Origin of the sequence: Fibrella musci (genome assembly GCF_041321105.1) — a bacterium.
In the GTDB taxonomy this organism is placed as follows: domain Bacteria; phylum Bacteroidota; class Bacteroidia; order Cytophagales; family Spirosomataceae; genus Fibrella; species Fibrella musci.
The window spans coordinates 804964-862634 of the sequence record NZ_JBGGWD010000002.1; the positions used below are offsets into that span (position 1 = coordinate 804964).

Annotated in this window: 46 protein-coding genes (2 of these 46 only partly in view); 26 read left to right on the forward strand and 20 right to left on the reverse strand. The window is 56.0% G+C overall.

What is annotated here, in order from left to right:
• From ACAW74_RS09050 to ACAW74_RS09075, 6 genes are all read left to right on the forward strand, one after another.
• A protein-coding gene (locus tag ACAW74_RS09050; protein WP_370697866.1) for a Gfo/Idh/MocA family protein crosses the window boundary here: on the forward strand, window positions 1-528 show its 3' portion. The gene continues 846 nt to the left of window position 1, outside the view; 528 of the gene's 1374 nt are visible here — the last part of the coding sequence; its start codon lies beyond the left edge, outside the window; its stop codon occupies window positions 526-528.
• Window positions 529-778: 250 nt separating this feature from the next.
• A complete protein-coding gene (locus tag ACAW74_RS09055; protein WP_370697867.1) occupies window positions 779-1909 on the forward strand; it encodes a mevalonate kinase family protein in 1131 nt (376 codons plus the stop codon).
• A gap of 13 nt (window positions 1910-1922) precedes the next feature.
• Window positions 1923-3470 carry a sulfatase family protein gene (locus tag ACAW74_RS09060; protein WP_370697868.1) on the forward strand — a complete coding sequence of 516 codons (1548 nt, stop codon included), beginning with the start codon at window positions 1923-1925 and terminating at the stop codon, window positions 3468-3470.
• A 259-nt stretch (window positions 3471-3729) separates the two neighbouring features.
• Entirely contained in the window at window positions 3730-9333 is a 5604-nt protein-coding gene (locus tag ACAW74_RS09065) for an alpha-2-macroglobulin family protein (RefSeq protein WP_370697869.1), read from the forward strand.
• Window positions 9334-9486: 153 nt separating this feature from the next.
• Window positions 9487-10917, forward strand: a complete 1431-nt coding sequence (locus tag ACAW74_RS09070; protein ID WP_370697870.1) for a hypothetical protein — start codon at window positions 9487-9489, stop codon at window positions 10915-10917.
• Between the two features lie 96 nt (window positions 10918-11013).
• Window positions 11014-11526, forward strand: a complete 513-nt coding sequence (locus ACAW74_RS09075; RefSeq protein WP_370697871.1) for a gamma carbonic anhydrase family protein — start codon at window positions 11014-11016, stop codon at window positions 11524-11526.
• Window position 11527: 1 nt separating this feature from the next.
• Here ACAW74_RS09075 and ACAW74_RS09080 read toward each other — a convergent pair whose 3' ends face one another.
• The 3 genes from ACAW74_RS09080 to ACAW74_RS09090 all read right to left on the reverse strand — a co-directional run bounded on the left by ACAW74_RS09080 (window position 11528) and on the right by ACAW74_RS09090 (window position 14231).
• Window positions 11528-12550, reverse strand: a complete 1023-nt coding sequence (locus tag ACAW74_RS09080) for a hypothetical protein (protein ID WP_370697872.1) — start codon at window positions 12548-12550, stop codon at window positions 11528-11530.
• 90 nt (window positions 12551-12640) lie between these two features.
• On the reverse strand, window positions 12641-13690 hold the full coding sequence (gene thiL, locus ACAW74_RS09085) for a thiamine-phosphate kinase (protein ID WP_370697873.1): 1050 nt from the start codon (window positions 13688-13690) through the stop codon (window positions 12641-12643).
• Window positions 13691-13787: 97 nt separating this feature from the next.
• Window positions 13788-14231 (reverse strand): hypothetical protein, encoded by a 444-nt coding sequence (locus ACAW74_RS09090; protein WP_370697874.1) that lies wholly within the window; start codon window positions 14229-14231, stop codon window positions 13788-13790.
• A gap of 99 nt (window positions 14232-14330) precedes the next feature.
• On the opposite strand from ACAW74_RS09090, the gene ACAW74_RS09095 reads away from it, so the two are divergent.
• Together ACAW74_RS09095 and ACAW74_RS09100 are read left to right on the forward strand one after the other, a co-directional pair.
• Window positions 14331-14585 (forward strand): cytochrome b5 domain-containing protein, encoded by a 255-nt coding sequence (locus ACAW74_RS09095; protein ID WP_370697875.1) that lies wholly within the window; start codon window positions 14331-14333, stop codon window positions 14583-14585.
• A 54-nt stretch (window positions 14586-14639) separates the two neighbouring features.
• Window positions 14640-15509, forward strand: coding sequence for an N-acetylglucosamine kinase (locus ACAW74_RS09100; RefSeq protein ID WP_370697876.1), 870 nt, complete (start codon window positions 14640-14642; stop codon window positions 15507-15509).
• Between the two features lie 60 nt (window positions 15510-15569).
• Here the strand turns inward: ACAW74_RS09100 and ACAW74_RS09105 are convergent, their stop codons facing one another.
• Window positions 15570-19211: a putative Ig domain-containing protein gene (locus ACAW74_RS09105; RefSeq protein ID WP_370697877.1), complete on the reverse strand. Its 3642-nt coding sequence runs from the start codon at window positions 19209-19211 to the stop codon at window positions 15570-15572.
• 442 nt (window positions 19212-19653) lie between these two features.
• Here ACAW74_RS09105 and ACAW74_RS09110 point away from each other — a divergent pair, with 442 nt between their 5' ends.
• The gene (locus tag ACAW74_RS09110) at window positions 19654-20727 is read left to right on the forward strand and encodes a 2Fe-2S iron-sulfur cluster-binding protein (RefSeq protein ID WP_370697878.1); all 1074 of its coding nucleotides are present in this window, start codon (window positions 19654-19656) and stop codon (window positions 20725-20727) included.
• Between the two features lie 6 nt (window positions 20728-20733).
• Here the strand turns inward: ACAW74_RS09110 and ACAW74_RS09115 are convergent, their stop codons facing one another.
• Window positions 20734-21132 (reverse strand): HIT family protein, encoded by a 399-nt coding sequence (locus ACAW74_RS09115; RefSeq protein ID WP_370697879.1) that lies wholly within the window; start codon window positions 21130-21132, stop codon window positions 20734-20736.
• A gap of 158 nt (window positions 21133-21290) precedes the next feature.
• Here ACAW74_RS09115 and ACAW74_RS09120 point away from each other — a divergent pair, with 158 nt between their 5' ends.
• Both ACAW74_RS09120 and ACAW74_RS09125 read left to right on the forward strand, forming a co-directional pair.
• On the forward strand, window positions 21291-22757 hold the full coding sequence (locus tag ACAW74_RS09120) for a capsule assembly Wzi family protein (protein WP_370697880.1): 1467 nt from the start codon (window positions 21291-21293) through the stop codon (window positions 22755-22757).
• A 114-nt stretch (window positions 22758-22871) separates the two neighbouring features.
• Entirely contained in the window at window positions 22872-24380 is a 1509-nt protein-coding gene (locus tag ACAW74_RS09125; RefSeq protein ID WP_370697881.1) for a DUF4394 domain-containing protein, read from the forward strand.
• 124 nt (window positions 24381-24504) lie between these two features.
• Here the strand turns inward: ACAW74_RS09125 and ACAW74_RS09130 are convergent, their stop codons facing one another.
• Window positions 24505-25236 (reverse strand): hypothetical protein, encoded by a 732-nt coding sequence (locus ACAW74_RS09130; protein ID WP_370697882.1) that lies wholly within the window; start codon window positions 25234-25236, stop codon window positions 24505-24507.
• Window positions 25237-25524: 288 nt separating this feature from the next.
• Between ACAW74_RS09130 and ACAW74_RS09135 the strand changes: the two genes are divergently transcribed.
• The 6 genes from ACAW74_RS09135 to ACAW74_RS09160 all read left to right on the forward strand — a co-directional run bounded on the left by ACAW74_RS09135 (window position 25525) and on the right by ACAW74_RS09160 (window position 31683).
• Window positions 25525-26076 (forward strand): RNA polymerase sigma factor, encoded by a 552-nt coding sequence (locus ACAW74_RS09135; RefSeq protein WP_015329722.1) that lies wholly within the window; start codon window positions 25525-25527, stop codon window positions 26074-26076.
• Window positions 26063-27853: a hypothetical protein gene (locus ACAW74_RS09140; protein ID WP_370697883.1), complete on the forward strand. Its 1791-nt coding sequence runs from the start codon at window positions 26063-26065 to the stop codon at window positions 27851-27853. Before ACAW74_RS09135 ends, ACAW74_RS09140 begins: the two co-directional genes overlap by 14 nt.
• A gap of 18 nt (window positions 27854-27871) precedes the next feature.
• Window positions 27872-29092 (forward strand): serpin family protein, encoded by a 1221-nt coding sequence (locus tag ACAW74_RS09145; RefSeq protein ID WP_370697884.1) that lies wholly within the window; start codon window positions 27872-27874, stop codon window positions 29090-29092.
• Window positions 29093-29136: 44 nt separating this feature from the next.
• Window positions 29137-29595, forward strand: coding sequence for an META domain-containing protein (locus ACAW74_RS09150; protein WP_370697885.1), 459 nt, complete (start codon window positions 29137-29139; stop codon window positions 29593-29595).
• Between the two features lie 133 nt (window positions 29596-29728).
• Window positions 29729-31042, forward strand: a complete 1314-nt coding sequence (locus ACAW74_RS09155; RefSeq protein WP_370697886.1) for an LVIVD repeat-containing protein — start codon at window positions 29729-29731, stop codon at window positions 31040-31042.
• A 2-nt stretch (window positions 31043-31044) separates the two neighbouring features.
• Entirely contained in the window at window positions 31045-31683 is a 639-nt protein-coding gene (locus ACAW74_RS09160; RefSeq protein ID WP_370697887.1) for a hypothetical protein, read from the forward strand.
• 62 nt (window positions 31684-31745) lie between these two features.
• On the opposite strand, the gene ACAW74_RS09165 is transcribed toward ACAW74_RS09160, so the two are convergent.
• Window positions 31746-32132 carry a RidA family protein gene (locus ACAW74_RS09165; RefSeq protein ID WP_370697888.1) on the reverse strand — a complete coding sequence of 129 codons (387 nt, stop codon included), beginning with the start codon at window positions 32130-32132 and terminating at the stop codon, window positions 31746-31748.
• A 35-nt stretch (window positions 32133-32167) separates the two neighbouring features.
• Window positions 32168-33154 (reverse strand): hypothetical protein, encoded by a 987-nt coding sequence (locus ACAW74_RS09170; protein WP_370697889.1) that lies wholly within the window; start codon window positions 33152-33154, stop codon window positions 32168-32170.
• Between the two features lie 88 nt (window positions 33155-33242).
• Between ACAW74_RS09170 and ACAW74_RS09175 the strand changes: the two genes are divergently transcribed.
• Window positions 33243-34175, forward strand: a complete 933-nt coding sequence (locus tag ACAW74_RS09175) for an alpha/beta fold hydrolase (protein ID WP_370697890.1) — start codon at window positions 33243-33245, stop codon at window positions 34173-34175.
• A 5-nt stretch (window positions 34176-34180) separates the two neighbouring features.
• On the opposite strand, the gene ACAW74_RS09180 is transcribed toward ACAW74_RS09175, so the two are convergent.
• A complete protein-coding gene (locus ACAW74_RS09180; protein WP_370697891.1) occupies window positions 34181-34621 on the reverse strand; it encodes a DinB family protein in 441 nt (146 codons plus the stop codon).
• Between the two features lie 74 nt (window positions 34622-34695).
• Here ACAW74_RS09180 and ACAW74_RS09185 point away from each other — a divergent pair, with 74 nt between their 5' ends.
• Both ACAW74_RS09185 and ACAW74_RS09190 read left to right on the forward strand, forming a co-directional pair.
• A complete protein-coding gene (locus tag ACAW74_RS09185) occupies window positions 34696-35358 on the forward strand; it encodes an SGNH/GDSL hydrolase family protein (RefSeq protein WP_370697892.1) in 663 nt (220 codons plus the stop codon).
• A 122-nt stretch (window positions 35359-35480) separates the two neighbouring features.
• The gene (locus ACAW74_RS09190; RefSeq protein WP_370697893.1) at window positions 35481-36668 is read left to right on the forward strand and encodes a phosphoglycerate kinase; all 1188 of its coding nucleotides are present in this window, start codon (window positions 35481-35483) and stop codon (window positions 36666-36668) included.
• Between the two features lie 127 nt (window positions 36669-36795).
• Here ACAW74_RS09190 and ACAW74_RS09195 read toward each other — a convergent pair whose 3' ends face one another.
• Entirely contained in the window at window positions 36796-38205 is a 1410-nt protein-coding gene (locus ACAW74_RS09195) for a vanadium-dependent haloperoxidase (protein ID WP_370697894.1), read from the reverse strand.
• A gap of 94 nt (window positions 38206-38299) precedes the next feature.
• Between ACAW74_RS09195 and ACAW74_RS09200 the strand changes: the two genes are divergently transcribed.
• Together ACAW74_RS09200 and ACAW74_RS09205 are read left to right on the forward strand one after the other, a co-directional pair.
• Window positions 38300-38863, forward strand: coding sequence for a Crp/Fnr family transcriptional regulator (locus tag ACAW74_RS09200; protein WP_370697895.1), 564 nt, complete (start codon window positions 38300-38302; stop codon window positions 38861-38863).
• 64 nt (window positions 38864-38927) lie between these two features.
• The gene (locus tag ACAW74_RS09205; RefSeq protein ID WP_370697896.1) at window positions 38928-39422 is read left to right on the forward strand and encodes a hypothetical protein; all 495 of its coding nucleotides are present in this window, start codon (window positions 38928-38930) and stop codon (window positions 39420-39422) included.
• Between the two features lie 3 nt (window positions 39423-39425).
• On the opposite strand, the gene ACAW74_RS09210 is transcribed toward ACAW74_RS09205, so the two are convergent.
• Together ACAW74_RS09210 and ACAW74_RS09215 are read right to left on the reverse strand one after the other, a co-directional pair.
• Window positions 39426-39791 (reverse strand): nuclear transport factor 2 family protein, encoded by a 366-nt coding sequence (locus tag ACAW74_RS09210; protein ID WP_370697897.1) that lies wholly within the window; start codon window positions 39789-39791, stop codon window positions 39426-39428.
• A gap of 87 nt (window positions 39792-39878) precedes the next feature.
• Window positions 39879-41276 (reverse strand): OmpA family protein, encoded by a 1398-nt coding sequence (locus ACAW74_RS09215; protein ID WP_370697898.1) that lies wholly within the window; start codon window positions 41274-41276, stop codon window positions 39879-39881.
• A gap of 243 nt (window positions 41277-41519) precedes the next feature.
• On the opposite strand from ACAW74_RS09215, the gene ACAW74_RS09220 reads away from it, so the two are divergent.
• Window positions 41520-45896, forward strand: a complete 4377-nt coding sequence (locus ACAW74_RS09220; protein WP_370697899.1) for a T9SS type A sorting domain-containing protein — start codon at window positions 41520-41522, stop codon at window positions 45894-45896.
• Between the two features lie 3 nt (window positions 45897-45899).
• Here the strand turns inward: ACAW74_RS09220 and ACAW74_RS09225 are convergent, their stop codons facing one another.
• From ACAW74_RS09225 to ACAW74_RS09250, 6 genes are all read right to left on the reverse strand, one after another.
• Entirely contained in the window at window positions 45900-47585 is a 1686-nt protein-coding gene (locus ACAW74_RS09225; RefSeq protein ID WP_370697900.1) for a hypothetical protein, read from the reverse strand.
• Between the two features lie 15 nt (window positions 47586-47600).
• Window positions 47601-48344, reverse strand: a complete 744-nt coding sequence (locus ACAW74_RS09230) for a glycosyltransferase (protein WP_370697901.1) — start codon at window positions 48342-48344, stop codon at window positions 47601-47603.
• Window positions 48341-49801 (reverse strand): DUF6056 family protein, encoded by a 1461-nt coding sequence (locus tag ACAW74_RS09235; RefSeq protein ID WP_370697902.1) that lies wholly within the window; start codon window positions 49799-49801, stop codon window positions 48341-48343. The genes ACAW74_RS09230 and ACAW74_RS09235 overlap by 4 nt, the downstream gene beginning before the upstream one ends.
• Window positions 49802-49836: 35 nt before the next feature.
• Entirely contained in the window at window positions 49837-50769 is a 933-nt protein-coding gene (locus ACAW74_RS09240; RefSeq protein WP_370697903.1) for a DMT family transporter, read from the reverse strand.
• Between the two features lie 138 nt (window positions 50770-50907).
• Window positions 50908-51987, reverse strand: coding sequence for an LptF/LptG family permease (locus ACAW74_RS09245; RefSeq protein WP_370697904.1), 1080 nt, complete (start codon window positions 51985-51987; stop codon window positions 50908-50910).
• A 108-nt stretch (window positions 51988-52095) separates the two neighbouring features.
• Complete coding sequence (locus tag ACAW74_RS09250) at window positions 52096-52758, reverse strand: metal-dependent transcriptional regulator (RefSeq protein WP_370697905.1); 663 nt, start codon at window positions 52756-52758, stop codon at window positions 52096-52098.
• Window positions 52759-52882: 124 nt separating this feature from the next.
• Here ACAW74_RS09250 and ACAW74_RS09255 point away from each other — a divergent pair, with 124 nt between their 5' ends.
• From ACAW74_RS09255 to ACAW74_RS09265, 3 genes are all read left to right on the forward strand, one after another.
• Window positions 52883-54190 carry an Nramp family divalent metal transporter gene (locus tag ACAW74_RS09255; RefSeq protein WP_370697906.1) on the forward strand — a complete coding sequence of 436 codons (1308 nt, stop codon included), beginning with the start codon at window positions 52883-52885 and terminating at the stop codon, window positions 54188-54190.
• Between the two features lie 275 nt (window positions 54191-54465).
• Complete coding sequence (locus ACAW74_RS09260) at window positions 54466-55272, forward strand: type IV pili methyl-accepting chemotaxis transducer N-terminal domain-containing protein (protein WP_370697907.1); 807 nt, start codon at window positions 54466-54468, stop codon at window positions 55270-55272.
• Window positions 55253-56398: a hypothetical protein gene (locus ACAW74_RS09265; protein ID WP_370697908.1), complete on the forward strand. Its 1146-nt coding sequence runs from the start codon at window positions 55253-55255 to the stop codon at window positions 56396-56398. Before ACAW74_RS09260 ends, ACAW74_RS09265 begins: the two co-directional genes overlap by 20 nt.
• Window positions 56399-56406: 8 nt before the next feature.
• Here the strand turns inward: ACAW74_RS09265 and ACAW74_RS09270 are convergent, their stop codons facing one another.
• Both ACAW74_RS09270 and ACAW74_RS09275 read right to left on the reverse strand, forming a co-directional pair.
• A complete protein-coding gene (locus tag ACAW74_RS09270) occupies window positions 56407-57381 on the reverse strand; it encodes a hypothetical protein (protein WP_370697909.1) in 975 nt (324 codons plus the stop codon).
• 35 nt (window positions 57382-57416) lie between these two features.
• Window positions 57417-57671, reverse strand: the 3' end of a protein-coding gene (locus tag ACAW74_RS09275) for an alpha/beta fold hydrolase (protein ID WP_370697910.1). The gene runs 555 nt beyond the window's last position; 255 of the gene's 810 nt are visible here — the last part of the coding sequence; its start codon lies beyond the right edge, outside the window — the gene reads right to left on this strand; it ends in the stop codon at window positions 57417-57419.

Below are 57671 nucleotides of genomic sequence, written 5' to 3' on the forward strand. Positions count from 1 at the left end.
GAGAAGGGCGGGGCCGACCACCCCAACGCAAAGGTCAAGTTCAAGCTGGGCGACGTGGTAACGACGATGGTGCAGTGTGCCAACGGCGAAAACATCACCATCATTCACGACACCAATTCGCCCCGCCCCTACTCGCTGGGCTTCCGGGCGCAGGGCACGAAGGGCATCTGGATGGACGACGGCGACACTATCTATCTGGAGGGGGTGAGTGCCAAGCCGCACCAATGGGAGCCGTTTGCCCCTTATCAGGAAAAGTACGATCATCCGCTCTGGAAACAGCACGCGCAGGCCGCTCAGAATGCGGGTCACGGCGGCATCGACTTTTTCGTATTGCGCGGCTTTATCGAAGCCATCAAGAACCAAGTTGCCCCGCCTATCGACGTGTACGACGCGGCCGCCTGGAGCGCCATCAGCCCCCTGTCGGAGCAGAGCATTGCCGCCGGCAGTAAACCCATGGAAATCCCGGATTTCACGCGGGGTAAATGGAAGACCAATAAGCCCATTTTCGGCCTAAACGACCTCTACTAATCACGCCCACCGTAACTGATTTTATTTGACGACACCCGACCTGATCCGCCAGTTCGATGCCATCGTCGCTCGCGAACACACGCCTTCCCATATCAACGAGTGGGAAATCGTCAGCCCAAGCTCCTGCCCCGGGAGGCAAAGTGATTACCAACCCATCAGGTTGCGCCGGGAACGTACCCAGCCGATGCTCATTAATCACTTTATCCAACCGAATCATTCATCTTCCTGAGCTACGCCAGCCTTTTACCTTATGCAAAAACACGCTGTCACCGTCTCGACGCCCGGCCGCATCTGCCTCTTCGGCGAACACCAGGATTACCTGGGGCTACCCGTCATTGCCGCGGCCATTTCGTGTCGAATTCAGGTGCAGGCGGAGTCGATTCGTCAGCCAGTGGTTAAGCTTCGGTTGCCCGACATTGGGCGCGACGAGCAGTTTAGCCTGACACCGCTGCCGCTAACGTACCTGCACGGCCGCGATTATTTTCGAAGTGCGGTCAACGTGTTGGCGCAGGCGGGTTTTCAGTTTAGCCGTGGCATCGAGGGCGAAGTGCACGGGCAGATTCCCATTAACGCAGGTACGTCGAGTTCGTCGGCGCTGCTGGTGAGTTGGCTCAACGTACTGAGCCAACTGGCCGACAACCCGAAACCCGTATCGCCCCAACAACTCGCTGAACTGGCCTACAAAGCCGAAGTGCTGGAATTTGGTGAGCCTGGCGGTATGATGGATCACTACTCGACAGCCGTTGGCGGAGTTATTTACCTGGAATCAGACCCATCAATTCACCTGGAAACGTACCGGCCTCGGCTGGGTACGTTCGTGCTGGGCGACTCCGGCGAGCCCAAAGACACCATCGGGATTCTGGGCCGGGTGAAGTTTGGCATGCTACGGATTGTGAACGAGTTGACGAGCCTCGACCCGACGTTCTCGCTCCACACAACCGATGTTGCGGCACTCGCTACCTACAAAAACCGACTGTCGCCCGACGACTACATCCTGCTGGCGGGCAATCTGGCTAATCGCGACATCCTGCGTCAGGCGCTGACACTGATCCGTAATGCTTCATCCGCAACGCCGTTCGATGACCGTCGGTTTGGCCAATTGCTGACCGAACACCACGCTAACCTGCGCGATGCGCAACGCATTTCGACCCCAAAAATCGATCAGATGCTCGACGCGGCGCTGTCGGCGGGGGCGCTGGGGGGCAAAATCAATGGTTCGGGCGGGGGCGGCTGCATGTTTGCCTATGCCCCGACCAACCCCGAACTGGTCGCCGAAGCCATCCGGCAGGCAGGTGGTCGGGCGTATATCGTTTCGGTCGATGAAGGCACTACGCTTGGACCTCAACTCAATGCCTATGAGCGACCGACCGTCCTTGTTTAACCGGCCCGCAACGATGAACAACCGAACCGCTCTTTTGCTCTACTTTTGGCTGATGGTCGGTAGCCTCACGGTACTTGGCCAGACAAAATTGGCGAGCGCCAATCGCCCCAGCGTCGTGCTGATTTACGCCGACGACATTGGCTATGGCGACCTGAGTTGCTACGGCAACGCGAAGGTTAAAACCCCAAACGTCGACCGGCTCGCCAGTCAGGGGCTTCGGTTTAAAAACGCCTATGCGACCTCGGCGACCTGCACGCCTTCCCGCTTTTCGCTGATGACGGGCGAATATGCCTGGCGCCAGAAGGGCACGGGCGTAGCACCCGGCAACGCCTCTCTGATTATCCGGCCCGGCCGCAGCACCTTGCCCGGCGTCTTTAAAGCCGCGGGTTACCAGACGGGTGCTGTTGGCAAATGGCACCTGGGCCTGGGCGGGCCCGAAGGTCCCGACTGGAACGGCGATTTGAAGCCGGGACCGCTGGAGCTTGGCTTTACGTATGCCTACATCATGGCGGCCACCGGCGACCGGGTGCCCTGTGTGTATGTCGAAAACCACCGTGTTGTTAACCTCGACCCCAAAGATCCCATTCAGGTCGACTACAAACAGAAGATTGGCGACTGGCCAACGGGCCGCGAAAACCCCGACCGACTGACGATGAAGCACTCACACGGCCACGACATGACCATCGTGAACGGCGTAGGACGCATTGGCTGGATGACGGGCGGCAAAGCGGCTCTCTGGAAAGACGAAGATATGGCCGATGTTTTCACCCGGCAGGCGGTTAAGTTTATCGAAACCAGTCAGAAAAACCGAGGAGCGACAGCACAGCCTTTCTTTCTCTATTTCGCCACGCACGATGTGCACGTTCCCCGCGTACCGCACCCGCGTTTTGTCGGTAAAAGTGGGCTGGGGCCGCGCGGCGATGCCCTCCTCGAATTCGACTGGCAGGTGGGCGAAGTGCTTAAGACGCTGGATCGTTTAGGTCTGACCAACAACACCATCGTTATGTTGTCCAGCGATAATGGGCCCGTTGTCGATGATGGTTATCAGGATCAGGCCGTCGAAAAGCTGAGTGGGCATACACCCGCCGGGCCACTACGGGGCGGCAAATACAGCGCATTTGAGGGGGGCACGCGGGTGCCGCTGCTGGTTCGGTGGCCAGGTCAGGTCAGGCCGGGCGTATCGGAAGCGGCCATCAGTCAGGTCGATTTTCTGGCCGATTTCGCCACGCTGTTGGGCCAGTCCTATAACTCCGCCGAGGCGTCCGATTCGGAAAACCAACTCGAGGCACTGCTGGGTAAAGACCGCGTTGGCCGTGCCGTTATTGTGGAGCATGCTGGTACGTGGTCGATTGTGCAGAAAAACTGGAAATACATCGAGCCCAGCAAAGGGCCTGCCTATTCCAAATTCACCGACACCGAATACGGCAATGATCCCAACCCGCAGCTTTACAACCTCGCCAATGATCTGGGCGAAAAGCAAAACCTCGCCAGCCAATACCCCGACCGGGTTCAACACCTAAAAGAACAACTACAGCAAATCCGTAACAAAGCCGCCCAATAAGCGGCTCATCGTCCTTATCCCACCGTTGACGAGCGGCCTACCCACCGGAGCGGAGACGCCTCCGGGCGGGTAGGCTTTTTTTTGCCATCAGCCCAGGTAAACGGGCCCAACAGCGCCCATGCAGCCGTCTTTTTGCGGCTCATGCAGTTTAAAGAGGCTAGTTAGCCCTTGAATTACCACTCACTCAGTCCGCTAGACCGTCTTATACTTTTGTAACTAAATTCTGCGTTAATTGGCCGGTCTTAACCTCCGGCCATTTATGCGCTCCCACCTGTCTGCCCGTCTGGCACTGCTCCGCCCGGCCTTTCTCTTCCTCATAACCACCCTTCTGCTTACCCAGTGTGCCCGCCTGTCGAACACCGTTCAGATTACCGGGCGCAACTTCGACGACGAAATTCAGCAGTCGCAGAACCTAACGTTTTCGTTCAATAAAAATGTAGGGCCCGAAACCCCCACCGACGTCTGGGAAACTACGCCCTACATCGAGTTCAAGCCAGCCGTCAAAGGACAGTTCAAATGGCTATCACCCAGCGAGTTGCTCTTTTCGCCGGCGGTCGCCTTCGACCCCGCCACCGACTACCGCGCTGAACTGACCAAAGCCGTTCTGACCCGCGCCGACAGCAAAGACCTGAGCGTATCGGGCGAGGAGGTTGAATTTCACACACCGTACCTACAGCTTACCAGCACCGAAACCTGGTGGACGCGCCAAACCGATAGCGGGCAGCCCGTCGCCAAAACCCGGCTCCGGTTCAACTACGCCGTGTCGGGTGCTGACGTAGCGCCCAAACTTAGCCTGAAAACGGGCGAACAAGCCCTGACACTGGGCCCCTTGCAGGGCAACGCCGACCCAATCACCGGCGGCGGGCTGGTCGTATCCCTGCCCAACGCCCCCCGCCCCGACAACGAGCAGCCGCTCACACTCACCGTCGACAAAGGCTTGAACGTACCCAACACGGCTTACACCAGCAAGGAAGTCATTGAGCAGACAGGTACGTTGCCCACGCCATCGCGGCTCGAGGTGGTCGACGTGCAGACCAGCTATACCCGGCAGCAGGGTGTCGTGCGAGTCGTAACAACGCAAACCCTGCAACCCGGTAACCTGAACCAGTATTACACCATTCAGCCCGCCATCGACACCAAAGCCGAACTGACCGAAAACGGCTTGCTGATTCGTGGCGACTTCAACGAAACCGATACCTACGTTATCACCTTCACCGACGCGATGCGGGGCGTACTGGGGGCGAAACTGACCGAAGCCGTATCGCGCGATGTCTTTTTCGGGAAGATGCCCGCCGGGCTGCAATTCGCCAACCGCACGGCCCTTTACCTCTCGTCGAAAGGCGCGCGTAATGTGGGGCTGAGTGTCACGAATGTGGCCAAAGTGCAGGTAAAGATTTCACGGCTGTACGAAAATAACCTGCTCAACTACTTCAAAAATGGCCGGTATCAGGCATACGCGCAGCAGGGCGATGGCGAAGATGCCCAATGGGGGCCAACGGGCAAATATGACTATGGCAACGACGAGGAAGGCGACCTGAGCAGCGTGCTGATCGATAAAACCATCGCCACGGCCGACCTGCCTAGGGTACGGGGCGTAGCGGCACTGAACCTGTCGATTCCCGAAGGCGCGGCGGGCAGCAACCCCGACCGGCCATTACGCGGGGCGTATCTGGTATCGGTGCAGTCGAAAGACGAAGCTTATGTGTCGGCGACGCAACTGGTGTCGATCTCCGACATTGGCCTGATTACCCGCAAAACCGACAACGAACTGTTGGTCTGGGCCAACTCGATTCAGACCGCCGAACCCCTGAAAAACGTCGATATCTCGCTCATCAGCAGCAACAACCAGTCGGTGTACACACTCAAGACGGATGGCGACGGCTTTGCCCGTTTTGAGAAGGTCAACGAAAAAGCCCCCGGTTTCAAGATCGCCATGCTCACGGCCCGAACGGCCGACCAGAGCGACTTCAATTTTCTGTACCTGAACGATACGCAGGTCGAAACGTCGCGGTTCGAGGTCGATGGCAAACGCAGCAATCCCACGGGCCTGAACGCTTTTGTCTATGGCGACCGCAACATTTACCGCCCCGGCGAAACCATTCACCTGAACACCGTGCTGCGTGGCGAGCTGCCCAAAACCGACGTTGAGGCGGTGCCGCTCACCCTGCGCGTGCTGATGCCCAACGGGTCGGAATACCGCTCGTTCCGCCAGACGACCAATGCGCAGGGAGCCGTACTGACCGACGTACCCATCGACCCCGCCGCCGTGACAGGCAGCTACACCGTCGAGGTGCTGAACGCCAACCAGACCTTGCTGGCATCGCAGGCCATCAGCGTGGAAGAATTTATTCCCGACCGCATCAAAGTCGACGTAAAAACCGATCGGGAAGCGTATAGCACGGGGCAGACCATTACGTTGCAGACCACGGCGCAAAACCTGTTTGGCCCGCCCGCCGCCGACCGCGCCTATGAAGTCGAATTGCAGCTAAAACGCAAGAATTTTGCCCCTAAAGGCTACGAACAATATCGTTTTAACATCCCCGTCGAAAGCACAGGCGTATCGGCTACGTTTGACAAAACGCTCCGGCAGGGTCGCACCGACGCCAGCGGGCAGGCAACCGAGGCCTTCCCCATCCCCGCCGAGTATCGTGACATTGGCCTGCTCGAAGCGAAGCTGTTTGTGACGGTATTCGACGAAAATGGCCGACCCGTCAACCGTCTTCGCCGCCTGGACATTCAAACGCAGCCGCTTTTTTACGGCATCCGCCTCGCCGATACGTACCTGACAACCAATACGCCGCTGGCGGTCGATGTGGTGGCGCTGACCAAAGACGGCCAACCGCAGGTCGCCAAAGCGCAGGTGGACGTGGTGCGTTTTGAGTACCAGACCGTTACAGAAAAGCAGGACAACGGCCAGATCAAATACAGCAGCAAGCGGCGCGAAAAAATCGTCTACACCAACATGCTCTCGCTACCAGGCAGCGGGGCGGCGGCCGCAGGTACGTTCCGCTACGTACCTACCGTGTCGGGTGAATACGAAGTCCGGGTACGTCGGCCCAACGCGGTTGGATACACCTCCGCCGAATTTTACGCCTACGGTTGGGGCAGCACATCGGCCTCGTCGTTTGAAGTAAGTACCGAAGGGCAAGTGCTGATGGAGTTCGACAAGCCCAGCTACGAAAGGGGGGCTACCGTGAAAGTGCTGTTCAAAGCGCCGTTCAACGGCAAACTGCTCGTGACGGTCGAGCGCAATTCGGTGCTGGAACAGCATTGGCTTGAAACGAAAGATAAAGCCGCCGAATGGAGTTTTTCGGTGGACGACGCGCACCTGCCCACGGCCTATGTCACGGCTACGCTCATCCGGGCTATGGATGGCACCGACCTGCCGCTGACCGTCGCCCACGGCTTTGCGCCCGTCTCCGTTACCGACCCCGACACCCAGTTACCCGTCACGATTGAGGCCGTAGCCAAATCGTTCTCCAAAACCAAACAGACGATCCGGGTCAAAACCAAGGCCAACGCCGAGGTCACGGTGGCAGTGGTCGACGAGGGTATTTTGCAGTTGAAGAACTTCAAAACGCCGAATCCGCACGGGTTTTTCTTTCAGAAACGGGCGTTGGAAGTGGAAGCTTACGACGGCTATGCGTTGCTCTACCCCGAGCTGTCGCTGCGAAGCCGGTCGAGCGTGGGCGGCGATGGCTATGACCTCGAACGGCGCGTTAACCCGCTCAGCAACAAGCGCGTGCAGCTGGTCGCGCTCTGGAGTGGTCACCTGAAAACGGGTTCGTCGGGCGAGGCCGAATACACCATCGACATTCCGCAGTTCTCAGGTACGTTGCGGGTAATGGCCGTGGCCTACAAAGACAATGCTTTCGGATCGGCCGAGCAGGGCATGACGGTATCCGACCCCATCGTCATCAGCGCGGGCGTTCCGCGTTTTCTATCGCCCGGCGATGAACTGAACATGCCCGTCAACCTAAGCAACACCACCAACAAGGCGGCGGGCGTCACAGCAAGCGTAACCGTTAGCGGGCCATTGCAGGTCGTGGCCGACTCGGCTGCCACGCGGGGCGCAGGTACGTCGCAGGCACTGACCATTCAACCCGGCCGCGAGAGCCGAACGGCCTTCCGCATCCGGGCGACGGGCGGCATTGGTCCCGGCGACATTACCGTGACGGTGAAGGCGATGGGCAAAACGTTTGTCGAAAAAACCGATATCACCGTTCGGCCTGCCGCACCGTTGCAGAAAACGACTATCTCGGGAGCCTTGGCTGGTGGGCGCAGCGCCGCCCTCACCCTAACGGGCGATTTCTTGCCCGGCACCACTCGCAACAGCCTCAGCATCAGTAGGTCGCCGGTGCTACAATATGCCAAAACGCTGAGTTACCTACTCGGTTATCCGCACGGCTGTACGGAGCAGACCATCTCGAAAGCCTTCCCGCAACTTTATTTCGCCGACCTGACGAAAAGCGTAAGACAGGGCACGGTCTATTTTGTCCGCAACGGCAACAGCGACTATAATCCCGCCACCAACATTCAACAGGCGTTGCAACAGATCGAGAGTCGGCAGCTATACAATGGCGGCATTTCGCTGTGGCCCGGTTTTACCCTCGAAGACCCCTGGGCTACGGCTTACGCCCTGCATTTCATGGTCGAAGCGCAGAAGGCGGGTTATGAAATCAATGCTGGCGTGAAGAGCAAAATCGTGGATCGGCTGACGACGCTCACCGGCACGAATCGAACCGTTACGCAATCGGTATTTGCCGAAGACGGCACCCGCACCGACCGCAGTGTGGCGAGTTACACCAACCTGTATGCGCTCTACGCACTGGCGCTGGCCGAACAGCCCAACCGCGCCGCCATGAGTTTCTACAAAGAAGCCATGAACACCCTGCTGACTACCGACGGCCGTTATCTTCTGGCTACGACTTACGCCCGCCTCGGCGACGCGCAGAGCAGCGCCGCGCTGTTACCCAAACAATTTGCCACGCCCGTATCGGTTCGGGAAACGGGCGACAGCTACTCCTCACCCGTCCGTAACATGGCGCTGGTATTGAGTAACCTGATCGACACCGACCCCGATAACCTGCAAATCCCGACGCTAGCCCGACAGTTGGGTAGCGCCGTTCAGCAAGCAACGTACCTGAATACGCAGGAAGCCGCTTTCGCCTTCTTGGCGCTGGGGAAACTGGCCCGACAAAACGCGGGTAGCACAGCCACGGCTACGCTCACGGCCGCAGGTAAGGGCCTTGTGGCAGCGTCCACTGTGGGTACGTTCACGGGCGAAGACGTCACGCTGCGCAGGTTACCCACCGGCAAACCCCTGACGCTAACTGCTAAAGGATCAGGCAGTGTGTATTATTTTGGGCAAAGCGAGGGCGTACCCAACAGCGGCAACGTACCCGATGAGGACGCTGGCCTTGTCGTTCGGCGAACGTACCTGAGCCGCGATGGCAGCCCGCTGAGCCGTTTCCGGCAAAACGATCTGATTGTGGTAAAGCTGACTGTGAGCAGCCAAAACGGATTACCCGTGAAAAATATCGTGCTGACCGATCTGCTCCCGGCTGGTTTTGAAGTTGAAAATCCACGCCTCACCGGTGACCAGAGCGCGGGCGGAAATCAATCCGGCAATGGCCGCACGTTGAACTGGTTAAAGGGAGCTGCCGCCGTCGATCATTTCGATATCCGCGACGACCGGGTTAATTATTACCTCTCATTGACGGGTACCGAAACGAAGACTGTGTACTACATGGTACGGGCCGTAACAAAAGGTCGCTTTGTGGTTGGCCCCGTGTCAGCCGACGCCATGTACAACTCAGAACTGCGTAGTTACAATGGCGCCGGGCGCATTACGGTGGAGTAAGGTTACCGATTGGTAAGGCAATCTATTCCACGCTTTTTGTAGACTTTTTCCACAATGGCGAGTTATCTAATTGGCGAAAGCAGCGCGGAATCGGCATTGGCACCGATTTTGGGACGTTTTCGCCGATAAAGATCTCAACTCAACACAAACGTTATGAAAAAGAGAACCTGGTACGTAGGCGCTATGCTGGCGGCAATCACCACCTTGTCGTCGTGTGCGACTGTGGAACGCTGGCTATACAAAGACGATAACAACGTGAACCGGGTGTCGTCGACCCAGTCAGACCGAGGCCGTTCCAACTCGGATCGGGACAATGACGACGATCGCCGCGACCGTACTGCGCGCCGTGACGACCGTGACCGCGATGACCGTAACTCGTACCGCGACGATCGCGATAACGATAACCGGAACGAACGCCGGAGCATCTTCTCGCGCCGCGATGATCGCAACGATGATGATAACATGGCATCGCGCCGCAGCCGCACCGGCAGTGGCTCATACAACAACCGGTATCGCGACGATTCGAACAACAATCGGTACGGCAGCAGTTCGTACAACAACCGTTATTCGTCGGATCAATACGATGACGATGACCGCGACAGCCGGTCGAGCCGCCGTTACGACGATGGCTATGACAACCGGGGAAATGGCTACGACGATTCGTACAGTTCGTACCGCGACGACCGTTCATCGAACCGCCCCTACCGGGATTCCTACAGCTACAATGACCGCAACTCGTCAGATTCGGACCGGAGCCGTCGGTCGATGGATCGCTACGATGACCGCAACCGTTCATCGAACCGCAACGATCGGTCTGACGACTATAACGACATGAACCGTCGTCGTAATTCATCGGATGGGCAAACGGGCAACAACGATTCTTACAACAACCGCTCGTATAGCGATAGCTACCGCAACAATCAGTACAGTGGTAACGACAGTTATAACCAGACCGATCGTAATCAATCGGGTATGGGTATGAATCAGCGCGATTCGTACAACAATCGTAACGAGGGTATGAATTCAGACCAGAATTCGGGCAACACCGGCAATTACGGTCAGGGTCAGTATGATAACCGCTCAAACAACCAGCCAGACTCGAACCGTAACCAGTCGAACGGTCAGAATGGTAACGGTTCAATGAGCAACAACTCCGACCGTCGCGACTCATACAGTTCAAACGACCGCAATACGAATGACCGGAACTCGGACATGAGTCAGCAACGTGGTGATATGAACTCGGGTGGCCGGATGAGTAATGATCGTACGAACACTACCAACGATCGGTTTACCAGCGAACGTCAAGATTTGATGAGTCAGATTGACGAGCAAATCACCAAAATCGATCGGCAGTTGGAAGGTATGAATCAGGCGCCGGACAACGAAAACCGTTCGGCCCGCCGCGACCGTGAAAATGCCCAAAAAGACCTTCAGGAGAAACGTCGCCAGTTGACCGATCAGGCTTACAAAGTGCAACGGTCATCGGAGAGCGATTTCCGGCAGGCCCGCCGCGAAACCAACCGCATGATCGACGACATCGATGACTCGCTCGAGAAGTTGATGAAGAAAGCGGATAAGAAGTAAGCTGAGTTAAATAAAAGAACGAGGCGGTGCCAGCTTAAGCTGGCACCGCTTTTTGTTTCTATTTTTGGGCTAACATCACCAATGGCCCAATACCTAATGGCACTCATCAAATCTGTTCGCGGCAAGGCTCCTCAGTTCGACGAATCATGCTGGTTTGCTGAGAATGCGACGATCATCGGCGACGTCACGATGGGGCGTGATTGTACCGTATGGTTCAATGCAGTGGTACGTGGTGACGTTAACCGAATCGTAATGGGGGAACGTTGCAACGTACAGGACGGAGCTGTAATTCACTGCACTTATCAGAAACATGCGACCACCATCGGCAACTTTGTTTCGATTGCCCACAATGCCATCGTTCACGGCTGTACTATTGAGGACAATGTGTTGATCGGGATGGGAGCCATTGTGATGGACGGCGCCATCGTCGGCGCAGGCTCGATCATCGCTGCGGGGGCCATCGTCACACAACACACCGTGGTACCTTCGGGCAGCATCTACGCAGGTAACCCCGCCCGTTTTTTGAAACCCGTTTCGCCCGAACAAGCCGAAGTTTTCCAACGCACCGCTAATAACTACGTCATGTATGCGGGTTGGTTCCGAGAGTAAATCAGGCTTTCCCTATCACCTTCTTCAAGAACCCATATGTATGTACCACAGCCAGCCAACTCTTGCGCCGAAGGGCATCAAACGTTGTATTTAGCTGCACCGTAGCGCCAAATTCAGCCCTCTTCGGATAGTTGGTGTTGATGTAATCAATAGCTAAGCGCTCTGCGTTCCAGTACCGATCTGACTTTGAATAGGCCAAACTACCCGACCCGCTATCATCGAACGGCGCATGACGGGCATAGTCTTCCAGCACAAAATGCTGAAACCGAAAACCCCGGTGAATCATCTCATAAAACCAGATCGTACCGAGATCGGCTCCTTTCCAACCGCCCCCATAGCAACCAATATCGCCAACTGGTAATGTTTGCTGACGATATGTAGGTACGTTTATTAGCGTAGCGTATTCATTGAGCCGACATTCAGGTAGCGGCCAAACACGTCCCGCCTCTATAATATCGATATCGAGCGCTTTACGAGGCGTTTCATGGCTTTTATGTAGTTCTATTGCCTCTTGTTTGTCAGGTCTATAGCTCATCATTGTCTCCGACGAACAACGCCCTCCCCATGCAGCCGATGCCGGGCAACTCCAGCATTGCCCGATCGGGCCTGTACCAGCTAATTCCGGATGCTTATCAAAGGTGGCCAACATGGGACCAATCATATCAGCATGAAAGAGCATGTCGTTATGCATGACAAACAGATACGGCTTGTCTGTCATTTCTAACGCGTACTGATACATTATACTGTGCCTGTAACGGATATCGTTGCGCGTTTTTTCTACATCGGCGGCATTTGGTGCCAGCAGATAATAGGGGCGATACACGACAAAATTGATCGGATCACTGCGGAAATAGTCGATCACCTTGTGTGGGCCACTCCAGTCGTTATGCGGCTGAAACTGCTCGTGTGTTAAATAGATTTTATCAATATACTGCCCACTATGCTGCATCAGGCTCTTAATAGCGATAATGGTTTGCATAGGTTTGCCATAAAAAGCAATGGCTACATCGACGCGTTTCGTCATTGTAAAGTCGAAATAAAATAGGCACTGGTATACAAGGCGCTTCTGTGCAAAACTAACACATATACACTGTCGCAACATGAACCTGTTTTATCAGAAGTTATCACTATTCGACCAACCCTGTGCTCGAATAGGGGTCTGTTGCCCGGCTTTTGTTGACAGGATAACGCGATCTGCGAGTGCCCGGTCAGCCGCATCGGTCATGTAGCCGATGGCGGTAATACGGCTGTGGTTCTTAAGCTTCTCGAATGCCTGTGGGGGGATGGTAAAGAGTAGTTCATAATCTTCTCCGCCGTTCAATGCCGCTGTAATAGGGCTAATCTTGAATTCGTCAGCGGCCAGGTACGTCTGATCATCGATGGGAATGTTCTCGTCGAAAATGACGGCCCCGGTTCCTGATTGTGTACACAGATGAAGCAGTTCCGAAGCTAGTCCATCGGAGATATCGATCATAGCCGTCGGGACAATATCGAGGTCGCGGAGTTCGTGAATGATATCGGTACGGCCATCTGGGCGCAGTTGCCGTTGAATCAGGTAAGCCCGCTCTTCCGAAATCGCTGGTTGCATGTCAGGGTTAGCCAGATATTCCTGTTTTTCCCGCTCCAATAGTTGCAAACCCAGATAGGCCGCACCCAGATCGCCCGTCACGCAGATGACATCGTTCGGCTGGGCCGTCCGCCGGTACGTAATGCGGTCTTTATCGACGCGACCGACTACGGTGATGGACAACACCAGCCCTGAACGTGACGAGGTAGTGTCGCCACCAACCAGATCGACGTTGTAGGCAGCACAGGCAGCCCGTATGCCGGCATACAGTTCATCGACGGCTTCAACGGTAAACCGGCTGCTCAGGGCCACGCTCACGGTTAGTTGAGTAGGCACTCCGTTCATTGCCGCGATGTCGGACACGTTGATCGCTACCGCTTTAAAACCCAAATGACGCAGGGGTACATAGGTCAAATCGAAGTGGATACCCTCGACCAGCATATCGGTTGATAGCAGCCCAAGTGTCTGCTCATCAATGGCAAAGACAGCGGCGTCGTCGCCGATGCCCTGAAGGGTAGTAGGTTGCGTTGGCGACGGGGTTTCCTGCCGGATGCGGTCGATCAGGCCGATTTCGCCGAGGGTATTCAGTGGAGTCATAAAAAAAGCCGTTCCAGTTTGTGGGAACGGCCTGTATACCGAATTAGTTGCTACGTACCCGAAAATGGGCTTCGCCATCTGGGCCGATATAAGCCTCCTAAGGCGTTTTCAGCGTATATACGTTGGTTGAATTGCCCGTTTTAGGATCAGGCGTCGTACGTGTCAGCGTTACGCCAGTGTCGGTCAGGTTGCCGATTGAAAACGAAATGGTACCGTTCGTTCCGGTGGGTTGCGGCGTAAGGCCTGTCAACGTCAGGGTCGACCCCGAAATGCTATACGTGCCGGTGAACGTCTGCCCGTCGACGCTACGGTAAGTTACTGCTGGCGGGCTAGCCAGATTCAACTGAAACTGCGAGTACCCTGGCTTAGTGCCCGATCCGTTGGCATACACCGACGTACCATTTTCTGTTACGCTCTGGGCCGTCCACGATTTTTTCATACGCTCCTCTGTGGTAGGCTCCGGTGTTGAGCCTTTGCAGCCAGCCAGAAATAGAAAGAGGGCGTTAATAGCAACAAAAAAGAAGTATTGGGTCTTGTTCATAAGCCAGTTTTGCGTCACACTGCAACGTTAAAGGTACATGTTAATCTGTATAACAGTCAATCAAGATTCACACTATTTTTGGGCCAGTTGATTGTACGGATGGTTCATACTCAAATAACAGGCCAGCTTCCCTCCTTTTCCCGCGCCCAACTGGCGCTTCGCAATGGGCAGGACCGCGACGAGATCTGGTGCGCTTATAAAGGCATTATCTACGACGTATCGGCCTCGCGCCTTTGGCGTAAGGGTATGCACTACGAACACTGGGCCGGACAGGACCTTACGCTGGAACTGATCGATGCGCCCCACACCGAAGCCGTTTTCGAGCGGTTTAGCCCCGTTGGACTACTAGTCTAGATCTATTTCAACGGCTTTGTTTATCTTCTTCATCGTTAAAACGTAAGCCGTCTTATGGCTATCCTTTTACTTGCCGACAGCGGGTCAACCAAAACGGAGTGGTGTTTATGCCAGCCCGGCTGCCCCCCCATCAGCTATCATACCGACGGCCTCAATCCGTACTTTCTTACTCAGGAGCAGCTTCAGCAGACAATCCAGACACAACTGCTACCTAAACTGCCTGCGTTACCGGCATCTCAACCACTCAGCGTGTTTTTCTACGGAGCGGGCTGTTCAGGACCAGAACCTAACCAGCGAATTGAAGCCGCTATCCTGGGTACGTTGCCCGCCACTCATTCCGTGTCCATAGCCAGCGATATGCTTGGTGCTGCCCGGTCGGTTGCCGGACATTCACCGGGCATCGTCGGCATCCTGGGTACGGGTTCTAATGTCTGTTACTTCAATGGCGACCAAATCGTTTCACCAGCTTACTCATTGGGCTTCTGGTTGGGCGATGAAGGCAGCGGTGGCAATCTTGGTAAACGACTGATAACGGCTTACTTACATGGTTTATTACCGGATGATATCCGGTCTGATTTTACCGAGCGTTATTCGCTCGATCGCTTACAGGTACTCGATCATGCTTATAATAAGCCGAATCCCAATCGCTACTTTGCGTCGTTTGCCCCGTTTCTGAGCCAGCATCAGCAACACCCATTCGTTCAGCAATTGGTCGTGGGGGCGTTTACGGATTTTGTTCAGCTATACGTTCGTCGTATGCCCAATTACGACAATACACCCATACACGTCGTGGGTTCGGTCGCTTACTATTTCCAGTCCCTATTGAAAGCGGTGCTTAGTGAGCAAGGGCTGATCCCCGGCCGGATTGTACAAGCCCCAATGCCTGGCCTGATCGACTATCATCAAGCTAACCATGGCCTTTAGTCGTCTCGCATTGCCGCCACCGATTTGTTAATCAGCGGCAGCAATGCGAGACGGACTGCCTTATTTTTCAGAAACTTCCATGCGGATACTGCCAGGTTCGCTAGCCGTCACAATATCGAACCGGATAATTGTTGTCCCCAGCAACGTACCTGTACCGTTAACGCCTGAGTAGGCCGATACTTTCAGCTGATACGTACCCAGTTCAGGTTTGAATCCCTGTTGCGTCGGGAATAACTGGTAAGGGCCGGCATTAGCATAGGTTGTCCGCTTAGCTTTTCCGGTCAGTTCCATTAGGACGCTTCCCGACAGCGTTTTGGGCGTACAACTCAGGTTCACCAGCGTCGGGATCTTCTGAATGTCGATCAGATCGCCCTCATTAATAGTTTGCACCAGTTTGTTCTGCGCATCGAGCATCGATACAGTGGCTGTAAACCGGGGCGCACTACGCACTGTAATCGTGAAGGTATCGGTAACCGACGCCCCAGCATTATCTATGGCCCTGGCAATCGCTGCACTCGATCCGATCAATGTGGGAATACCCGTTATCGCCCGTTTTACCGGATCGTATGTCAAGCCCACCGGCAGGCCTGTTATTGTCACCGACGCAATCTGCCCGTCTGGATCAGTGAAGGTAGAAGCCGGAATCGCAATCGAGGCGGCCTGATTAACGGTTAGCACCTGATTGGCGATATGGTTGGCCACAATCGGTGGCTGGTTGGTGCGCGGACATGAAGTCTGGTACGTAATTGAGACTTCGCTAGCCCCCTGTCTGGCACGGATCGTCAGGGTTGTGTTATAACGGAGTGCCGCCGCCAGCGTGTACGCATTCTGGGTTGTCCAGTTCAGGATATTGTCAATACTATACTGGATAGTCGTTCCATCGCCGTCGGCCGTTTTGAAATCCAGACGACCAGTGTTACAAGCTAAAACAGGCGACAGCAAACGTAGGGGCTTGGCGCCACTGGCAACTGCCACAACAAACGTGGTCGAAACGGTGCCCTCGCGGTCGTCGGTGGCGGTCACGGTTATCGTCCAGCTACCAGTGCCGGTGGGTGCACCGCTGATGGTTTTCTGGCTTTCATCATACGTCAGGCCACTAGGTAAGCCCGTAAGACTCACTTTGGTAATCTTGCCATCTGCATCGGCAAACGTGTTGGCTGGAATCGTAAACGAGACATTTTTGTATTGTGTCCAGTTCTGATTAGCAATGGTACTGGCAACCGTCGGCAGCTTGTTAGGCGGCGGGCAGTTCGGCGTGTATACGCCAAAGACAACGACGCCGCTCTGCCGAGCCCGGTAATGAAGCTGGTCGTTCTGCCGAACCGCTTCAGAGAGCGTTTGTACCGATTGCGAGGTCCAGTCGAAGACGCGGTCCATGGTATACTCGATGGTTGTTCCGTCGCCGTCGGCTGTCATAAACTCAAACCGCCCCGTGTTACAGTTTAGAATGGGTGCCAACAGACGTAGCGGCTTAATCTCGCCATTCGTTTTGATAGTAAACTGATCTGATACCGTAGCGCCTTTGTCATCGGTAGCCGTTACGGTAACTACCCAACTGTTCAAGGAGGTAATCAACCCGCTCACAAAACCTGAGGCCGCATCGTAGCTCATTCCTGAAGGCAACCCAGACACCGCGATAGATACGATCTGTCCGTCGGGGTCGGAGAATGTGTTACCCGGAATCAGAAACGACAGAAATTGGTTCTGAGCGACGGCCTTATCCGGTAGCTGATTGGCCACAATCGGCGGCCGGTTGGTTGTGGCGCAGGTTGTCGTATAATTCAGTGAATATACCGTGCCGCTCTGTCGGGCTTTCACGGCTAATGTAGCGCCGTTGCGGTACTGATCAGCCAGCGTAATCGACGCAGTAGTTGACCAGTCGGTGATCCCTTCCAGTTTATATTCTATGGTGGTTCCATCGCCATCTGTCGCACGGAAATCAAGCTTGCCCGTTGTACAGGCCACTATCGGGTCCAGCAGTCGCAACGGCGCTGTAGTCTGCACCTGTTTAACCGCCAGCGTAAACACGTTGCTGACCGTAGCGCCTTTATCATCGGTAGCCGTCACGGTTACATCTTTCGACTCTACCGACGTACCTGTACCAGCTATTGTGCGGGTTGCGGCGTTGTACGCGATGCCAACAGGCAAATTCGATACGGCAATGGAGGCAATCTGGCCATCAGGGTCACTGAATGTATTATCAGGAATGCGATACGAGTATGCCTTTCCAATCAATGTTTCCTGACTCGGAATTGCACTAACGACCGTTGGTGGTTGGTTGAGGGGCACGGTTGTGGTTGTACCAACAATATCCTCATCAAGGATAATCCGAACCGGCTTATTATCAGGACCTCGCATAGCGGCCCATTCGCCTGACAAACCAATTTCGTGAATATTGCTTTGGATTACGCGTGACAGTTTGTAGCTGACAGTTCCTACAGGAGCAATATTGGTCACTACCGGTTGATCCAGCACACCTAAAGCCTTCATTCGATCTAGAATGCTCTTCAGGTAAACTTCGTTAGTACCAACAAGAAAATTGGCCAGCGTAAATCCTTTCGCTCCGTATTTAAAACAGGTCTGCATCATATTTACCTGATCTATAGATCGGTCGATGCGGTCGCCTATATACGTAGAACCATCTAATTCATTGAAGAACATCTGATTAGGCTTCAGGTTACTACGGAGCAAATCCATCGAGAATTGATGGTTATAATCTAGCCCATCATTGACTTTAACGCCATCTGCAAACTCAGCCAAGCTTTTGAAACCGTACGTTCCCCGGATATCAGAGATGAGGTCATAAACTGAGCCATGCTGATTAACTACCTGAATGGTTGGATCAACACTCTTTATCGTCTGGTTACAACGATCAACAAAAGCTTTGAATTGGCTGTGTCTGAAAGTGTACCAATCGAGTCCCTGTGTAAATGAAAAGCCATTGCGCCCCTCTGCATTAGGGTAACTTGGCCGAATATCAGAAGCTACTTTATAGTTTCCACCCCATTTCTGATTGATCTCCGCAAAGTTATTATTGTATTTTTTTAATACCCATTGCTGAAAATCAGCGACGGTCCCTTCATTATAATCATACAGGGTATTATACGATGGGCTTCCATCACCTTTCCAGTTAACTTGAAAGTACTCAAGTTCCAGATAAGGGCTGGTTACGACTGAAACAAACAGGAGGCGGCCCTCTTGGTTTAAGTACTGATAACGTTGAACAACACTGCGAATGAAATCCTGCGCTTTGTTGATAGCCAACGTGTAGCCGAAGCGAACATGCGTATCGCCACCAGAGTCTAACAAATTACCTCTGGAATCGCGTATTGTCTGGTCAGGCGACCAGAAACTACTATTGTTCTTTCGCAGCGTAATAATCCGGAATGCAATTTTCACATTCCGTTGTCTCGCTAACTCAACAACCTTATCAAATCGGCTCCAATTGGGCGCGCTAGTGGCTGTGGGGTAGAGATCAAACCATTTTATACCTATCTCAACAGCGTTGCAGCCATTATCTAGCGCAAACGTGACATCACGCACGGCTCCATCTCCTGTTGGGTCGTTAGGTAAGTGGGTAGCAAATATGGCATAGCGTTTCCCGTCATACGCAGGTTGGGCACTTAAGACGCGTGGTAGCAAGAACCCCAGCAGGCATGTGGCCCACACTAGCAGCCTCCGATTCGTAAATTGTTTTCTCATCTGTATTAGTTGGATAATATACGCACAAGTGATTCACCCTGCCGCCGGGAGGCTGTGGTCGGCACGGAGAGAGGCAACCGCGAAAAGCTGAGTTTGACGACCCGCCACCAGGCCGTTTGGCAATACCACGACGCAGCTCCAGAAAGGCCCGACGTTAGGACACTATCGTGAGCGGCTTGTAAACCGGTCATTACCAGGTAAGCAAAAAGAACACTTGAGGCTGTTAGACGAGAAAGTTCAAAAACCGTGCGAAAAATATATATCCAAACTGATGGCATATAGCAATCTTTTACAGATGAAATAACGGCGGATCATTTTATCGGATATGGGCTGGGGGATAATTAGTCAAATTGGCCATGAATGGCCGCAGCAAACTGATTTATAACGACCTTTACAGCCAAGCACTGCATCAACAAAGCAGCTTAGCTTCATTGCAGCATTTATGGCTAGTCGCTATTATTTGAAAGTAAAAGATGTCATTCAGGAAACGTCTGACGCCATCACCGTCAACTTCTGGCATCCTATCAGTGAAGAGGTTCGCTATCAGCCCGGCCAATTTTTGACGTTTTTATTGACGATCGGTAACGAAAAAATACGCCGATCGTACTCGATGTCGTCGTCGCCACACGTTGATGCGGCTTTGTCAGTGACTGTGAAGCGGTTACCGGGCGGGCTCGCGTCGAATTATCTATGCGATCGATTGAAAGCCGGCGACGTCGTCGAGACGCTCGAACCGATGGGTACGTTCACGCCGAAACTTAACTCCGGCGCCCGGCGGCTTCACATCCTGATTGGTGCCGGCAGTGGGATAACGCCCTTGTTTTCAATGGTTAAGTCGATCTTGCACGTTGAACCCAACAGCGAGGTCTGGCTTATTTACGGCAACCGGAACGAATCGTCGATTATTTATAAGGCCCATCTCGACGCCATGGCGAGCGTTCACGCTAGTCGGCTTACGGTAACACACGTGCTGAGCCAACCGGCTGCCAACTGGAGTGGTTTTACGGGACGAATCAATAAATCGAATTTGTTGAAGCTGCTCGAATCGCACCGGCCCGAAGCGTTGCGGCAGGCTGAATATTATTTGTGTGGGCCCGATGGCCTAATGGCAGAGACTGTTTCGGCATTGAATTTGTTAGCCGTCCCCGCCGACCGAATTCACAAAGAAAGTTTTCAAACAGCGTCTACAGCCCAGGCAGTGGGCGTTGTTATGGAGGGCGATACCGACGATGCCGACAGCTCAACGCAGGATGTAACGGTGCTTTACGAAGGCAACGAATACAAATTCACCGTGGAGCCGCACCAGACTATTCTGGAAGCTGCGCTTGATCTCGACATCGACCTGCCTTACTCCTGCCAAGCGGGCATGTGCACGGCCTGTCTGGGCAAATGCGTATCGGGTGAGGTGAAGCTCGATGAAGAAGATGGCCTCTCTGAGTCGGAACTGAAAGCGGGGTACGTGCTTACGTGTGTGGCGCACCCAGCTTCCAGAAACGTCGTGATCGAGATTGAATAATCTCGGTTAGCCCTCGCCCAGTTGCGCCCGAATTTTAGCGGCCGTTTCGGCCAGTTCGTCCTGAGTGGGCGACAGCTTGTGGTTAAAATTCATGTCGGCCATGCTGTTGAGCGGAATCAGGTGTACGTGGGCGTGGGGCACTTCCAGCCCGATTACAGCTACGCCAATGCGGCGGCAAGGGACGGCTTTCTCGATGGCTGGCGCAATTTTTTTGGCAAAAGCCATCAGCCCCATATACAAGTCGTCGTCGAGGCTGAAGAGGTAGTCCACTTCTTTTTTAGGGATGACGAGCGTGTGCCCCATTGCGGTGGGCATTACGTCGAGAAACGCCAGGTAGTCGTCGGTTTCGGCAATCTTGTGGGCAGGGATTTCGCCGGCCACAATGCGTGAAAAAATAGAGGGCATAATGCTGTACGATACGTTTATGGGCTAAAGTTGGGGCTTTACAAGTTTGAGTCAAGTGAAATAGTATTGAGGGGCCAACAATCCCGCTTACTTTTTCTGCCGTACACCCTATACACCTGCCACAGTCCTTCACCGACTCAACCTGCGATCTTCCTTTCATGCGGCTTCTCTATCTCGCGTTTTTTCTCGGCTTTACGCTCTCGGCAACTGCCCAGCGTCGATGGCATGCCGACACAGAGGTAGGCGGACTGGTGGCCACTTCCGAGCAAACGCCGCTCTGGCTGCGGGCCAATCAGTGGGGTACTGTGCCGGTAACGGGTTCCTTTGGTACGCTACGTGTTGCTATCCGCCGCGAGTACGCTGCTGATTCAGCCGACCATAAGCACCGATTCGACTGGGGGGCAGGCTTATATGGCGTGCTCAACCAGGGGATTGGCCCGACACCACTGCCCACGACAACGTACCTGCCCGATGCGTATGTCAAGCTGCGATGGGGCGCGGTTGAGTTGTGGGGCGGCAACCGGCGCGAGGTGGTCGGCCTGGGCGACACACTCCTGTCGTCGGGATTTGTGATTTGGTCGGGCAATGCCTTGCCTTTTCCGAAAGTACAGCTTCATACGCCCCACTTTGTGCCGCTGCCTTTTACCAAGGGCTTTCTGGCCTTCCGGGCGGGCTATGCGCACGGCTGGTTTGCCAATACCTACGTAAAAGGCTCTTACCTGCATCAGAAATACGCCTACCTCCGCCTTGGCAAACCCAATGCGAAGCTACAGGTAACCGGTGGGCTGAACCATCAGGTGCAATGGGCAGGCTATGCCGACTACCTGCTAAATTCTCCCATCGCGGTCAATGGTCAATTACCAAGTACGCTACGTGATTACTGGTACGTAATCAGCGGCTCTTATCCCGAAGCCTTCAGTAACGACCGGCTGACGGAGTTCGATGGCGAAAACCGCGTTGGCAATCATATTGGTAGTATCGATTTCTCGATCGACTGGCGACGGCAGCGGGGGCAGTGGCAGCTTTATCACCAGCATATCTATGAAGATGCCTCCGGACTGGCTTTCCAAAACGTACCTGACGGACTAACGGGGCTGCGTTACCAGCGATTGGCAAACCCCAAAGCGCGGTTCCAGGTACGTCGGGTCACGGTGGAGTGGCTTTGCACGACCGATCAGACCGACGATACCTTTGATTTTAAAGCCCGTTTCCAGGGGGCTGATAACTACTTTAACCACGCTCAATATCGGCAAGGCTGGTCGTATCGGCAGCGGACGATTGGTACGCCCCTGATGACACCGGTAACGGAGCTTGGCCCAACGGCCGGCTCCTATGAGAACTCGGGCTTTTTCCCCAACAATCGGCTGATCGCCTGGTATGGTGCCGTGCAGGGCGGCTTTACCAAGGGCCCGTCGTTTATTTTGAAAGGGTCTTTTTCGCGGGGATTCGGGACGTTTGCCAAATCTTACCCAACACCTACCGAGCAGGTCTCGGCCTCGTTGCTGCTCCAATGGCCTGTGGGTCGTATTCCGGGCTTGAAGATCACAACCGCTGCGGCCCTGGATCGGGGTACGTTACTACCGATAAATTCGGGCGGTTACATTAGCTTATCGAAGCACTGGTGAGCAGGTTAGGCCATTCCGTCATTTTTTAATCGTTTTTAAATCTAAATGGTGGATTCTCGCGTAAGCATGGGGGCAGTCAACGACTGACTGTCTGTAGAACTCATTGATTTACACATGCTCAACTACCTGTCTACCCGTAAAGCGGCTGGTTTTATAGCGCTGGGTGCGCTGCTCACACTGAGCGCCTGCGATCACCGCACGCCTCCCGATCCGTCGATCCTGCCCGACGTAACGATTTACGCGCTGAACGACGCGAACCAACTCATTCAGACGAATGTCCGTAACCCGAATGCTCCGACAGCCACGGTTGGCCTGACGGGCCTGCAACCGGGCGAACAACTGGTTGGCATTGATTTCCGGCCAGCAACGGGACAGCTCTACGGTATCTCGAACCAGAGCCGGCTGTATGTCATCAACCAGATGACGGGAGCAGCCAGGGCCATTGGCAACCCGCTGTCGCCTGCCCTGACCGGCACGCCTGTTGGCTTTGATTTCAACCCCACCGTCGACCGGATTCGGGTCACGACGGCACAGGGGCAAAACCTGCGTCTGAACCCCGAGACAGGAGCCGTACAGAACGTGGATGGCAACATCAATGGTATCCCCAACGCGACTATCACGGCTGTCGCCTACACCAACAACCGGTCGGGCGTAACCACAACGACGTTGTACGACATTGATCCTGTGACGGATCAACTCTACATCCAGAATCCACCGAACGATGGTCGTCTGGCGCCCGTTGGTCCGCTGGGTCTCGACGTTACGGCCGTGGGTGGTTTCGATATCGCCCCGGATGGCCGCGGCCTGGCCGCGACGGTGTTTAACGGACAGTCGGAGCTGTCGCAGGTTGACCTGAGCACGGGTAAACTGCAAAAGCTGGGCAATCTGCCGGGCAACATCATTGGCCTCGCCATTCCGACAGAAGCCGTTGCCTATGCCGTTGACGGCAATAACAACCTGCACATTTTCAATCCGCTGGCTCCTAGCCCGATCATCAAACCGCTGACGGGGTTGCAGGCGGGTGAAAGCATCTACGGGATCGACTTCCGGCCTGTCAACGGGCAATTGTATGCGCTGGGCAGCACTAGCCGCCTGTATACGATCAACGTATCGAGCGGCGCCGCTACGGCCGTTGCTACCCTGAGCACACCGCTGACCGGCACGTCGTTTGGGTTCGACTTTAACCCCACCGTCGATCGGATTCGCATTGTGAGTAATACGGGCCAGAATCTGCGCGTGAACCCGGCGGATGGCGTTGCATTGGTTGATGGCACCATCAATGGCGCGTCGACCAACATCTCAGCATCGGCGTATACCAACAACTTCGCGGGAGCTGGTTCGACTACGCTCTACAGCCTCGACAATACAACGGGCAACCTGTACACGCAGGCACCGCCCAACAACGGTACGCAGGTGCTGGTCGGCTCACTGGGTCTGGGTACGTTCGAAGCGGCCAACGGTTTCGATATCGGTGGGATGTCGGGGATGGCTTATGCGCTACTCCGCGTCAACAACGCTGTCAGCGTTTACCGCATCAACCTGACCAACGGCACGGCTACACTGGTGACGGCGCTCCCAAGCAGCCCTGAAATTCGTGGTATGGCGGTTGGTCTGGGCTTCTAGGCCGAGACAGACAACCAATTGTAGTATAAAAAAGAGGATTGGGCTGACGCAGGTACGTGTCAGCCCAATCCTCTTTTTTCATTATCAGGTCAATATAGGATTCGATTCATCAAGCGCGTAGTGCTTACTTGAGCGCAGCCAAGGCTTTGGCGACGTCAGTCTCGATAGCAACGTCCAGCCGGTTGTCTTTCACGAACTTGGTAAAGGCATCGGCCTGATCCTGCAACGCACCGGCCAATGATTTTTTAGTCAGTTTCACTTTTTCGGCGGTGCCATCGGGCCGGACAAGCAGGTACACCGATTCGTCGCGAAACTCATTGTAGTCGCGGGCTTCGCCGTAAGGGCTCGACGACGTGGCTTTGTAAAAGCCTTTTACGGGCAGTTGCACCAGTGAATAGGGGCCCCGATAAATAACCCGTACTAGATCGCCGCGCGTAACCGACACGTCGTTTTTCAACGGGGGCAGGTGTTCATACAATTGCGGCGCGGCTGTATTCATAGGCTGGATGGTCAACGATTTCACGTTGTAGCCTTCGACCTGCGTTGAGTCTTTGCCCTGCCGCCAGACGAACAGCCGCTTGTCAGGTACGTTGTACTTAAAGCGGGCATTGGTGATTTGCGCTCCGTTGACCAGCGTCGCTTCGCCGGGTACCCAGTCGGGGTACAGCAAGGGGGTGCCGCGCAGGCTGATGACCCGGCCATCGAAGGTGCGCACGGCCGACATGTTGCCGCTAGTGCCTAGCGAATTAAGCGATTGTTGTACAGTAGGCGCTTCCAGTGGTGGCGTAGCCGATTGGCTCCGAGCGACCAGCCAGTTGCCCAGTAAAGCAGCCAGTAAAAGCGTTGTTCGTTTCATAACCCTGTTTTCGGCACAAAATCGAGATTTTCCCGATATGTCAGCACAGCCGTGCCATCTTTTCACGTGGACGGCGTAGCGCAACAACGTACCCGGCACCAGCCAGAAGCGCGTTTGCTCCGGTGCGTAACGGGTTATCTTTGTTATCGAACCAGCAATGACCTTCAAGAAGGTCATAGGCGCTCGGCAATGGCTGGCGTTGGGCTGAACCGGCGATTCCAAACTTTTACCATTTCGTTTCCAACCCGTGGCGGATGAATAGGGTCTTTCAACTACCTACACGCCCTTATGCTCGACGAACAAAGGCTTATCGACGGCTGCAAAAACCAGGACCGGCTCGCCCAGCGACAGCTGTACGATCGGTTCGCGGGGAAGCTATTTGCCGTTAGTAAGCGCTACATAAAGGATGTCGATGAAGCGGCCGATGTGTTGCAGGATTCGTTCGTGAAGATCTTCCGCCACATCGACCAGTTTCGCCACGACTGTCCGCTGGAAGCCTGGTTGAAACGAATCGTGATCAACACGGCGCTGAAACACATTCGTAAAAACAAGCCGTTTGACAATGTAACCGACGTAGACGAGGTTGCCAACCTGCTGCCTCAGGCCGACGAAACGCTGCCAACACTCAATTACCAGTACCTGCTGGCGCTGGTGCAGGAGTTACCGGCCGGGTGCCGCGCGGTCTTTAACTTATATGCCATTGAAGGGTATACCCATATCGAAATTGCCGAGTTACTGGGCATTTCGGAAGGGACATCAAAATCTCAGTTTTTCCGGGCCCGAGGCCTGTTACAACAAAAATTAACGAACGACCTACCGATCCGAAATGAATCGTTCTGACGACTATATCATGGGGAGTGCTTCTGGCTCACCCAACGACCAATGGAAGCGCGTTTTCGACGACGCGTCGGAGGCCCCCCCGCCCCGTATCTGGGATGCGGTGGAGCGCCAGCTCGACCTCGACGACGAAGACGGGATTATTCCGCTGTGGCAGCACCGGCAGGGGCAGCAGTCGATGCTGTTTGGCCGCTGGGCGGCGGGTATTGCGGCCTCGTTGCTACTCACGCTGTTTGGCTGGTGGGCCTGGCATCGCGACGACGCTCTGCGCCCCAATGCCACCAACAGCAGCCAGATGGCTGTAGCCCCGAAGCCAGCCCCTTCGGCTAGTGCAGCGCCATCGTCTACCGGCGAATCAGCCAGTCAACCCAATCAGTTGGCGAGCCGCTCAGTTCAGCCGGAACAACCAACCACATTGGCGACCAACGTACCTGTTCGGGCCAGCCGACGGGCGCAACAACGTGCGACTAGCGGACGGGGCAGCCAGCCAGCGGTTTCCGAAGCGCCCCTCGTCGCCGCGGTAAGTACGCCTGTTTCAGAGCCGACACAGCCAGCCATCGAACCGTCGATGGTCGTCAGTGAGCAACTAGTCATTACGCAGCGTGTAGCGTCACAAGGTACGGTCGGGCAGGTAGCCATGTCGCTAACGATGAGCAGCCGATCGATGTCGACCATGTCATTTAGCCAACCCCAACTGACACCAGGCAATGGGCAGATAACCAGCACACAACTAGTCGCCAACCCGGCCCCCACGCTCCAGGCCGACGTACCTGGCATTGTGCCGCCGGGTGCCGATCTGTTAAAGTCAGAAAACACCTCATCAGACCGGCTCGCACTGAATGTGGCTCCGCTAAGCATTCAGCCGCTGTCGGTTCGGGCAGTGGGTAATGATCGGATTGTCTGGTATCGGCACGAAGGGACGGCTGAAGCCAGCGCCCAGCAGGCCGACGTGGCTTCGGCCCAATCGCGTACCGATCACCGCAAAGCGTGGGTCTCGGCGGGTGTGGCCGCTGCGTCGTTCAATCCAACGCTCGCCATGCGATCAAGCGCCGTGGCATCAATGGCAAACCTAAACAATAACGGCACGCTCAATAACCTCGCGGTCAATTCAGCGGCAATTAGCGCTCAGACAGGCAACGCCATGACGGTGCAGGTCAGCGCGGGTCTGCCTTTGGGCGAACATTGGGCCATCGAAACGGGGGTAGGTTACCTCAACAGTCAGGCTAGTGTACAGAGCCCTGGCCGGGCAGCCTACACCTCTGTTTCCGACAAAGGCAATGCGGGCAACGTGAGCAATCAGACATTATATACGGATCTGATCAGCAGCCGCTTATCCAATCAGTCAGTTGCTTATGCGCCATCGGCAAACGGGTTGTCCTATGATTTTACAGTAGCTCAAAACGCCCGCTATCAGCAGTCGGCAGGCGTAACGGTCAGTAATGCCTATCAGTTTGTGCAGGTGCCGGCGCAGGTGAGCTACGAATTCCGGCCCCGCCGCAAATTTGGGCTGGCGCTGCTGACGGGTCTTGTCTCGAACTGGTTCGTGCGCAACACCGTCAATCAGACTATCGACGTAAAATCGGGCGATGGCATCTACCGGCCTGTTACGATGGCAGGCACGGCGGGCGTTCGCGTTCGGTATCGTCCCGACCGGCATTGGTCGGCCTCGATGGCGGGTATGTACCAGCAACATCTGCAATCGCTGACGCTCAACGATGTTAACCTGCAAGCCTTACCGCAGCAGGTGGGGTTGAGCTTCAGTGTCGACCGGCATTTTTAACCGAAACCATCAACCGGTATGAGATCCCTTCTGATAACCGTTAGTGTTGGTATTGCTCTGGTGGTGGCAGGCTGTGGGCGTAATAACGGTGCGGTAACGCCGGACGAGACCCGACCCCTGCGGATAGCTGCGCCATTTGTGAGCCAAACCACTGATTTTGCCTTTGATGCCTTCCGGCGCATCAACGAGCAGGCAGCGGGCGACAACGTCTTTTACTCGCCGCTCAGCCTGCATATGGCGCTGGGTATGGTGCTGAACGGGGCCAACGGATCGACCAAAACCGAGCTGCAAAAGGTACTACGGCTGGATGGGCAAACGCTGACCGACGCTAACCAGACATATGCGACGCTACGCCAGGACCTGCCCGCCGTCGATACGCAGGTGAAACTTCAACTGGCCAACTCGGTCTGGTATCGGAACGGCTTTACGGTGGCGCCTACGTTTGAAACGGTACTGCGCGATACGTTCAACGCGCAATCGGCCGGGCTCGATTTTGATAGTCCGGCGGCGTTGGCCGCGATCAACGGCTGGGCCAACAGCAACACCAACGGGCTGATTTCGAAGGTGGTGGATCAGATTGCGCCCAACGAGGTGCTTTATCTACTCAATGCTATTTATTTCAAAGGCAACTGGAAAACGCAGTTTGACCCAGCCCGCACCATCGACGCCCCTTTCACACTAACAAACGGCACAACCAAGTCGGTGCGGATGATGCGCCTCGACGCGGAGCTTCGGCGGGCGTTCCGCGAAACCTATACGGCCTTTGAATTGCCCTACGGTGGCGGCCAAACGGCGATGACCGTGCTCCTTCCCAAAAACGGCACCACGGCCGATGGCTTGCTGGGTACGTTCACGCCGGCCGAGTGGACGCAGTTGCAGACAGCCATGAGCAGCGGCAAAATCGACATCGGGTTGCCGAAGTTTACGCTGAAAACAGAGAATAAACTGCAACCCGTGCTGAGCCAGATGGGAATGCCTACCGCTTTCACCGATCGGGCCGATTTTACGGGCATTAACCCCAATGGTGGATTGTTGCTGACGTCCGTCAAGCAAAATGCCTTCGTGGCTGTCGATGAGAAAGGTACTGAAGCCGCCGCCGTTACAACCATTGGCGTGGGTGTCACGTCGGCCCCGGTCCCCTATATCTGCGACCGACCGTTTGTGTTTGTCATTCACGAAAAAGGATCGGGAGCGATTCTGTTTATGGGAAAGATCAGCAACCCAACCACGCAACCATAGACCCATTAAATCCGTAGACTCATTAAACCCGTATTAATAGTACCATGAAGGCGCTGTTTTTCATTTGGTTAAGTGTACTGCTGCTAGGCAGTTGCCGGTCGGGTGATGCGGTCAAACCCACTGGCAGCAGTGCGCTGGTTGGCGACTGGAAGCTGATCGATCCGAATTCGGCCTACACCGTAACCTTGCGGATTGAGGAGCAGCCGGTGCAACTGGCGGGATTCGACTCGTTCAAGCTGTCGGGGCGCGCGGCGGTCAACGCCTATTTTGCGGATGCGAACATCAGCAAAGGGCCGTCGATCGAATCGGGAGAAGCCGGTACCGGTGGCATCGGTAATCTGGGGGTAACCCAGGTTGCGGGCACAACCGACGCCATGCGCTATGAAGACACGTATTTTGCCCGGCTCCGCAGTGTGAACCGCGCCGAAGTAACCAGCACAGGTCTATTACAATTGACATATACAGCAGTAACCCCCGGAATCCTGATTTACCAACGGCAATAAGCAGTGAATAACATTTTGTGTAGGACGTGGATCGCCCGGTGGCCCTGCTGCCGGGCGATTTTTTTGTCGTCATTCCAACGAAATGGTTATCGTCAGACTCCTGCCTGTATAAACCATTAACGATGACAACGCGATGAAACGACTCTACAAGTTATTGTGGCTGATGCCATTAGCCCTTATCGACTCGGCCTGCACCGATCAGTGCACCGAGACACACACGTATCGCCAGTATACGGCGGTGCAGCTCACCACCACGCAGGTACGGCAGGGAATTAGCATCGAGGCGGCCCGGGAATTGGAACAACCCGGCAAGATTTACACAAAAGACGGCTACCTGTTTATCAACGAGTTGAAGCGGGGTATTCACGTCATCGACAACCGCAACCCGGAGTCGCCCAAGAAAGTGGCCTTTCTGCGCATTCCCGGCAATGGCGACCTGGCTATCCGCGACAATTTCCTGTATGCCGATAGCTATATGGACCTCGTTACGTTCGACATCGGCGACCTGACCAACATCCGGGAGGTAAGCCGCAGCCAGGATGTGTTCACGCAGGGCCAATTCGATGGGGGCTGGTGGTATTATTCCCCACAAAACAGCAACAACCTTATTCAGGATCAGGAGGTCAGGTACGTTACCGAAACTATCCAGACCAACTGCGAGGCATCGCCAACCAACAATGCATGGTGGGGGCGTGGCGTGGCCCTTGCCTCGGCTGATCTAAGCAGTGGCAACAAAGTATCGCCGGGTGGCGGCACCAACGGCACGGGCGGGTCGATGGCCCGGTTTACGCTCTACGACAAGTTTCTATACGCCGTCGGGCAGGCCGATATGAAGCTGTTTAATATTCAGCAGCCAAACCGGCCGGCGCTTAGCAACACCATTAACATGGGCTGGGGCATCGAGACAATTTTCCCGTATAAAGACAAGCTCTTCATTGGTTCTCAGACGGGTATGCTCATCTACGATAACGCCAACCCGGCCAATCCGCAACGGCTGTCGGTATTCCAGCACGCCCGCGTTTGCGACCCGGTGGTGGTTAACGGCAACACGGCCTATGTTACGCTTCGGTCGGGTAATACCTGCGCCGGGTTCACCAATCAGCTCGATGTGGTGGACATTACGAACCTGACAAACCCGCGCCTGCTGAAAAGCTACCCCATGCGCAACCCGCACGGCCTGGGTGTCGATTTCCCCAATCTGTTCATCTGCGAAGGGGCTTATGGGCTGAAATCGTTCGACGTTACCGATCCCATGCAGGTCGATAAAAACCTCCAGCAATACGTGGAAGACCTGCAAGCCTACGACGTGATCCCGATGGGGGGCGTCAACGGCCGCAAAACGCTGTTGCTCATTGGCCGCGACGGGTTCTATCAGTTCGACTACAGCAACCCGCGTGCGCTTCGCCTACTGAGCCGGATTCCCGTGAAAAGCCCCGTCCTGACCTAGTTATGCGCTCTTTATTAGGAATGAGTGGCCTGCTGGCGATGCTGGCGGGCCACGCGGCGATCGCGCAGGTGCAGGAGGTGGTCCGGGAACGTACCCGGCCGTTTGTCAACTACACCGAAGTGGGCGGGCTGTTTGGCCGGGTTACTTACGACGTACCTACCTGGATCTGGAACGGCACCACAACGATTCAGTCGACGGATAAACAGGTCGAGAATCGGCTCAGCCTGACTATTCAGACATTCAACGGCGTCCGACTCAAGCCCCGGCTGGCGGTTGGTGGCGTAGTCGGCGTCGACTGGTACAGCAATGCCCTGCTCATGCCGGTTGGGGCCGGGGTACGCTACGATCTGGCGCGGCCTAATCAGAAAAACGTGCAGGTCTTTGCCTCGGCCGACGTTGGTTATGGGCTTACGTGGCTTAACCAATCGACCACGGGCTATGAACTCACTCGTGGTGGGCTCATGCTCAACCCCGGCCTGGGGCTACGTTTTGGCCGCCCCGACAAAGGTGCTTTTCTGCTGACGGTCAGCTACAAACGACAAACTGTCGAGTCTAACAAGCCCTTGCAGTGGAACGACATTCGGCGCGACGAAAGCCGCGTGTACAACCGAATGGCCGTGCGGTTAGGCGTCAGTTTCTGATCAGCGCCGGGTACGTAGTAGCTGCTTTCGGCCGCTCAACCTTCTTGGTTGAGCGGCTTTTTTTACTCACTCAGGATAGCCGTGAATTCGATTTCGATGAGGTATTCGGGCGCAATCAGGGCACTGACTTCGTAGATACTGGTGGTCGGTTTGATCGTGCCAAACACCGCACCATGTGCCACAGCGATTTCTTCCCAGCGTGATACGTCGGTCGTGAACATCCGGGTACGTACCACGTCGTCCATCGACGCGCCCAGCCCGGCCAACACGTCGGCTACGCGGGTCAGGATGTTTTGGGTTTGGGCCGTGATGTCGGTGGCCGTCACAGTTTGGCCGTCTACGATAGCGACCGTACCTGATACTTCGATGACGTTACCGATTTTAACGGCCCGGCAGTAGCCCATTTTGTCCTCCCAGGGTGACCCGGACAGGATAGTTTGTCTCGACATAGCGATTCGTGGCGATTGGTTAAGGCTAGCTGCCTTCACGGATTAGTTAGCGTCTTTAATAAAGCATCACGGCCGTCGACAAACAGCGTGAGTTGCCGGGTAGTCTTTCGAATACCATAAAGACCGGTGAGTTGAATAGGCTCGGTAAAGGTCAGTAGCAGATTGGGGGCTGTCAGCAACGCAATATTGAGCGCACCCTGCTGTTTAGTTGAAATGGGCACCGCAGCAGCAATTTGACGGCGGGCAATCGTAACGCTCCAGCGCAGATCAAGGCGCAGGTGCAGCGCATCGAGAGTTATGTAGGATGGGCGGACGCGAATGCTATTGATCACTGCCAACAGCAACAAACAGCCATATACGCTGAGTAACGTGACCCAGGCGGCAACCGACGGCAACCAGCGTAGCAAGAGCAGGTGAACCACCACCAATTCTATGCAACTGATGCCCAGTATCCCCCACAACAGAGCTGTTTGCCCCGATTCGTGATACGTTGTCAACGGCGTTGCGCCAGTGGGGAAGACAGGTTTCTTTTGCCAGCTAAGTAAGGCATAGTAAACGATTTCGCATTCTGCCACAACAAGCCGCGCAAGTTGCTCACCCAGCACCGTAGCCAGTGCACCCTGCCAGGCAACGTCAGCAACTTGGGTACGTCGGAGAAGTCGGTAGGTTTTGATAATCGTGCGCAGCCGAAATGCCAGCAGTCCAAGCACAAGTCCATCCAGCGCTCCCCACATCAACGCCCAGCCCGACACGGGCAGAGCAGGTAACCAACCTATAGCCAACCGTACCAACGTTATCGCAATCAGGCCCAGTCGCCCCACCGACCAGCGTTGTGGCCGGGCTACGAACCAATAAATCCCCAGCAGAGGCCAGACTGTCAGATCGAAAAACAGGGCGGTGCCAATTATATCCGGATTGGCGGCGTAAGCCGCAGAAGGCAGTACGACCAGATGAGCTATGACAACCAGCGCTGCATACAATACGAACAGCAAAGGCCAGCGGTAAGCATGAATAGCAGTCATGAAGTTGTAATTTTCGGTCCGTACGACAACGCTCGGGTTAGGCCTGCAACCTACGAAATTCGTTGCCAAACCGATCACCGCCTTTGCTTTGAAAAAGATCCTTTCCTACCTCCCTGTGCTGTTGGTATTGGTCATTGTCTGTCTGTATCGCACCGACCTTACCGTTACTGAACTCAAAACCCGCTACACTGATGCCAGCTCCGGTTTCGTGAATCTGGATGGCATGGACGTACACTATCGACTAGAGGGTAACCCGCTCGATTCGGTCCCGTTGGTGTTGATTCACGGCACCGGGGCCATGCTGCAAACCTGGGATGGCTGGGTCAACGCGCTTCGGGACAGTCGACGTATCATTCGGCTCGATTTACCCGGCTACGGACTGACTGGCCCGCACCCACAAAACGAAGCTTCCATTCAGTACTATACTCGATTTATGGCGCTGTTCATCGAACGGCTGGGCTTCAAGCGTTGCGACGTAGCGGGCAACTCACTGGGCGGCAATATTGCCTGGCACATGGCCCTGATGGGCCCCGACCGGATACGTCAGCTAATCCTAATCGACGCGGCAGGATACCCCTTCACGCCCAAATCAGTACCCATTGGCTTTGAACTGGCGCGGCTCCCACTGATCAGCGGCCTGGTGGCGAAGCTTACACCCGATGCGCTGTTTCGCAGTAGCCTCGAAAATGTGTACGCCAATGATGCGCTCGTGACCGACTCGCTCGTACAACGCTACGCCGATCTGAATCGCCGCACGGGCAACCGGGAGAACTTTGTTCGTCGGCAACCATCACTTGATTCGCTTTGGCAAAAAATTGGCCAGATTCGGCAGCCTACGCTGATTTTGTGGGGCCAACACGACAACCTGATTCCGGTGGAGGTGGCGCAGCGCTTTCACCGTGACCTTCCCAACGATACACTCATCATCTACCCGAATGCGGGCCACGTACCTATGGAAGAGTTACCCGTTCAAACGGTTTCTGACTACCGAAACTGGTCGATGCGGCAGCAGGGGCGTTAGCGCGGCTACTTCCCATGCGCCAGTGTCATGGCAATTTGCCCGGCATGGTGCGCATTATGAAACAGTACATGAGCAAACAACCGGGCCCACGATACTGTCCCGAAGAAAGGCGTGTCGATTGGCTGTAGCCAGACTTCGTCGGCCGTCGTTTCAACCAGCTTTCTGAATTGGGCATAGCCCTCGGCAAGCAGTCGTTGGCTTTCGGCCAATTCGTACATGTCCCCTTCATCGGTGCGGCCCATTGTGGTATTCTGTACCGGCGTGGGTATCCCGAAAAATGTACCAAACAGATGCATGGTCTCGGCCAGGTGGCGGTAAATGAAACCGACCGACGCCGCCGTTTCCGTCAGTCGTAACCGGCTGTTATCTGCGGTTATGCGGTTCAGCGCAAACGAACAGGTCAATTCATTCTGAGCCAGCATATCGAGAAAGATGGCGCGCTGCATAGAGGCTTTGTTTTCAGTATAAAATGGCGCAACGGCGGTTTCTTACTCGAACCAAACAGTGCCCCTACGTTGTCATGAAAGCCCTTTATCTGTTGCTGCCAATCCTGTTGGCCTTCACCCTCCCCACGAAACCCAAACGCATTATTTTCTTCGGCGACTCCATCACGCAGGCGGGTGTGCAACCCGGCGGGTACATCACGAAGATGCAGGAGATGCTGACCAAACAGAACAAATCGGCCGACTACGAACTTATCGGCAAAGGCATCGGGGGAAACAAGGTTTACGACCTGTATCTACGCCTCGACGACGACGTACTGGCACTCAAACCCGATGTGGTGGTAATCTACGTCGGCGTTAATGACGTGTGGCACAAACGGTCTTTCGGTACAGGTACCGACCCCGACAAATTTGTGAAGTTTTACGAGGCGCTCATCCGTAAGATTCAGGCCAACGGTGGCCGGGTAGTACTCTGCACACCCGCTGCTATCGGCGAGAAAACCGACTTCTCCAACGATCAGGATGGCGACCTCAACGCCTACAGCAACCTCATTCGCGATCTGGCTGCCCGCCAGAACCTACCTCTCTGCGACCTGCGGAAGGCCTTCCTCGACTATAACGTTCGGAACAACGCCGGCAACAAAGAAAAGGGTATCCTGACCACCGACCGCGTTCACCTCAACGAAACCGGCAATCAGTTTGTCGCCGATCAGATGTGGGCCGTGCTGCAGGGAATGTAGTGTTATAAGCATGAGGCCCGGAGCAAGGAGCGAGGTACGTTCCCTGATACGCTGTCCCTTGCCCTAAGCCCCATGCTTTTCATTACTTTTGCCCCCGCTAACCAAAACCGGTCAGACTACGCATGAAGACTGTAGACTCTTACAATTTTGCGGGCAAGAAGGCCCTCGTCCGTGTCGATTTCAACGTACCCCTCGATAAAGAATACAACATCACCGACGATACGCGCATCAAAGCGACCATCCCCACGATCACGAAAATCCTGAACGATGGCGGGTCGGCGATTTTGATGTCGCACCTGGGTCGGCCGAAAGATGGCCCGACGGAAAAATATTCGCTGAAACACCTGATTCCGACCCTGTCGGAGACGTTTGGCCGGGAGGTAAAGTTTGCTGATGACTGCATCGGTCAGTCGGCAACCGATCTGGCAGCGAGTCTGCAACCGGGCGAGTTACTACTGCTCGAAAATCTTCGGTTTTATAAAGAAGAAGAAAAAGGCGACGTTGCGTTTGCCGAAAAGCTCTCGAAACTGGGTGATGTTTGGGTAAACGACGCGTTCGGAACGGCTCACCGCGCGCATGCCTCTACGGCGGTGGTTGGTCAGTTTTTCGAGGACCGCGTATGTGGGTACGTGATGCTGGCCGAAATCGAAAACGCCAACAAAATCCTGAACAACGCCGAGCGGCCGTTTGTGGCGATTATGGGTGGGGCCAAAATCTCCGACAAAATCCTGATCATCGAGCGCCTGCTCGATACGGTCGATACGCTCATCATCGGGGGCGGCATGACCTACACCTTCACGAAAGCACAGGGTGGTCAGATTGGCAAGTCGCTGCTCGAAGCCGACAAGCAGGAATTGGCACTGGACATCCTGAAGAAAGCGAAAGAAAAAGGGGTGAACATCGTTATGCCCGTCGACAACGTGTGTGCCGATGATTTCTCAAACGATGCCAACCGGCAAACCGTTGCCACGGGGCAGATTCCCGACGGCTGGGAAGGCCTCGACATCGGCCCCGAATCGGTGAAGCTGTTCACCAGCATTGTCGAAAGCGCCAAAACCATCCTTTGGAACGGACCAATGGGTGTATTCGAGTTCCCGAACTTTGCCACCGGTACCAACGCTATCGCCGAAGCTGTCGTGAAAGCCACCGAAGAAAACGGAGCTTTCTCGCTCATCGGCGGCGGCGATTCGGCCTCGGCCATCAATAATGCGGGCTACGGCGACCGCGTTAGCTACGTATCGACCGGCGGCGGTGCCCTCCTTGAATACATGGAAGGCAAAACCCTCCCCGGCGTAGCGGCGCTACAATAAGAATGAATAGTGAATAATGAACAATACACAATGGGGCTGACCGGTCCGCCGGTGCGCATCTACTCTTGCGTCAACGGTCCGCCGCCCGGCCCTATTGTGCATTGTACATCATACATTGTCCATTCACTTACCGCTTCCAGGTCAGCTCGTTGATGTTCTGGCCGATGGCGCGGCCTTCGCGCAGGCCGGTGTCGTTATCCTGGCGGGTGTGTATACCGCCCAGAATCCGCGACCAGCCCGATTCTTCGGCCGTCTCCCAGAACGATCGGTAATAACGCGGCTTGAAATCGGTATTGCGAGCAGCGTCACGTACCCGGCCCACGTGTGAATCGTCGGTCAGGGCGAAGTTGGTGCCATACAAGTCGGTCAGCACCGTTGCCATGGCCGCCGACTGCGTTGAGTGACCCGATGGGAAGCCGGGGAAAGGCGGCGCCGGCCAGAAAGGCACCCAGTTGGGGTCGATAGTCCGGCGGACGTACGTATAAGGGCGCTCGTTGTTATAGACGTATTTGCATTTCCAGCACCGCACAAAGGCGTCGGACACCGCAATTCCTACGCGGGCAAAGGTTTCGGCAGCTTTCCCCAGATCCGCTTTAGCCGTACGGGTAGTAATCCGGGCAATGTTATACGAGTGGCCAGGGGGCGTAAAGGTTTCGCTAGGATCATCAGACCACCAAACGGCAATTTCCTTTTCCTCCTGCGTCAGCGATTTGTTTTTGGTATACACCTCCAGATACTGGGCAAAATAGGTCGACGTAACCTGCGTTGATATGGCGAGCGGAACAGGCATTGTCATAGCCTGCGTCGAAGCAAGCATCGTCCGGTTTTGTCCCCAATAAGGCTGCATCGGAATCGTCCGGCCATTTTCGGTGGGCCGCCACAGTCCCGGATCAGTACTTGGAATGAACGAAGCCGGGAAATTTCGGCTGTAGCCTTCATGCCCGCCGTCGGTTTTTGACCACTCAAACACAGCCGTTCCAATGCGCTTACCAAAATCGGTCGACCGAGTGTTTTGCGCGTCGTCGGAGGTTTTAAACTGGTTGAACAAGGCCTGTTCCAGTGAATCGACGCGGGTTTTGTACACGGCAGTGGCATTGGCAAACAACCCGCGTAGTACCTCAGCCTGTGCCGCATTGGCACTCAGCGCCCAGTTATACGTCTGGTTGGGGGTCGTTTGAGGCAGGGCCGTCAGCCCCTGCAATTGCCGCACCATCGACACGTTGTTGGGCATACCCGGCACTACCGCTTCGTACATAGCCAAACCCGCGTAGCCAAACGTGCGGGCGGCTACGGGTGGCGTGAAACCGGGGCTATTCCGGACAAGCCGCAGATGCATGTTACTCCATTGCAGGGCAACTTCGTTGCTATAATCGGCCGCCTTGTTCGCTTGGTTCTGCGGCGCAACCGGGTCGGTTTCGTTTGTGGGTCGGCAAGCCTGGAGAACGGTCAGCAGGCCTATGCCTAATACGGCCACCTTTAGTGGAGCCAGCAGGCGGATACGTATTGGTCCGCTACTGTTGAGTATCGGTTTTAGCATAAGAGGTCGTGCAATTAATTGGCATCAGCGTAGGTCACGCAATAACTTATAGTGCGAGTAGCAAAAACGCTGCCAATTCACTTCTTAATCAGATATGCATCAGTTCGATACGTTCATAGCTCAATACGTTTCCCTGGCTACTGATAGCCTAGAAACCGTCAAACAGCATGTTACGATCAGGCACGTCAGCAAAGGCCGCTTTTATCTGCAATCAGGGCAGGTAAATGGCGAGTTTGCCTTTATTCAGCAGGGCAGTCTTCGAATTTCACATACCACACCGGCTGGTGACGACCTAACAGGCTGGCTGGCCGTGGAAGGGCAGTCGTTTTGTGACCTGGCTAGTTTTCGCGATCAGCGACCTACTCGTTTCGCTGTTCAGGCCCTAACCGATACCACCTTACTAGTGATTTCGCACGCCGATATGCAGCACCTCTACCAGACAGTGCCGGGTTGGCAGGAATTTGGCCGTAAACTCTGGGAAGACATTTCGGTACAATTAATTGAGATGATTGTTTCCTTTCAGGGGCAGCCAGCAGAGGTTCGCTACGAGCGCCTTAGTCGGGATAACACACTGTTGCAGTCGGCACCGTTGAAATATATTGCTGAGTTTTTGGGCATTACGCCATATACGCTGAGCCGTATACGGCGGAAAAGGTAACCGGGCCCTCCGTTTCTTGCCTTTTGGCAAGTTTAGCCGTAGCCTTCCCGCCGACTTTTGGGGTATGACAAACAAACGAACCCTCGGCTGGCTACATTTTTCCCTGTTCGGGTTGCTCCTCTGGTTTTTCGGCAACCTATATGAAGAAGTTATTCTGATGCCCAACTGGCTGGTGGCCCCACTCGATGTCCTGCAAGCCTACAATCGCTACTATTCAGTCGTCATTCAATACCATTACTACGTACCTGTCACGCAGTTAGCGGTGTTGGCTTTAATCTGGCTCTGCCTCAGTCAGAATCCGGCCCGGCAACTGGCCCCGATCATGTTGAAAAGAGCTGCCATCTGGGGCGGGTTGGGTACGTTACTCACGATTGTGATCGTGACGCAGATCAACGTAAAACTCTTTCTGGGATCGGTTGCCGTACCCGAGGTCGACGCACACCGTCTGGGCTTTCTCTGGATGTTGGGTAATGCCATCCGGCTCTTTTGTGTCGGTAAAGCCATTGGTTATACCCTATCAGCGCGCGATACCCTGCGTGGTCTACGGGAGGCACAGTAAAGCCTAACTTTTGTCGGTAAGTTGGGCAATGAGGTCGTTTTCCATGAAAAAGCGCGACTCCCCCTGTAGCTCGATGGTCTGGCCAGCATTGGGGCCGCTGGCGAACGTACCCCGATAGGCAATGGTCGCTTCCCAGAAATCGCCGTAGGTCAGCATGGAGGTGATCGTCTGCTCGCGCTCGCTGAAGAGTTGCGCCGCTTGCTGCGCCTGTTTGCGTAGCGCCGGTTGGCCGCTTAGTTCCAGCGTAATCTCGCCGTTGCTGATGTTTCGGAACACGACATCGTGAGTAAAACAGGCCATCATGGCATCGATGTCTTTCCGATTGTAGGCGTCGATGTACCGACGGATACAGGCTTCGCTGGCGGTCATGGGCAAAAAAATAAGTCGTACGTGGCTGACGTGCAATATTCGCGCGTCAGCCCGTACGACTCGACAACGTACAGCTTATTTATTTTTTTATTTCTTCGTCACCCGGCACGACGTGCGGCGGTTTTGCGCACGACCCTCTTCGGTAGCGTTGCTGGCTACGGGGTGCTCGCTGCCGTAGCCTTCGGCTTCCAGTCGGCTAGCCGCCACGCCCAGACTGACCAGTTCTTTCATAGCCGATTCGGCACGCTCCTGCGACAGTTTTTTGTTAGCGGCTGCATTGCCTGTGTTATCGGTGTATCCGCCAATTTTCAGGTTCACGGCGGGGTATGCTTTCAAGATAGCCGCAATGTTCTGCAACTGCTCGCGCGATTCGGGCTTCAGCTTGGCACTAGCTGTCTCATAAAGCAATCGGTCGAAGTTAAACCAGGTGGTTTTGTCGACGGGCTTGCTGGCGTCTTCGATAAAGGCGATCAGTTTGCTTTCAATGCCATTGGCCGGAATATTCAGTTCAACGCCGTCGGGCAATTTTTTAGCCCCGAACGTACCCAGGGCTGCCGCCGCGTTGCTCGCCGCGGTGGCAATGGCGCTGCTTGCCGTATCGGCCATGGCTTCCATAGCTGCCTGCGCCGTATCGATGGTAGCCGTAGCATCCTGCACGGCAGCCGACGTCGTATCGTTTACGGTAGCGGTTGTTGTCGTTGTGGCGTCAGCCGGTTTGTCGCCGCATCCCCGAACAAAGTAATAGATCAAACCAGCAGCTAAGGCTGCCAGCAACCAGGGCCAGAAGTTAAATCCACCAGACCGATCGTCGTCTGCATAGGCAGGGGTGTTGACCGGCGCACTGCCCGGTTTGTTTCCAAACGCCGAAGCCGCTGCCGCGCCAGCCCCCGCTAGTGTGCCGCCGATGGCACCTGCTGCCCCCGACAGCCCACTCGTGAGCGCGCCCAGGCCCGGTACGTTGCCTAGCAGTGCCGCCAGCCCCGATGGCAGCGCTGCCGTCACACTTTCTTTCTGGCCGACCAGCAGGTTCGTAATGCTGGACATATCGAAACCTCCTCCATTCGGGGAGGCGACCTGACGCGCCAATGCGCCGGTAATGAGTGAACCGGCCAGCCCCAACAGACCCGAAGCCGACGAGGTTTTTACGCCAGCGTACTGAGATAGTACGCCCGATACCAGGTTGCTGCTCGGTCCGAACAGTGAGTCAACCAGACCACTGCCCCGCTGCATGAGTGTATCCGGATCATCGGCATCGACCGAGGCCGAGGTAGTTGCCGACGGCATGGCCTGCTGGAGTAAGCGGCTTAAAAAACCGGGCCCTTCGGGAGTGCTGCTGCGTGAAATAAGGCTACTCAGAAACAGAGGCAGAGCGCCGAGCACCGCTTTTTGCGTGCCTTCGGGGCTCTCACCCAATGAATTACTGATGCGACTAATAACGGCGTCGGTCAGGTAACTCTTAGCCATGTCAATCAGATTAACTGCCATACTCAACTGTGTGGTTTATGTGCGGTTAAGCACGTTTGGGGTATTAGAAATTACAATCTTCTCTTACGAAAGTTTTATTTTCGTTGGATTTGTAGGCGTATTCAATAAAAAAAGGCGCATCGACGGGCCATTGTTCTGCCTTTTTGGCAACGGTTGGTCATGGATTGGTTAATTTTCAGATCAGAACAGCCAATACCCTACCCTGTGCATCAACGTTTCCTCTTCCTTTTTTCCCGTTCCTGTTTGCGCTATTTAGGCAGTCTACTGAGCTGCCTGCTCACGCTACACGGGTTTGGGCAACAAATCCTGCTAAGTCCTGCCCCGGCGGGTTGCCTGGGCGGTACTGTGCCGGTCAGTTTTACTGTAGTGGGGCCGTTTGACGTAGGGAACCAGTTCAAAGTCACGTTTCACGACAACAATGGCATGGTGGCAGTAGTCACCGACAACGTGTCGGCCCTCGGCGGCAGCATTCGGATTCCCGATAAAATTCGGGCGGGGCAACCGTATCAGATTCAGGTGTCGTCGACGAAGCCGGAGGTAGGCAGCAACTTCGTCCCGTTTCAGGCCAACACCATTCCGTCGGCCCGTCTGTTAACCCCAGCTACCGAAGTCACCCTCAATCCGGGCGATCCGCTACCGCTGGCGGTAGGGCTGAGTGGCGGCGGGCCTTACACGCTTCAGTTTACGGATGGGCAACAGCGTACTATCGACAATTACATTGAGCAGGCGACGCTGACGGTCTTTCCAACCGAGAGCAAGACGTATCAGTTGGCTACGGTCGCCAACAACTGCGGTGTCAGTGGCACAAGCGGAGCCATTCCCGTCACGGTACGGTCGGTGGGGCTGCTGGTGTCGCGGCTGTCGACCACCGAGCCCTGCGCCGGGCAACCCCTGCTCGTCTATTATTCGACCGATCGGCCCTTACCCGCCAATACCCCCTTTCGGGTGGATTTTGTACCAACAAGCGGTGGCGGACCAACCTACAGCGCCACCGCCTCGGCCACAGGCAGCCCGTTGCGCATTACTGTTCCGGCCAACGTGGCGACTTCGGGTGTATACCGGCTTCGGCTTACGTCGGACGCCGCCAACGTGTCGGCCTATTATCGCGATCAATACGACCCCGTCGCCAGCCTGGTCACGATCCGGCGAGCGCCAACAGTACGGCTGTCGGGTGGTAACACGACCATCAATTTTGGCCAGACAGCGCAGCTACAGGCCACGATTATTGGGCTAGGGAGTGGTTTTGTAGCATTTAGTGACGGCACCGAACGCCCGTTTACGGCCTACGAAGAAGGCAACGCCCAGACCATTGCCGTACAACCCCGCCAAACAACAACCTACACGATTCAACGGGTGAGCAGCGGCTGTGCGGCGGTAGGAGCCGAGGCAGGCAGCGGCAGCGCGACCGTGACCGTCAGAACCGGCTATCGCATCGACTCGCTGTCGAGCACGTCGGTCTGTACGGGGCAATCGTTTCAGGTGTATTTTACCACAAACGAAAGTGCCATTTCAACCAATGCTGCCGACTACAGCCTGCGCGGGGCCGCGCGCTACACCGGCGATCAGCTACAGGCGGGCACCATCGATTTTGTGGTGCAACGGGTGGTGGCGGGAGCCCAACCCAACACCGGCATCCTGACGGCCTCCGCACGCCCCCTGCCCGACAACTACCTGACCGACCCCGCCTACAACCGCGATGGCGCGTTGGGGGCCGGACAGTTCTTTTGCCAGCTGGCCCGTAACGGTAACGCCGGCAATGTGTATAGTCTGCCGTTGGCCGTGGCAACTCCGCCGCGCCTGTTGCTTCGCTCGGCTACCCAAACGCTCGACAGGCCGCAACTAACGTACCTGCTCGCCGATCTGGCCAGCCATGCCTCGCCGACCGAACTGACCCTCTCCGACGGTTCGCGGCAAACGGTGCAGGGTATGATCGACTTTTCGCAAAAAAGCAGTACAGTATTGGTCGAAGCGTTGGCCAACCAGACAGGTACGTTCAGCGTGGCGTCGGTGCAGAATAGCTGCGGCGTGGGCGTTGCGCAGGGAAGTGCGCAGGTGCGGGTACTGGGCGATACGACAGCCATTTTCATGCGACCCTTGCCCGCCATTCTCTGCGGGACCACTACCGTGTCGGTAGCGTTTACGACGAAAGGCAACCTACCGGCCAACACAACGTACCGCGTCGAGATCGTGGAAGACGATGGGGTGTTCAAAGGGCGGTATCTGGGAGCGGGCAACGCCAGCCCCATTGTCGTTACGATTCCCGTTGGATACACGCTCTTCAACCGGGTTCAGGTACGTGTCGTTACGGCCAATCCGGTATCGGGCACGAGTGTACTCGCCAGTGCCGCGCGCCCGTTTACCTACATCGATCCGACCCAGGTGGTGAAGCTGAGTTATGGGGGTTTTGGCGCGACCGAAACCGTTATTCGTCCCGGCGACGCTATCCCCCTTCGCCTGACTACCACCTCGAACAGCAACGTACCTGTGGAGCTTACCCTCTCCGACGGTACGCGTGGCACGTTTACCGGCGCAGGTACCGATGTGTTTGTCCGGCCAGCCCAAACCACCACCTACACGCTTCGGTCAGTACGAAACGGCTGCGGGGCGGTGACAGGCACGGGCACCGTCACGGTGCGGGTGCAGCCGTTTATCTGGCAACCACAACTTCAACAAACGGCGTATTGTGAGGGCGATTCGCTGGGCGTTTTCGTGGTGGCACAGGGAGCCATACCCGCCAATGTGACCCATTCACTACAGGTCCTGCTCAACGACAATGTGGTACAGACCTTGCCCGCCCGCCTCGTGGGCAACCGACTCACCAGCAGCTTACCTAGTTCGCTCACAGTCAATCAGAGTTACGCCGTGCGGGTGCTGTCCAACGCAGGTGGAGATCAGTTTTACAGCCAGCCAACCAGTGGTTCGTTTCGGTTTTATCGAATTCCGCGCCTTCAGCTGACGCCGCCCAACAACCAGACAGCGGTCGTCCTTGAAGCCAATCAGAACAGCGTCAACATACAGCTTACCGATCCGTCGGGAACACCAACTATACTCCCCCGCCCCTACCAGTACCGCATCAACGACCAGTTTTATTCGCCCATCGCGACCTTGCCGACCACCGTGCCACTGTTTGCCAACAGCGCCCGGCCAACCTCCTACAGCGTGTCGGGCGTATATGATTCGTATTGCGGTTTTGGCGTGGCGACAGGCAGCGTCCGGGTATCGTTCAAGCCAGGCCTGCGGTCGCTGGCGGTCAACAAAGCGCAGTTTTGCCGCAATGGCGATCAGGCCACGGTGAGCTACGAAGTCGCAGGCGATTTCACGCCCACCGATCGGTTCACCGTCTTCCTGACCAGCACCAGCGGTAACCGCATCCGGGTCGCAGAGTCGGCCAACGCCATAGACCGACTTACGTTCCCGATCAACGCCAGCATCCCGTCGGGTACGTACCTGGTCTCGCTGGTTTCGTCGGTAACGGGCCTGCCGGGCTTCGACAACACGCCGACAATCGTTGTGGGCGACGTACCCAGCGTGGTGATTGCGGGCGGCAACGCCATCCAGTATGCCGACCAACCCGTGACGGTGGGCGTTCGGGTGGCCAGCGGGTTTCTGCCCGTCTCGGTAACGTTTACAAGCGGCACCGTGCAGACGCTCAACACGGCCGACAACGTGCTTACCTTTTCGCCCCAGCAAAGCAGCACGTACCAGGTAGCGCGGGTGAGCAACAGTTGTGGCGTAGGAGCAGCCACGGGATCCGTCTCAGTGACGGTTCTGCCCAACGCGACGAATGAGCTTCGCGTGACCACCATCAGCCCAACGGGCGGCTTGCAGGGTATCTGTCAGGGCGGTACGGTGCTGGTGACGTTCGAGGCGAAAGGCACCTTCGGCACCAATAACACGTATACGGTGTACCTCTCCGACACGACCGGCCTCAACTACCAGCCATTGCCGACCCGGCTGGTTTCGGCGAATATGCTGTCGGTTACCTTGCCAGCCAATGTCTCAGGCTCTGGGTATCGGCTGCGGATCGGGGGGAGTAATCCGGCCGTGTTGGGTTCGTCGAGCACCATCCTGACCATCCGGCCGGGGCTGGTGGCGACTATTGCCGGACCTACGCAGGCGTATGTAAACGAGCTGGTGCCAATTGTGATTACGCTGAACAACAGCGGGCCGTGGTCGCTGACACTGACCAACAGCATTTATGGCATGGAGGTGCTGACGATCAACGAATCGCCCTTCTTCTACCGGGTTCGGCCCGACGCCACCACGACGTATACTTTACAGAGCGTATTCAACCTGCAATGCGGACTTGGGCGCGCCACAGGCAGCCTGACGGTAACCGTGGTGAACCCGCTGGCCGTGGACCCGAACCTGCCCATCCGGGCGACAGTGGCGCCCAACCCGACACAGGGTCAGGTACGTGTCTGGGGCCCTTTACCCTCGGCGCAGCGCGTGTCGCTTCACCTCACCGATATGCAGGGGCGTGCCCTCTGGCAACGCGATCTGGGTACGTTGACGAGTCTGGATCATGAAGTCGATCTGAGTCAACTGCCCGCCGGCCAATACCTGCTCAGCGTGACGGGCGACGCAGGGCAAACGGTGTTTAAAGTGGTGAAACAGTAGCGCTTATTCCACTACCATAAACTGGTCAGTGTAGCGGATAATGGGCGTCGATGCGCCATCGGTAGTAGCCCACCCCAGCCGGTAGCGACCGGGCCGGAAGCTGCCTTTATAGGCTTCTACCTGCACCGCCATCACCGGCCGGTTGAGCGCAAACGACGCCAGCTTGACTGACACCTGATTGCCCAGCAGGTACGTATACGCGTCGGATTGTAACAGCATGAACGCCGGGTTGCGAGCCGCTAAGGCGGGCGACGGCGTAACCTCGATCTGCCAGCGATCAGGCTGCGAGGTAATGGTGGCGGGTTGTGGTACAAACGGCCCAAAAGAAGCCGCCGGCCGTAGTAACGTCGAATCGGGCAGAGCAGCGTGGATGGTAGGGTACCGGTAGTAACCCAACTGGATTACTTCGCGCATGTGCTGATCGACGTAATCGGCGAGAGGCGTGTTGAGCTGACCCGCCAGCCCGATCGCCGCGTTGCGCTGGTTAAACCCGTAGGCCTGTAGCGACTGATGCCATTTGTGCACCTTCGGCCAGTTGAGCGTATACGACATCGTCCAGACCACAATGCCCACGCCTAGCCCAACGGCCAGTGACCGGCTAGTGAGGGGCGCCTGCTCGCTTATCCAGTGCATATACAGCAGGCAAACCCACAGGGCCGGGTAGAGCATGTAGTTGCTGATGAGCATCAGATCGTAGCCGAAACGCGGCCGCAGAAATGCCACCACACTCGCGTTGACCAGCAGAAACGTGTAGCCCCCCAGCCAGAAATAACGCTGATGCAGTCGATCAGCCAAAATCTGCCCAGTTGTTTTCTGCCACCAGCGCTGTCGCCACACCAGCCACGCTATGCTGCTTATGATGCCGAAACCTGCCAGCGTGGGCAACACGCTCCGCCACAGAATGGGCTGATTCGGCACAAAATCGAACAGAGCGCCGATGAAGGTGAAGAAACCGAAGAACACCAGATGCGGGTGTTTCAGGAAAAACGAAACGCTGGTTTCGTTGCCCTGCGGACTGGCAAAGTCGTGAAAATAGAACCAGATCACCAGCGCGCTGATAACTACCCAGCCCGCCAGACGGCCATACCGGCGCTGCGCCAGCAACACCAGGGCGCCCGCCACCCAGCCAAACAGGCCGTTGCTCATCGACAGGGCCGCGATGGTCTGCGACAGCACCGCCCCGCCAAACCGAACGGGCGAGGCTGGTTTAGCCAGCAGATACAGACTCAGCATGACAAAAAACGTAGCTCCTAAGTGCTGCATGGACGTGATCGCCCACAGGCTCGCCAGATGAAACTGCGGATGCAACAACACGAACGGCACCGGCGTAAACCACAGCCAGGGCGTTTTCTGCCAGCGAAACACCCGGCTAAAGATGGTCAGGATACCCAGCAGGCAGAGGCCGCCTATCAGAATGATGTACCGGAAATTCAGTTCATCCGTCAGGCGGGCGATGGTAACCGTAACGACTTTCCCGAAAAAGATTCGGTGTTCATTATTAGGTTTCAGCAGCCAGTACAGCTTTTCACCGAACGTAGGGGCGCGGTCATAGGCGGGCAGAAACGCCACAAACGCCTCAATGTCATCGTACCACGGAATATTCAACGCATAGGTGTAAAGCAGGCCCCCAAACACAAGAACGGGCAGGGCCATCAACCAGGTTGTCCAGACCGGGAAAGAACGAGGCAAAACAGTCATGGCAGGTTAGCGCAGGTGGTTATAGGTGCGGTAGATACGGTAAAGTTCGGCCCACATGCGGAACATATAGGTGGGGCTAATGCGCGAGTCGGCCTGCTCGATCCACTCCCGAAGTGGAAATTCCAGCAGTTTCCCCGGCAGATTCGGGCGGCCATAAACGCCGATCAGCCGGGCCAGCAACTCCACGTCGAATAGCCACGGGCTGATAAATGGGTCGCGAAAAATGGCGTCGACGACATCACGGCGAATGAGCTTGGCTCCGCACTGCGAGTCATAGACGGGCAAATTCAGGATGAGGCTGATGAAGGTGGCGACGATGCGCCCTACGTAATGCCGAAATGCCTTCCGCTGGATATTGACACCCAGATGTTTAATACGCGAGCCCATCACCAGCCGACAATCGGGGTGCGCATCGAGCACCTGCCGCAAGTCGCCAATGGCGTCCAACGGCGTAGCCAGATCAGCATCGAAATAGCCCAGGTACGTGTAACCTTTGGGTAAGGTGTGTTGCATGCCCGCCCGCACGGCCCCCGCTTTGCCCTGATTGGCGGTTAGATTGAGTACGTCGATCTGCTGGGGCATTTGCTGTTGCAGACGGGCCAGTACCTCGGCCGTCTGATCGCGGCTACCATCGTTCACAAAGCAGAACGATACGTCGGGGTGGGCAGTCAGGTACGTTAGAAAGGCCTCGGCGGGCAGTCGGTCGGCTTCGTTATAGCACGGAATAATGATGCAAACGGGGTTGGTCATAACGAAGCAGCCGGCGCGCGGAGCGTTGAATCGATGATGATGGCTTTGTGTTGGTAATAGCCCGACTGGCAGCGATTCCACCAGTGCGTCGGGCTGTCGCGCATATCTTCTACGTAGAGCGTCGCCGGGGCCACGGTCAGGGGGGCCAGTCGTAGCGTGTCGGTCACAGGCGGCTGAATGAGCCGGTTGTGGCGCTCGGTCATTTCGCGGTCATAGGTCGCCGCTTTCCCTTTCAGCAGATCGCTATAAATCAGCTTGACGGGCTGACTGCGCCAGACCCCAAACAACACCCAGATACCCGTTATAGCCAGTACGACCGGCAGGTACGTACCTGCCGCCAGCCGCTGAGCGCGGGCTAGTTGGGTGGTGAGCAGATAAAGCCAGCCCAGCAGAAAAACAGCGTAGGTGACGTTGACGGCCCGGTCGGTGATGAATTGCGTCGCGTAGAATGAGGGCAATACCGTAGCCAGCAGCAGGCCCGCCACCACCAGGGCTGCGTACCAGAACGGCAGATGGACGAATGTATTCAACCGCCCGCCTTCGCGCAGGTAACGCCCGCCCACCAGCAACCACAGAGCCGACAGCGGCAACAGGGGCGTTTTGATGAGCCAGCCAGGTACGTTCTTCGCCAGCCAGAGTAGTGAAAGTTTAAGTGCGGTGGGTACGCTACCCGCCGTGACGCCACCGCTCATCCGAACGGCGTTGCCCGGTGCCCGAATCACCAGCCAGGCCGAGACAACCGCCACGACAAACATGGCGGCTAATCGCCAGTCGAGCCGACGGTCGCGCAGTAGCACCCAGAAACCCGCCGCCGCCAGGATACCCAGCAGCAGTAACATGTGCGTTTCGCCACAACCTACAATGAAAAACACCAGTACGCCCGCCCAGATGCCGGTGAGGGTTCGCAATCCCGCCGAGGCGGGGCGAGCTGTACCGGGCGATTGCCGATACCAACGCAGCATGACGGCACCCCAGTAGAGCATCAGCGCCGTCGGGACGGTGTAGACGGTAACAGCAGCCAGCCAGAAGAACCCTTCTACCACACTCGACAGGGCCAGGATATACAGGAAAAACAGGAGGGCCGTCAGGATGGCGCTCACCCGGCGCACCGACGTTGGTGCCACGATTCCGCGCAGCAATTCGCCGATAAACAGGTAAGCGGCCCACACCCAACCCGTTGCGGCCAGTGCCGGAATAAACCGATAGCCGCCATACCATCCCCAGACGAGCGGACTGCCGTGCACCAGAAAATTCGAGAAGTAACGCCCCGTCCAGCCGTCGTAGTAGAATTTTTGCGCCTGCCAGAAGCCGTATTTCACCGCCGTATCCGCGAAGCAATAATCGTCGGCCGCCGACGCGTGGTTGAAGGCCGAGAGCACCAGCAGCGGGACGAAGACAACGGCAAAGAGCCCGTAGGCAGCAAAGGGAAGCAGGCGGGCCAGTAGCGGAGACGTCATAAGGTACAGCGTGAATGGGGTGTGGTCTACGGGATTCAGTCCAGCGGGTCGACACCCGTTTCGGGCTTGCCAGCGCGTTGCTCGCGGACCAGAAAGGGGTAACTCAGCACGGCCAGCAGGATCACCAGCGTGCCCGCGTAGAAGCCGCCCGTCATGCGTTCGCTGTTGCCGAAGATCAATACCGCCAGCAAAATGCCGTAAACCGGCTCCAAATTAACAGTCAAAATGGCCATGTACGGCGAAAACTTACGGAGCAGGCCCACGCCCGCCGTGTAGGCATAGACCGTACAGACGAAGGCAAGCACCGCCATCCACAGCCATTGGCCGGGGCGTTGCAGGGTCAGTTCATGCAGCGGCGGATGCGCTACAGCCACATAAATGGCCGTCAGCAGCAGCGAAGTCAGGAAAGCGCCGCCCATTTCGCGCTGGGCAATCACCAGCGAACTATACCGGTTGGTAAATCGGCTGTTGATGATGGTAAAGAGGGCCGCCAGCATGGCCGAAAACACCGCCACCGCGAGCCCGGCTACCTTGTCGAACTCGAAGCGGAAGATCAGATACAGCCCCGACATGACCACGGCGCCCAGCACCACCTCGATGAGTTTAACGCGGCGTTTTAGGATCAGCGGCTCCAGGATAGACGCCCAGAGTGAGCTGGTAGCCATGCCCGCCAGACAAACCGATGCGTTGGCCAGCCGTGCCGCCCAGAAAAAGGCAAACCAGTGAATGGCGATCAAACCGCCGACGGCCAGCAATACCCAGTGGTCGCGGGGGTACGTGGTGGGGTTGGGTACGTTGCCTTCCGGCGATTTCCAGAAGCGCAGCACCACCCAAAGCCCTGCCGCCGCCAGCCCGGTGCGAATCACGACGAGGGCGGGCGCACCCAGCGGTTCGAGTAGCAACCCCAGTATGGCCGTGAAGCCCCAGATCAGGACAATAAAATGAAGATGCAGGTAATGTTTGAGCATAGAGTGGCGTTGCCGCAGGGTCGCTTCGCGCAGGGATTGCAGGGTGGCGTTGCCGCAGGGATGGCTTGGGGCAAAGGTACGATGCGAACCATCCCTGCCACCCCTGCGGCAACGCCACCCTGCAATCCCTGCCCTATTCTACCTCGGAATGGTGTTGTATAGCAGCACCCCGATGCCTGAAAAGACAATGTTGGGGAGCCAGACGGCCAGCAGCGGGTCAATGGTGCCACCTTCGGCCACGCCTTTGGCCAGCATATAGAAGAGAATATAGACAAACGCCAGAATGAACCCCAGCGCCACCTGCCAGCCCACGCCCCGGCGGCTTTTTCGTGCCGACATAATTACGCCGATCACCGTCAGGATGATGATGGCGAAGGGGCGGGTGTCGCGGCTGTATTTTTCGAGCAGGTAGATCTGTACCCCGTCGGCCCCGCGGCTATTGATGAGGCTGATGTAATTGTCGAGTTCGGGTTTGGTGAGCGTTTCGAACAGGCTGAAGTCGGAGTCGAAGTCAGACGGTTTCAGGTTGAGCGTCGAATCGATACGCGAGCCGGGCGTGAGCGTTTCGCGCTGCTCGCTATCAAACCGACGTACCTGATAGTCGTAGATGGCCCATTTGCCTTTCTTGGTGTCCCACTCGATGCGGTCGGCCGAAAGTTTCTGCTTCAGCAGGTTATCCTTCACCTCTTCGAGCGTGAATTTATAGCCCGTGTTGTTCAGGTTGTTATAGCTTTCCAGATAGGCATACACATTCGGTGCTACCTTCATGTGCACGTTTCGGCCCGTGTAAGTGTAGGCGTCCTTGGTGTATTTCAGCTCGAAGGCAATGCGGGTCTTGTTGGCCTTCGGAATGAGGTAGTTGACCATGTAATAGCTCAACGCCGCCAGCAGCGTGGCCCCCAGCACATACGGGTACAACAGCCTGACGAAGCTCACACCGCTGCTCAGGATGGCGATGATCTCGCTGCGAGCAGCCAGTTGTGAGGTCAGAAAAACCGTGGCAATGAACACCATCAACGGGCTGATCATGTTAGCCCAGTGCGGAATGAAGTTCAGGTAGTAATCGAAAAAGATCGCCGCGCCGGGGGCAGCCCGTTTCCGAAAGTCATCGACTTTTTCGGTGTAATCGACGACGCAGACAATCAACACGATCAGCAGCACTACAAAGAAGTAGGTCTGCAAAAAGCGCTTCAGAATATACCAGTCTAGTTTTTTCAAGGGAGTATGTTTGGCCTGGAGCCTGGGGCTCGGGGCAAGGGTGCACTGCTACAGACAATTGAATCAGTAGCGTAACCCCTTGCCCCGAGCCTCAGGTCCTAAGCCCGATTATAGTACCAACAAATTTTTCGCCACGTCGTAGCTAATGAATAACGCCGGATGCGTGTCAATTGTCACCCGCATGGAGCGGTCAAAGGCATTGATTTCAGAAACTTTAACGGGACAGCCCAAGACCAGCCCGCATTGCGCCAAGTGTTGGAGGAACGCCGCCGAGTGATCCAGCACCCCCATCATGGTTGCCTCGTCGCCGGGCGCCAACTCGGCCAGTGGGCGATAGGCCGTGCGGGGCATTTGGCCGGTTGGGGTCGGGATGGGGTCGCCGTGCGGGTCAAATTGCGGGTTTCCCAGAAACGTATCGAGGCGCGCCACCAGTTCGTCGGAACGTACGTGTTCGAGGTCTTCGGCCATGTCGTGCACTTCATCCCAGCCGAAGCCCAGTTTCTCGACCAGAAACACTTCCCACAGCCGATGCCGCCGGATAATCCGCAATGCCCGGCGTTCACCTTCGTCGGTCAGTCGCACACCCTGGTAGCGGCGATAATGAATTAACCCCTTGTCGGCCAGCCGCTTAAGCATATCCGTAACCGAGGCCGCGCGAGTGGCGGTCATTTCGGCCAGTGCATTGGTGCTTACCTCTTCCCCATCCTGCCGGTTTGAAATGGCGTAGATAGCTTTCAGGTAGTTTTCTTCCGTGGGCGACTGCGTCGGCATGGATTATCAAAAATTTCTTCCCGTTTATGAACGCAAGTTGAACAGAACCAGCGGGAAATCAGTTTTTGGTTAGTAAGAATAAATTTTTAGACCACCCTAAAAATAAGCCATTCACCCTGATTCTATGATTCTCGACCCCTCTACTCAGTCGTTGCCCGAAGCGCATGCTAGCGTGCCCGTGCCGCGATCGGCGGGGTTTTTCCGCACCCTGAAGGCCTACCTTGGCCCCGGCCTTATGGTCGCCGTGGGCTATATGGACCCTGGCAACTGGGCAACCGACATCGCTGGTGGCGCGCAGTTTGGGTATCGGTTGCTCAGCGTCGTGCTGATCTCCAACCTGTTTGCCATTCTCTTGCAACACCTTGCTCTGAAACTGGGCATCGCTACGGGCCGCGACCTCGCGCAGGCCTGCCGGGAGCATTACAGCCGCCCCGTCAGCATCGGTCTGTGGGTCTTGGCCGAAATCGCCATTGCCGCTACGGATCTGGCCGAGGTGATTGGCTCAGCCATTGCCCTGAACCTGCTGTTTGGCATGCCACTGGCCGTGGGCATCGTCATCACCGCCGTCGATGTGCTGCTGCTGCTCTGGTTGCAGCATAAGGGCTTCCGAATGCTCGAACTGGTGGTGGCCGGGCTGATTTTCGTGATTCTGGCTTGTTTTGGCTACGAACTCATTGCTTCACAACCCGACGTCCGGGCCGTAATGGGTGGGCTTATTCCCCGGCTGGAGGTGGTCACCAATCCCGGCATGCTCTACATCGCCATCGGGATTCTGGGGGCGACCGTGATGCCCCACAACCTGTATCTGCACTCCAGCATCGTACAAACCCGCGACTACCCGCGCACCGAAACGGGCCGGGCTTCGGCCATTAAATTTGCCACGATCGACTCAACGATCTCGTTGCTGCTGGCCTTCTTCATCAATGCCTCCATCCTGATTCTGGCGGCGGCGGCGTTTCACTTTTCGGGCAACCAGCAGGTAGCCGATATTGCCGATGCGCATCGCCTACTCGACCCGCTCCTAGGCGTCGGCATGGCGAGCATCCTGTTTGCCGTGGCCTTACTGGCTTCCGGGCAAAACAGCACCCTCACAGGTACGTTGGCGGGGCAGATTGTGATGGAAGGGTTTCTGAACCTGCGCCTTAAACCCTGGGTACGTCGCCTGATTACGCGCCTGATTGCTATCGTGCCGGCACTGGTCGTAGCGTTGCTTTACGGCGAACGGGGTACGTCGGAGTTGCTGGTGCTGAGTCAGGTTATCCTGTCGATTCAACTCAGTTTCGCCGTTGTGCCTCTGGTGCAGTTTACGAGCGACCGGTTGAAAATGGGTCGCTTCGCTAACCCGATGTGGTTGAAAACGTTGGCCTGGGCGGTGGCGGCGCTGATTATCGTGCTCAACGGCTATTTGTTGATCGAAACGGTGCTGGGTTAACGTCGATAAACATTTTCTCCTAATTAGAGAAGTACACATAGTCTTTTCGGCAAAGGGTGTACCGTTAAATAGCTCAGACGGCTAAATGCGACTTTATACCCAAGCAATAATTCCCAGTTGTGTCTAATTGGTACGTAAGTTGCGGTTGGTATCTGTTAACTTATTGGCATATACCCGCCGGTTTACTTATGCTGCCCCGCCACTTACTCTGTCTTTGTTATAGTTCCTGTTTCCTGGGGAAAGGTCGCTACCGATTCGCCAACCTGTTAGTATATGTGCTTACACTCGGAGCCGGGCCTGTTGCCGAAGCCCAACGGTCTTTCCTGCCGGGTACGTCGATCAACATGGCTGACAAACAGCGTTTTCTGTCGCAACGGATGGGGAAAGACTATGTTTTCCGGTTCCTGAACCAGAACGCTGATGTCGCCACGCGCGAAATGCAGTCGTCGGCGGTGCAGTTTGAAGAGAACCTGAAAATACTGAAGGCCAATACACCGTCGACAATAGCCCCGTTGCTGGCGAAGGAAGAAAGCCTATGGACCGACTACAAAAAACTGTTGCTGGCTGAACCCAACCGGGCCAACGCGCAGGCGGTGCTCAATTTTAATTCGCAACTCCTGGCAGCCACCAACGATGTGGTTGTGGCTCTGATAAAATGGGCGGCCACCCAACCCCAGAAAAAGTCTGAAACAGGAGCTTTGCCTGATGTAATCGCCGCCAATACCAGTCAGGCGGGCCGGATTCGGCTATTAGCGCAACGGCTCACTTTGTATTACGGAGCCTACGTAGGTGGCCTCACCACGCCCAACAACGACACCGTCAAGCAGATTCAGCAAATAGCAACGGGGATTCAAGCCAGCATCACGACACTGGTTATGTCGGATGCAAATACAATCGAGGTCGACGACGCTATCACGCAGGTGATCATTGACTGGCGGCAGCTTGAGGAGAAATGCAACAAAAACAATTGCCTGTCTTTCGAAGACAAATCGATGGAACCGAGCGAGGTGTTCAACGTAACCAACCGGATGCTGGCCAATATGGACAAGATTACCGCGACATATGCCAACCTTCTCGACTAACCTCCTGACCGCCCGACGCCCGACGTTACTGGTGATGGCGTGGTTTCTGCTCAGTGTAGCGGCGCAGGCTCAGCCCAAAACCAAGCATATCCGCGCTTCGGTGGGCCTGGAGGGTTTTTCGGTCGGCTTTCCGGATAGCGTAAAGGCAGGCGGTAAACCATTTTGGTTTGAGGCATCGGCCGTGTTATACGATGGCCGATCGGTGTTGATCGCGCACGACAAACCCATGCCCAACGGGCAGGCGTCGGTTGGAGTCTGGGAGAACCCTGACGCGCTCAACAGGCAGCAACCACCGACCTATTTCACGCATAACCTGTTCAAACGGGCCATAAAATATGAAGAGCTGGCCCAAACCCCTGATCGCAAATGGGTCTTTCTGACCACCGCCTTCGACCGGGTGAAAGAAGGCAGCAACGCCTGGGACACGTACAATATGCTGCTTTGCTGGCCTGCCGGCAAGCCCTCGCAGGTACGTCTGCTGGGTGGCGCACCCACCATCAGCGATTCCGTCAACACATCGGTAGCACTGCGCGACAAGATTTCGTCGGCAATTGCGCTCAGTGACCTCGATTACTTTGGTCTGGTACGTTACTTTAAAATTGAAGGGCTAACGGCCACTGCCAACCGGCTTTTTTTTGGGGTCCGGGAAGAAGGCAACAGTTTCCAGGATTTTAAGCCGGTGGTTCGGATATTGAGCGTGCCGTATCAGGTGCTGGGTAACGGTGGTGATCAGCACGTTGAACTGACGGGCGATTTTAGCCTGCTCGGTACTATCAACGTCGCTGAGCAAACGCCCGAAAAGCTAGCCGGTCCGCTGGCGCTATCGAGCCTCGAATATGACCCCGTACGCAAGTTGTTCTGGATTATTACGACGCACGAGAGCGGCGAAAATGTAGGTGCTTACCTATGGACAGCTACTGAAGCCGAGCTGTCGTTGGGTACAATGACTTTGGTGAGGACCCCAGCCGAAGAGCCGCTTTACCTCACACACAAAGCGGAGGACATGACGTTTCTGACACCCAACACGATACTGCTCATCCACGACGACGACCGCCTGCCCACCCGCGTAGCTGACAAAGTGCGGCAACCCAATCAGTCGGCGTTTACGGTGATGGAGGTGAAGTAAGGGGGTTACTAAAAGCCCACGCCCAGTTGTTTCCGAAGGGTGCTATCGGCGGGGGTATTATGGGTCCAATAGTCGGATTGCAGTGAACTGGTCAGGACCGCCCGCGACGTCAGCAGGCGGTCTTTGGTTTTGTAGGTGTCTTCCCAACCCAGAATCCGGTGCGGAAACGCCGTTTCGAACACCACAAGCAGCGACCGACCATCTTCTTTATAATCAACCGCATACGCTACTGCCTGGCTAGCTGTGGGGCCGGGGGTATAGGTACGTACCCACTCGGTTGCCCGTACCGTATCGAGCGTGGCGGTGGCGGGTAGCGAAGCCAGCCGCTTGTGGCGGAGGCGGGCCGCCTGCGTACCGGGAATCAGGTGAATGTCGCCCGTGGGTAGGGCGGCGGGGTTTAACCGGATTCGGTTGAAGAGTTCGTCTTCCAGCAAGGCTTCGTCGACATCGTAGTCTTCGGTCGCTTCCTGCTCGAAATACGAGCGCCCATTTACCCGAAATCCATTGTTTTTATAGCTGACCTGCACGTAGCTATGCCCACACCACTCCTGCCCCGACGTACTGACTTTCAGTGTGTTGGGGAACACCGGATTGTCGATGGGCGTAAACACCGACGTGAACAGCGAATAGTCGTAAACGCCCGTTTTGAAGCGACGCACATAATTGGTTTTCAGTACTGGCACCGATCGGTCGTGGCTGGCTTCGGTCTCCGATTTCACTTGTAGATCGGTCCGAAAATCTTCTGTTACGAAAATCAGGACCGCTTCGCCGGGGTTCATGGCCCCGTACTGCGCCTGTTCGAGCCGATAGTGGTTCAGTTCGGCTTTCCCGCCAAACCAGTAGGCCCGAAAATTGGGTTGCGAGGCCGGGGTGGCAGCCGGTGGCGGCGTAGGGCCTTTCTGGTACAGGGTAGCCCCCATCGCGATGGCAAATACCACTGAGAGCACGACAAAGATGGTGAGAAAATGGCGCTGAACAAACATGGCGGTTGGTCGATCTTAAACGTAAAGGTGCACGATTATAGCATTATTTCGTCGGCGGCCCGCCTCACCAGCGACGTATGCCCCGTTGGCAGTACAATGAGGCGGCACTCGGGTAGCGCCCGCAACAGCGGCTGCGTGTAGGCGGCGGGCAGCACGGCGTCAAATTTTCCCAGAATCAGGCAGACCGATACCTGCTGGGTACGTAGTCGCTGCGCCAGCGTAGGTACGTCGATCGTCAGAGGGTGAAACGCCGTCCAGGAGCGGTAAATCTGGGTACGTTGCGCGGGTGT

Excerpts from the sequence above, each read along its gene's own strand:
- ACAW74_RS09055 (WP_370697867.1), top strand. The coding sequence starts at position 779 with ATGCAAAAACACGCTGTCACCGTCTCGACGCCCGGCCGCATCTGCCTC.
- ACAW74_RS09060 (WP_370697868.1), top strand. The coding sequence starts at position 1,923 with ATGAACAACCGAACCGCTCTTTTGCTCTACTTTTGGCTGATGGTCGGT.
- ACAW74_RS09065 (WP_370697869.1), top strand. The coding sequence starts at position 3,730 with ATGCGCTCCCACCTGTCTGCCCGTCTGGCACTGCTCCGCCCGGCCTTT.
- ACAW74_RS09070 (WP_370697870.1), top strand. The coding sequence starts at position 9,487 with ATGAAAAAGAGAACCTGGTACGTAGGCGCTATGCTGGCGGCAATCACC.
- ACAW74_RS09075 (WP_370697871.1), top strand. The coding sequence starts at position 11,014 with ATGGCACTCATCAAATCTGTTCGCGGCAAGGCTCCTCAGTTCGACGAA.
- ACAW74_RS09080 (WP_370697872.1), bottom strand. The coding sequence starts at position 12,550 with ATGACGAAACGCGTCGATGTAGCCATTGCTTTTTATGGCAAACCTATG.
- thiL (WP_370697873.1), bottom strand. The coding sequence starts at position 13,690 with ATGACTCCACTGAATACCCTCGGCGAAATCGGCCTGATCGACCGCATC.
- ACAW74_RS09090 (WP_370697874.1), bottom strand. The coding sequence starts at position 14,231 with ATGAACAAGACCCAATACTTCTTTTTTGTTGCTATTAACGCCCTCTTT.
- ACAW74_RS09095 (WP_370697875.1), top strand. The coding sequence starts at position 14,331 with ATGGTTCATACTCAAATAACAGGCCAGCTTCCCTCCTTTTCCCGCGCC.
- ACAW74_RS09100 (WP_370697876.1), top strand. The coding sequence starts at position 14,640 with ATGGCTATCCTTTTACTTGCCGACAGCGGGTCAACCAAAACGGAGTGG.
- ACAW74_RS09105 (WP_370697877.1), bottom strand. The coding sequence starts at position 19,211 with ATGAGAAAACAATTTACGAATCGGAGGCTGCTAGTGTGGGCCACATGC.
- ACAW74_RS09110 (WP_370697878.1), top strand. The coding sequence starts at position 19,654 with ATGGCTAGTCGCTATTATTTGAAAGTAAAAGATGTCATTCAGGAAACG.
- ACAW74_RS09115 (WP_370697879.1), bottom strand. The coding sequence starts at position 21,132 with ATGCCCTCTATTTTTTCACGCATTGTGGCCGGCGAAATCCCTGCCCAC.
- ACAW74_RS09120 (WP_370697880.1), top strand. The coding sequence starts at position 21,291 with ATGCGGCTTCTCTATCTCGCGTTTTTTCTCGGCTTTACGCTCTCGGCA.
- ACAW74_RS09125 (WP_370697881.1), top strand. The coding sequence starts at position 22,872 with ATGCTCAACTACCTGTCTACCCGTAAAGCGGCTGGTTTTATAGCGCTG.
- ACAW74_RS09130 (WP_370697882.1), bottom strand. The coding sequence starts at position 25,236 with ATGAAACGAACAACGCTTTTACTGGCTGCTTTACTGGGCAACTGGCTG.
- ACAW74_RS09135 (WP_015329722.1), top strand. The coding sequence starts at position 25,525 with ATGCTCGACGAACAAAGGCTTATCGACGGCTGCAAAAACCAGGACCGG.
- ACAW74_RS09140 (WP_370697883.1), top strand. The coding sequence starts at position 26,063 with ATGAATCGTTCTGACGACTATATCATGGGGAGTGCTTCTGGCTCACCC.
- ACAW74_RS09145 (WP_370697884.1), top strand. The coding sequence starts at position 27,872 with ATGAGATCCCTTCTGATAACCGTTAGTGTTGGTATTGCTCTGGTGGTG.
- ACAW74_RS09150 (WP_370697885.1), top strand. The coding sequence starts at position 29,137 with ATGAAGGCGCTGTTTTTCATTTGGTTAAGTGTACTGCTGCTAGGCAGT.
- ACAW74_RS09155 (WP_370697886.1), top strand. The coding sequence starts at position 29,729 with ATGAAACGACTCTACAAGTTATTGTGGCTGATGCCATTAGCCCTTATC.
- ACAW74_RS09160 (WP_370697887.1), top strand. The coding sequence starts at position 31,045 with ATGCGCTCTTTATTAGGAATGAGTGGCCTGCTGGCGATGCTGGCGGGC.
- ACAW74_RS09165 (WP_370697888.1), bottom strand. The coding sequence starts at position 32,132 with ATGTCGAGACAAACTATCCTGTCCGGGTCACCCTGGGAGGACAAAATG.
- ACAW74_RS09170 (WP_370697889.1), bottom strand. The coding sequence starts at position 33,154 with ATGACTGCTATTCATGCTTACCGCTGGCCTTTGCTGTTCGTATTGTAT.
- ACAW74_RS09180 (WP_370697891.1), bottom strand. The coding sequence starts at position 34,621 with ATGCAGCGCGCCATCTTTCTCGATATGCTGGCTCAGAATGAATTGACC.
- ACAW74_RS09185 (WP_370697892.1), top strand. The coding sequence starts at position 34,696 with ATGAAAGCCCTTTATCTGTTGCTGCCAATCCTGTTGGCCTTCACCCTC.
- ACAW74_RS09190 (WP_370697893.1), top strand. The coding sequence starts at position 35,481 with ATGAAGACTGTAGACTCTTACAATTTTGCGGGCAAGAAGGCCCTCGTC.
- ACAW74_RS09195 (WP_370697894.1), bottom strand. The coding sequence starts at position 38,205 with ATGCTAAAACCGATACTCAACAGTAGCGGACCAATACGTATCCGCCTG.
- ACAW74_RS09200 (WP_370697895.1), top strand. The coding sequence starts at position 38,300 with ATGCATCAGTTCGATACGTTCATAGCTCAATACGTTTCCCTGGCTACT.
- ACAW74_RS09205 (WP_370697896.1), top strand. The coding sequence starts at position 38,928 with ATGACAAACAAACGAACCCTCGGCTGGCTACATTTTTCCCTGTTCGGG.
- ACAW74_RS09210 (WP_370697897.1), bottom strand. The coding sequence starts at position 39,791 with ATGACCGCCAGCGAAGCCTGTATCCGTCGGTACATCGACGCCTACAAT.
- ACAW74_RS09215 (WP_370697898.1), bottom strand. The coding sequence starts at position 41,276 with ATGGCAGTTAATCTGATTGACATGGCTAAGAGTTACCTGACCGACGCC.
- ACAW74_RS09230 (WP_370697901.1), bottom strand. The coding sequence starts at position 48,344 with ATGACCAACCCCGTTTGCATCATTATTCCGTGCTATAACGAAGCCGAC.
- ACAW74_RS09235 (WP_370697902.1), bottom strand. The coding sequence starts at position 49,801 with ATGACGTCTCCGCTACTGGCCCGCCTGCTTCCCTTTGCTGCCTACGGG.
- ACAW74_RS09240 (WP_370697903.1), bottom strand. The coding sequence starts at position 50,769 with ATGCTCAAACATTACCTGCATCTTCATTTTATTGTCCTGATCTGGGGC.
- ACAW74_RS09250 (WP_370697905.1), bottom strand. The coding sequence starts at position 52,758 with ATGCCGACGCAGTCGCCCACGGAAGAAAACTACCTGAAAGCTATCTAC.
- ACAW74_RS09255 (WP_370697906.1), top strand. The coding sequence starts at position 52,883 with ATGATTCTCGACCCCTCTACTCAGTCGTTGCCCGAAGCGCATGCTAGC.
- ACAW74_RS09265 (WP_370697908.1), top strand. The coding sequence starts at position 55,253 with ATGCCAACCTTCTCGACTAACCTCCTGACCGCCCGACGCCCGACGTTA.
- ACAW74_RS09270 (WP_370697909.1), bottom strand. The coding sequence starts at position 57,381 with ATGTTTGTTCAGCGCCATTTTCTCACCATCTTTGTCGTGCTCTCAGTG.